Origin of the sequence: Nostoc sp. (assembly GCF_036917235.1) — a bacterium.
In the GTDB taxonomy this organism is placed as follows: Bacteria; Cyanobacteriota; Cyanobacteriia; order Cyanobacteriales; family Nostocaceae; genus Nostoc.
The window spans coordinates 57,672-115,342 of the sequence record NZ_JBALDU010000021.1; the positions used below are offsets into that span (position 1 = coordinate 57,672).

Sequence of the window (57,671 nt, forward strand, 5' to 3'; positions counted from 1 at the left end):
TTTGGTAAAAATGCTAGTTTAAATATCGGCGGTTCGTTTGTTGCCACAACAGCGAATGCCATAGGGTTTGGCAATTTGGGATTTTTCAGCGCTTCAAATCCAGAAGCACCTTCACCCTTGTTAACAGTAAATCCAAATGCTTTATTATTTAATCAAATTGCAGCTGCACCGATTCAAAATAGTTCGACTGCACCAGCAGAAGCTACTCCTGGTGGCGAGGATGCATTTGGTCTACGTGTCGCAGATGGTCGGAGTTTGCTGCTAGTAGGCGGTGATGTCAACATAGATGGTGGAGGGGTGAATGCTTTTGGTGGACGAGTCTCCTTAGGTGGGTTAGCTGGTGCGGGAACAGTCGGGTTGAATGGAGATGGTAATAATCTAAGTTTGAGTTTTCCCGATAGTGTAGAACGAAGCGATGTTTTCCTTAGCAATGGCGCTCTTGTAAATGTGATTGCTGGCGATGGTGGTAGTATCGCGGTTAATGCCCGGAATTTAGAGATGACAGGACAAAGTGCCCTGTTTGCAGGGATAGAGAGTGGACTGGGTTCTGATAATAGTAGGGCGGGAAATATTACGGTTAATGCCACGGTCGCAATAAATCTTAACAATGGGAGTCTAATTGCTAATCAGGTAGAACCAAAAGCAAATGGACAGGCAGGTGATATCAATATAAGTGCTAGTAGGTTACAAATTTCGGGTGGCGCACAGGTGAGTGCTCGTACAGGCGGTGCGGGCAATGGGGGCTCTTTGAGGGTTAATGCCCAAGATGTGCAAATCATTGGTAGAAGCGCTAATAATCGATTTGCCAGTAGCTTGGGTGCTTCTGCACAGCCAAACTCAACAGGGGATGCGGGTAATTTGACGATCAAAACTAATACTTTGCTAGTACGAGATGGAGCACAGGTAGCATCTAGTACATTTGGTGCGGGTAAGGCGGGTTCTTTGAGCGTTGATGCCCAAGATGTGCAAATCATTGGTACAAGCGTTGATGGTCAGTATCGCAGTGGCTTGTTTGCTTCTGCACAGCCAAACTCAACAGGGGATGCGGGTGATTTGACGGTTAAAACTAATACTTTGGTAGTGCGAAATGGAGCCGTGGTAAGTACTTCTACATTTACTAAGGGCAAGGGGGGTTCTTTAAGCGTTGATGCCCAAGATGTGCAAATCATTGGTACAAGCGCTGATGGTCAGTCTCCCAGTGGCTTGAATACTTTTGCACAGGTAAACTCAACAGGGGATGCGGGCGATCTCACGGTCAAAACTAATACCTTGCTAGTACGAGATGGGGCACAGGTATTTACTGGTACTTCCGGTGTGGGCAAGGGGGGTAGTTTGAGGGTTGATGCCCAAGATGTGCAAATCATTGGTACAAGCGCTGATGGTCAGTTTCTCAGTGGCTTAGGTGCTTATGCAGAGCAAAACTCAACAGGGAATGCGGGTGATTTTACGCTAATAACTAATACTTTGCTAGTGCAAGATGAGGCAAAAGTAAGCGTGGAAAGTCTCGGAACAGGAACCGCAGGCAACATGACATTAAAAGCTCGCTCTATCCGTTTAAACAACAATGCCTCACTCAGCGCCACTACACGCAGCCCTAAAGTTGACCCAAATAGAGAACAGGCGACAATTAACATTGACTCACGAGATTTAATAATAGGTCGTAATAGCAATATCAGAACTGATGCCCAAGGAGAAAACGTCATTGGTGGTAACATCAATATCAATGCCGATGTCTTGGCTGCTTTTGAAAATAGCGATATTACTGCTGACTCGGATGACTTTCGTGGCGGGAATGTCAGAATCAATACTAAAGGTATCTTTGGTCTTCAGTTTCGGGATATACTTTCCCCAAACACAAGCGACATCACCGCCACCGGGGCAACTCGCGAGTTGAGCGGTAATGTGCAAATCACTACACCTGATATTGACCCCACTCGCGGCTTAGTTGAACTCCCAGTTAATCTAGTTGATGCTTCTAGGCAAATTTCCACCGCCTGCACACCTGGAACTCGGCAATTCCAAAACACATTTATCGCAACAGGACGCGGTGGACTACCCATGAGTCCCACTGAACCATTACAAGATACAAGTACTGTATCTGCGTGGGTAAAATTAAGACCAAAATCAGAAAACTTGGCAAACACAACGGCTGTACCACAACCAACAGCAGTTTCAACTACTCCCATTCCTGCTACAATTCCAATTGTGGAAGTTTCTGGCTGGGTAATTAATCCCAATGGCAACATAGAATTAGTAACACAAGTTCCTCAACTCAACCCCCACAGTCCTTGGCAAACACCTGCTTCCTGTCCTGTATCTCAGGGAGGTGTGAAATATGGCAAAATTTCAGCTGCCAAAGCGAGTAATTAGATTTGCGATAACTCCCGTACTCCTATTTACCCTTGCTATTTTCCTGACTATTATCCCTAGCACATTCGCTAAACAACAAAAAACAAATTCACCAGACAGATTTCACATCCAAACCAATAAACCCCCAGCCACAACACCACAGCCACTTCTTGAGCAAGGAGAAGCACTTTACCAAGCTGGACGCTTTACTGAAGCGGTAAATGTTCTACAACAAGCTGTCCGTACCTATCAACGAGAAAGCAATAACCTCGCACAAGCCGCAGCGCTGACTAACCTCTCTCTTGTATACCAACAACTCGGCTCGTGGAAAGAAGCTCATGCAACTATTAACAATAGCTTAAATTTGCTTGGCTGGGATGAGATAAATCAAAAGTTAAATGTCAACAATCCCAAATCTGAATTGTTAGAAATTCTTGCACAAACTCTAAATATTCAGGGCGAATTGCAATTAGCAGACGGACAAACTGATGCATCTGTAAAAACATCACAACAAGCAGAGCAAATCTGGAAGAAATTAGCTGACAAGGCTGGAGTAACGCGCAGCCGGATTAACCTAGCACAAGCTCTACGAGTTGCTGGTTTCTACCGCCGTAGCTTAGATATATTAAATGAAGTATCCCAACAATTATTTTCCCAACCTGACTCACCTGTAAAAGTAACAGCTTTGCGATCGCTTGGCAATGTCTTACAACAATTAGGCGAACTAGAGTCATCCCAGAAAAACTTACAACAAAGCTTAGAAATCGCTCAACGTCTGCAATTGCCTCTAGAAATTAGTTTGACAGAATTTAGCCTCGGTAATACTGCTAGGTCGTTAAGTAACATTAAAGATGCGATCGCTCATTATGAAAATGCTGCCAAAATTGCACCAAACCCTCTGGCCAAAGTTCAAGCCCTGATTAATCAACTGAGTTTGCTGGTCGAAAACGAACGCATCACAGAAGCAAAGTTATTAATACCTACAATCCAATCTCAACTTCCGAATCTGCCTACCAATCAAGCTGGTATTTATGCACGAATCAATTTTGCTCAGACTTTAACCACAATTAGTAACAAAAAAGATATTGCAGAGATGTTGGCAAGTAGCGTTCAGCAAGCCAAAATCATCGGCGATGAACGTGCTGAATCTTATGCGCTGGGCAGCTTGGGAGAAGTTTACGAGCAAAACCAACAATTGCAAGAAGCACAGGATTTGACGCAGCAAGGGTTGTTTCTGGCTCAAAAAATCGATGCCTCAGATATAGCTTATCGCCTTGAGTGGCAGTTAGGACGCTTACTCAAAGCACAGGGAAATATGCCAGCAGCCATATCTGCTTATGATGCTGCTGTAACAACTCTTCAGTCTCTTCGCAGCGATTTAGTTGCGGTTAATCGAGAGGTACAGTTCAATTTTCGCGATCGCATAGAACCTCTTTATCGGCAGTCTGTAGAGTTGATTTTACAAGAGAAAGGACAAGGAAAACCAGATTTAGATAAAGCACGTCAGCGAATAGAAGCCTTGCAAGTTGCAGAACTCGACAATTTTTTTCGAGAAGCTTGCTTGAGCAATCAATTTGTGGTGCTAGACAAAGTAGTAGACCGCGACAACCTGAATACTGCTATTTTCTACCCGATTATCCTAGATAATTATTTAGAAATTATTATCAAACTTCCCAATCAAACATTGATGCATAAAACTTCTAAAGTCAAACGTCAGGAAGTAGAGCAAGTTATTACAAAAATACGAAAGACAATAGTCGAACCTGATGCTAATCTGCAATTTAAAGCAGTTTCTCAACAACTTTATAACTGGTTAATTAAACCAGTTGAAACAGACCTTAAAAATAGTAAAGTTAATACTCTAGTCTTTATTCCAGATGGATTGTTGCGGAATATCCCGATGTCTGCATTATATGATGGCAGAGAATATTTAGTCCAAAAATACTCTGTAGTTATTAGCCCCGGATTGCAACTATTTACTCCCAAACCTCTAGGACAGAAAAAATTAAATGCCCTTGCTGGAGGACTATCGCAACCACCCAAAAATGAAAAGTTTGCACCACTTCCCAACGTTAAGGTTGAACTGAAATTAATTCAGGAATCAGGCGTATCGACAACTACATTATTGGATAAAAATTTTACCAGTACGACTTTAGGAAAAACCATCAACGCTCAACCTTTTAAAGTTGTTCACTTGGCAACTCACGGGCAATTTAGCTCTAAAGCAAAAGACACTTTTATCCTAGCAGCTGATGGACGCATCAATGTGAGTGAATTAGATAGTTTGCTTAAAAGTAGAGAGCAAAAACGAACAGAACCAGTTGAATTACTTGTTTTGAGTGCTTGCGAAACAGCAGCAGGAGATAACCGAGCTGCATTGGGATTAGCAGGAGTTGCTCTTCGTGCTGGTGCGCGGAGTACTTTAGCCTCCCTATGGCAAATCGGCGATAACTCTACAGCTTTATTTATTGGGGAATTTTACCGCCAGTTAGTGACTGGTAAAACTACGGCAGAAGCTTTACGCTTTGCTCAATTAAAATTACTTGAAGCTCCTGAATATAACCGTCCGATGTACTGGGCACCCTACGTTATAGTTGGTAATTGGTTGTAGAAATTTAGGCTTATAGATACTTTCCTGGATATGAAATTATTAACGGCTTGGTAATTTTATTACAGGCATCATAGTAAGATTATCTAGATTGATGGATTGCAATAAACTTTGCCAATCTTTTTTAAGAGATGCATCATTAGGATTAGAAATGCGTATTTGTATGAGCATATTTAAAGCATCAAACCAAATCCCTTTTTCAGCATAGATTATAATCTTTTGTCTAGGCTGATTTGCGGCTGCTAATTGTTGCATAACACGCTCATCTAAATTGATTCTTTTAATGTCCCCTTCTACATATACAGGAATGCTTGCTGTCTCTTGATTACAACGTACTTTTAAATACCAGCGATATGTTTTATCTACTTCTAATGAAGCAGTACTAGGGAGAGAAATACCAATTACACTTGGCTTTGAAGGTAGAGCGATCGCATTTCTATAAACATCATTTTCGGCGCTATCCTGTAAGCTAAATTCAGCGCTTGAGTTAGACAAATCCTTAGTGTAGGGGATGTAAAACCAAAACGTAGGTCGTTCTAAAGTGGTTAGTCCCTCTACAGTCCCGACAATTGACTTGTTTGTCTGTTTGCCAACCTTTTGTTCTTCTTGAAATGGTACTAAAGCAGTGAGCGGGGTTGAAACCGCAGGGCAATTATCTCGACTACCCATTCCTGCTCTACGCCCAGATACAGGACTTAATAGAGCAGGTGCTTTTGGTAAAATAAAAACTGGTCGAGAAGTAGGTTGTTGAGGTGAAGCAGGTGTTTTAACTGGTTGTGCAGGCTGTTTATTAGTAACTGGTTGTTTAGTTTGATCTATTACTTGTGCTGAATATTGGGTAGTGCTGCTCAAAATCAGAGCAGTTGTTAAGATCCATTTCATTGACTTAACAGGTACGATTTTTGCTTGTTGCTATCGTCATCATAAAGGTTGTAGGTATATTTAGCCATCTTTTATAGCGGTTCTCGTTTGGGTGCAGTACAGTTTTGACCTCTCTCCTAAGAGGAGCTACGGTGTACACACATCTTTGCGTAAAACCAAAATCGTTGAAGATCCCCCTAAATCCCCCTTAAAAAGGGGGACTTTGAAGGGCTTTTGCCCCCCTTTTTAAGGCAGGGCCGTTTCATTCGATCTCTTAAGGATTTTGTCAAGAGTATGAGTCAGAAATTTGCTTGAGTGGGAGAAATAAAAACTACCACCTCAACCAGTAAATTTAAGTGTTAACGCCATTTTCTTGCCCAATCAAATTTTTTAATCACTTGATTTTTTTGCTTGAAACGCTTGTAAATCAGCGCCTTTTAGGGAATGAAACAGCCCTGCTTTTTAAGGGGGGTTGGGGGGATCAAAACCTTGTGGGGCAATGTTAAAAGACTTGTGTGTACACCGTAGCCTAAGAGGAGAGAGGCTTTAAATCTTACTCCCATTCCCTTGCAGGGAAGGGGTTGACGGTTAGGTCTGTATTAGACTCAACTGCAAACCGCTATATAACTGATTCCAATTGTTGAGATAGCGAATGTGTGTCTCTAAATGTTGAGGCAGGCAAGTACACTGTAAATTGAGTACCTCTGCCTACTTGACTGTAAACATTGACAAAACCACCGTGATTCTTAATAATACCCAAGGCTGTAGAAAGTCCTAAACCTGTACCTTTGCCTACCTCTTTGGTGGTGAAAAATGGTTCAAAAATCCTTTGCTGGACTTCTGACGACATCCCCATACCAGTATCTGTCACCACGATCGCAATATAAGAACCCACTTTCGCATCTATATTTATCTGGGCAGAATGTTCGCCAATCACTAGATTTTCCGCTGCAATTCTTAAAATGCCGCCATTGGGCATAGCGTCGCGGGCGTTGATTACCAAGTTTATCAATACCTGATGTAGTTGAGTGATGTCTCCACGAACGTACCAGAGATTTTTAGGGATATCTATCTGGCAACTAATGGATTTGGGGAATGTTTGAGCGATAATTTGCTCAATCTCTGCCATCAAAGGCTGAATTTCCACAATTGTCCGTTTGCTTTCGATACCCCGTGCAAAAGATAACACTTGTTTAAGCAAATTAGCGCCGCGTTTGACATTATTTTCTAAAGTTTGCAGTATTTGCTGACTCTGGGAATCGGGCAATTTCTTTTGCAACAGTTGAACTGACATTAAAATTGGCGATAGTATGTTGTTGAGGTCGTGAGCGATACCGCCAGCTAGAGTGCCGATACTCTCCAAACGTTGCGATCGCAGAAGTTGAGCTTCTAGTTTTTTCTGTTGCGTAATCTCAGTGTTCACACTCAAAATAGATTTGGGTTGTTTATTATCATCTCGGATCAGTGTCCACCGACTTTCAACGATAATTACTTTGCCTTCCCTTGTCATTTGATGCAACTCACCCCGCCACTCACCCGTATTCATCACTCTCAAGTAAGCATCTTCTAGCTGTGGTGAATCTTTATACAAAAGTTGTAAAACATTCTTCCCCACAACTTCCTCAGCCTTCCACCCGTATAGACGTTCAGCACCTTTATTCCAAAATAAGATTTGGTGGTGGATATTTCGCACCAAAATCGCATCAGTTGATACATCCAGTAGCGCTGCTTGTTCGCGGATTTTGTGTTCTGCCTGTTTTTGCTGGGTTATATCTCGCGTCAGCGCCAAATGCATGAACGTGCCATCAGATTCGTTACGCAGGGGTACGGCATGAGTTTCTATGTAGCGACGAGTGCCTTTAAATCCCACGATTTCAAACTCCAAAGTCCCCTTATTACCTTGGCAGACACTTTCATGCAAGTCGGCAAAGGCTGCTTTATACTCTGGTAAAATTACAATATCAACTGGTTTACCAATCAAGATATCAGCACTTTCCACTTCCATCATTGCTAGCCCTTCTGCATTAATTTCTAAAAGGGTGCCATCCCTGGCAATTAACTGGATGCATTCTGGTTCTGCATCGATTGTGGCTCGTAAACGATTTTCGCTTTGACGTAGAGCCAGTTCCGTTTGCTGAAGTTGCCTGATATAACGCCACAACAAATCATACAGCAGCGCCACTAGCACCAAATCTACAATAGCAGCGATAAAAAATGTAACTATCGCTTTTTGGGAATTTGCTTGTGACTGCTGCATTTCCTGCTGTAATAAATTTTGCTCTGCCTTCAAAGAGTCGTTAATCAGTTGTTGAATCTCTTTGCCAATTTTTTTGTCATTATCAGATAATATTTGCTGCCGAACTGCTTCTAATCCCTGGTTTTTTCTGAGGTAAATTTCTTGTTGTAAAATTTTGAGTCTGTTGGTAATTTTCGGCTCTAGTAAAGAAATCCACTGCTGCTTTTGATGGTTCTTAGCAGTTAACTTGCTGAGAATCTGAATATTGCTATTAGTTTGTTTATAAGCTGCAAGATAAGTTTGTAAATCATCTGTATCTGCTGTAATTAAATAACTACGCTGTGCAGTTTCAGTATCTTTGAGTTTAGATTGGATACTTTCAATTTGGGTAATAACTTTATATGAGTCTGTCACCCATTGCTGGTTGTGAATCAGCTTCACAGTGTTGCTATATGAGACTACAGCATTAGTAAATACAACTGCCAACGCTAGGACGAATATTGCTTTCAGCTTTTGGACTCGATACCATTTTTTGATCGTGCGATCGCCCTTTATGCCGCAGATGCCTTTCATCAGTTAAGATTAATTATTAAAAACAAACACTGAGAATATTCTAAGGATTTTGATAACACGGGTAGCAAAATACAATCTCTTAAAGTTGTAAATATCTGGATTTTTTGGGATGATGATTTATACATAATAGTTACAAATAAATCCGCTAGTTTTTAATATAAATTCATTTTTACAGTAATATGGGCAATGCAGTTTAGATGGGATATAGCCATTTTCAATTCAGTGAGCTACAGGTATGCAAGGCAATAATACCAAAAATGACTAATGACCAAACCACCACGTTGCATTGTCTGCAAGACAACTTTTTTACAGGGTCATAGTTTTTACACTGGACTCTGTGTTGAGTGTGGAAATCTTAACTTCAGCAAGCGTCAACAAACTGCTGATTTACGGGGTACAATTGCCATTGTCACAGGAGGCAGGGTAAAGATTGGTCATGGGGTAGCATTGAGACTGTTGCGAAATGGTGCGACTGTGATAACAACAAGCCGTTTTCCTCATGATGCGGCGAAAAGGTACGCAACAGAGCCAGATTTTCTAGAATGGCAACATCGTTTGCAAATTTACGGACTCGATTTGCGCCATTCCACAGTGTTGAGCAATTTACCCAACACGTTTGCAAATTTTATCCGCGACTCGACATTATTATCAATAATGCAGCACAAACAGTGCGTCATCCGCCTGCGTTTTATCGTCATTTAATTGAGTTTGAATCACTACCTTTCGGGGAACTACCGCCAGAAATACAGGTGTTAGTAAGTCATAATCATGCGGTAAACGCTGAAAATCCAGCACTATTAGGTAATACAGAAGAAAAACAAGCCACATTTACCGAAAATTCTGCTTTCCTCTCCCAAATTCCTTTGATTCCCCAAGACAGCGTAGATAATTCGGCTTTTTTCCCTTTAGGAGGGTATACGGCTGATAGACAACAACTTGACTTGCGTCCCTTTAATAGCTGGCTGATGAAGGATGATGAAGTCAGTATTTTAGAATTATTGGAAGTGCATATAATTAATGCGATCGCTCCATTTATCATTAACAGCAGACTCAAGCCATTAATGAGCAACTACGAAGAGACTAATAAATATATCATTAATGTCTCTTCAATGGAAGGGCGATTTAACAATGTTGAGAAACCCTGGCGACATCCCCACACCAATATGGCAAAGGCTGCTCTCAATCAAATGACCCGTACCTGTGCCAAAGAATACGCTAAACATCGTATTTTTATGAATGCAGTAGACCCTGGATGGATTAGCTTTCAACACCCCTATAATCAAGCAAAATCTATGCAAGAACGTGGCGTTTACCCTCCCTTTGATATCAATGATGCAGCTGCACGCATTTGTGACCCAATTTATCTAGGAATTAACCAAGGTAAAACACCTTTTGCTAAATTATTTAAAGACTATACAGAAACAGATTGGTAATTTCTGGCAGTGTAGCTTAATGGTAGAGCGTCCGCCTGTTCAAGGCGAAAGACAGCCGTTCGATTCGGTTCGCTGCCCCAGCAACGTAGTTCAAACATTAGAATTCCTTGGAGCACACCAGGAGATACGGGTGCAATTCCCGTCGTTGCTAATCAAAAATCTAAAATTGGTATGGCCCCGCAAAACCCAATCCGCTTCAAGATATTCCGATCGATTGACAACTAAGGTTTTTCGAGAGTGTCTTTAAAGGATGTTTGAAAAGTTCTCTTGTCGGTAGCAAAACGTTATATATCCCTAAGTACCTCGATAAATTGGATATTTTTATTATTGACACGACCCAAACAATGTGTTAATAATAATAGTTTGTGGAAACTTTACTTCTTAATATAAGCTCTTGGCTAACGTCATTGTCATAGGTGCCCAATGGGGCGATGAAGGAAAAGGTAAAATAACTGACTTACTCAGCCGTTCCGCAGATGTTGTGGTGCGTTACCAAGGGGGTGTCAATGCTGGACACACGATTGTAGTAAAAGGTCAGACCTTTAAACTGCACCTGATACCCTCTGGGATTTTGTATCCAAATACCGATTGCATTATCGGCTGTGGAACAGTGATCGATCCACAGATTTTGATCGCAGAACTCGACCAATTAAAAGAATTAAATATTTCCACTGACCACCTGCTGATATCTGAGACAGCCCACGTAACAATGCCTTATCATCGATTGATTGACCAGGCATCTGAAGAACGACGGGGAAGCTATAAGATCGGCACAACAGGTCGGGGCATTGGGCCGACTTATGCTGACAAATCTGAACGTACAGGCATTCGGGTTTTAGACTTGATGAACCCTGATGCGTTGCGCGAGCAGCTGGAGTGGACGATTAATTATAAAAACGTCATTTTAGAAAAGCTTTACAACTTGCCGCCTCTAGATCCACAAGAGGTGATTGAACAGTATTTGGGTTATGCAGAACGCTTGCGGCCTTACGTTATTGATACATCGTTAAAAATATACGATGCAATTCAGCGGCGGCGCAATATTTTGTTTGAAGGCGCACAAGGTACGCTCCTAGACTTAGATCATGGAACTTACCCTTATGTCACCTCCTCTAACCCGGTAGCGGGTGGGGCTTGCGTTGGTGCAGGGGTAGGGCCGACAATGATTGACCGGGTAATTGGGGTGTCAAAAGCCTATACAACCCGTGTCGGAGAGGGGCCATTTCCGACTGAATTGGATGGCGAGTTGGGAGAATTGTTGTGCGATCGCGGTGCCGAATTTGGCACAACCACCGGACGCAAACGGCGCTGTGGCTGGTTTGATGCCGTCATTGGTCGCTATGCCGTGCGGATTAACGGCATGGATTGTATGGCCCTGACCAAACTAGATGTTCTAGATGAATTAGAGTCAATCCAAGTTTGTGTCGCTTATGACATAGATGGCCAACGCAGCGAACACTTCCCCACAAGTTCTCGTCAATTTGCGAGATGTCGCCCCATCTACAAAACCTTGCCAGGGTGGAAAGTGTCAACAACTCACTGCCGCACCCTAGAAGACTTGCCACAAGCAGCATTGGATTATCTCAAATTCTTAGCCGAATTGATGGAAGTCCCGATCGCGATCGTTTCATTAGGAGCCAGCCGCGATCAAACCATAATCGTAGAAGACCCCATCCACGGGCCCAAACGCGCTTTATTGCACCCCGACGGTACACCTGCTACCCTACTTAGTGCTTAGTGCTTAGTGCTTAGTGAGTGCTGAGTGCTGAGTACTAGGATTTAATGACAAAGGACAACTGACAAAGGACAACTTTTATGGCTATTACAGTCGAATCTCAAAAACGTCCAGAAGGCAGCAAGCCAAGAGCTTTGCGCCGCGCTGGATTGATACCTGCCAATTTGTATGGTCATAAGGGTACAGAATCTATTTCTTTGACCATTGAGGCCAAAACTGTTGAGCGTTTGCTCAAAAGAGCTTCCGTCAACAACACCTTGATTGAGTTGAATGTTGCTGATGCACCTTGGCGTGGCAAAACCTTGCTGCGAGAACTTCAGATCCATCCAGCCAAAGGTACGCCTTACCACCTCAGCTTTTTCGCGGTTGCTGGCCACGGTGACACCACTGTAGAAGTACGTCTGCGTTTTGTGGGAGCTGCTATTGGTGTTAAACAAGAGGGTGGTGTATTAGACACCGTAGTCACTGAATTGCAAGTGACTTGTGCGCCAGAAAACATCCCAGATGTAATTGAAATCGATGTCTCTAACCTGCAAATAGGAGACAGCTTGAGTATTAGTGATATACCCTTTCCTGAAGGTGTTACACCTCTAGCGGAATCAGAGCGACTTGTTGTCAGTGTTTTGCCACCACAAATTAGTGCTGAAGATGCTGGGATAGAAACTGAAACTGAAGCAGCTTCTTAAGCTAGGTAAACTGTGTAATAATTTTTGATGACACCAGGGGGGAACTCCTGGTTTTTTTTGTATATGAACCGCAGAGGCGCAGAGAGCGCAGAGGACAGAGATGACAGAAGCGACTCTTCCAGCTTTAATTCAGCAAATGTTGCAGCCGGGATTTTATCCCCATCCGGTAACAGAACCCATTCAACTAATTCAAACTCACATTTCTTATGTGCTGTTAACTGGGGATTACGCTTATAAGCTGAAAAAACCTGTGAATTTTGGCTTTTTGGACTTTTCCACCTTAGATAAGCGGCAGCATTTTTGTCAGGAAGAGTTACGGTTAAATCAGCGGGGTGCTGGTGAACTGTATTTAGAAGTTTTGCCCATAACTCTGGTAGGGGAGCAATACCAGTTAGGGGGAGCGAGCGAGGCTGTAGAATATGTGCTGAAAATGCGCCAGTTTCCTCAAGAGTCGCTATTAAGCACACTTTTTGAAGAAGGTAAGTTAAATGAGACGCGTCTAGATGAATTGGGACGGGTGGTGGCTCAATATCATGCCCAAGCACAGACGAATGATTACATTCGCACTTTTGGGGAAGTGCCAAATGTTCGAGCTGCCTTTGATGAGAATTATCAGCAAACTGAGAAGTATATTGGTGGCCCCCAGACTCAGGCGCAATTTACAGAAACACAGCAATATACAGATAAATTTTTTGCCGAACATCCAGAATTATTTGCTAGCAGAATTCACAACGATTATATTCGTGAATGTCACGGAGACTTACACCTGAGAAATATTGCCCTGTGGCACGATAAAATCTTGTTGTTCGATTGCATTGAATTTAATGAGCCGTTTCGCTTTGTCGATGTGATGTACGATGTGGCGTTCACGGTGATGGATTTGGAAGCGCGCCAGCGCAAAGACTTGGGTAATGCGTTTTTGAATGCCTATATAGAGCAAACTGGAGACTGGGAAGGTTTACAGGTGTTGCCCTTATATTTAAGTCGTCAGGCTTATGTCCGGGCTAAGGTGACATCCTTTTTGTTAGACGATCCAAGCGTACCCGCGACGGTGAAGGAAGAAGCGACAAAAACCGCTGCTGATTATTACAAACAGGCTTGGGAATACACTAAACCAAACCAGGGAGAACTAATTTTGATGTCGGGGTTGTCGGGTTCTGGTAAAAGTACCACAGCAAAGTCTTTAGCCCGTCAACAGGGAGCGATTCACCTGCGTTCGGATGCGGTGCGGAAGCATTTAGGGGGAATTCCGTTGTGGGAACGGGGTGGCGATGATTTGTATACACCGGAGATGACCGAGAAAACTTACACACGGCTGTTAGAATTGGGAATTATCCTGGCTAAACAAGGTTTTTCGGTGATTTTGGATGCCAAGTATGATAAACAACAGTTACGGCAAGAAGCGATCGCACAAGCTACAAAACATCAACTTCCTCTTCAGATTATCCAATGCACAGCACCGCTGGAAGTTCTAAAGGAGCGTTTGAACAATCGCACTGGTGATATTGCTGATGCTACCGCCGATTTATTAGCCTCACAAATCAAACAAGCTGAACCTTTCACTGAAGAGGAACAACCTTATGTAAAGATTTGGGATACAACTCAGCCACAGCACGCACAATTAAAATAATTCGTAATTCGTAATTCGTAATTGAGTTGAAAATTACGAATTACGAATTAGTAATTAGTTAAATAAGCTTTTTATTTTATGGCAGACAAAAAGAACGATCTTTTCAGTATTTCTCCCAGCTTCTTGTCTCAACTATTATTTGGGGCATTTTTAACATTTATATTAATAATGACTGGCTCCGCACCAGCCCTGAGCATCTTCTTAGGAATCATGGGCGGTTTCATCTTAAGCTGGATCGCAAATTTAACCGATAATAGCCCCCAAACTCCAGCTGTCGCCTCATCTGATGGTGTCGATACAGGATTGAAATACTGGCTATTTTTCATGCTGGGTTTTGTATATTTAGGCTATCCAGCACCCATGAGTATCTTGCTAGGTGGATTAGGCGCTTTAGCTGGAGGCTGGATTACTGCTTGGTGGGGAAGTAAGGAAGAAACTAGAACTCAGTTGCAAGTTGAAGAATCAGAAGACACAGAAGTTGAACCAACGAATGAAAGGATCAACAAACGGCAAATCAGAAAAGCCGGTCGCCGTTACCGTCGCGCTCCTGGAAGTAGTTTCAATTTCAAGTTTTGGGAAAGGTAATAATTTGGGAATAGGCATAAGAGACAGAGGTGCAAAGGGGCAGAGGGGAAAGATTTACTTGCTACTTCTCCCCTGCTCCCCTGCTTACTGAGCGTAGTCGAAGTATGCTCCCCTGCTTCCCTGCCCCACGCCCTAATAATATGTTTTTATATCTATCCAAATTACTGCCGCTATTTTTTTTATCCATTAGGATTAGCCTGTGTAAGCTTGGTAGTAGCATTAGTCACTTTGTGGAGACGACCGCGGACTGCTGCGATCGCAATTGCTTTTGCATTAACTTTATTGCTATTTTGTAGCAATGCTTGGATTGCTAAATCATTAGTGCGATCGCTAGAATGGCAAAATCTTCCATTCGCCCAAATACCTAATGCAGATGTAATTGTGGTTTTGGGTGGCGCAACTAAATCAGCTTTTCCTCCCAGACCTACAGTCGATTTAAGTGAAGCAGGCGATGCCTACGGCGGGCTACGCCTACGCTTCATCTACGCGGCACAACTCTATCGGCAAAAAAAAGCGCCTATAATCAATCATTCTGAGCGGGGGACGCATTGATTGGCGTGGAAGTGGTTCGCCAGAATCGGCAGATATGGCCACAATACTCACATCTATTGGTATTCCCGCTGAGGCGATTATCCAAGAACCTGACTCTCTCAATACTTATCACAATGCTGTAAATGTCCGCAAAATTTTGTTATCTCATGGGATAAATCAAGTATTATTAGTTACTTCGGCAATGCATATGCCGCGATCGCTTCAGATTTTCCAGCGTCAAGGAATCAATGTTATTCCTGCACCGACTGACTTTCTAGTTAGTGAGGGCGAACTGCAAGAACTCGGCAGCACTCCCAAAGCCGCTATACTGAATTTATTACCTGATACCGACAACTTGCACCAATTTACCACAGCTTTAAAAGAGTACATTGGTTATTTAGTTTATCGCTTACGCGGTTGGCTCTAATTGTAATTGCCTGAATTCCAAATTCTTAATGACTAATAATTAATGACTAATAGCTAACTCAATTAATTTTATGTCTAAAAATTTACCTTATATTATGCCATCCCCTCAACCCCAAGTTGAGGAAGCTTTTGCTGCTTACCAAACAACTCACCAGTTCTACCACGAAGTTCGGTCACGGTCAGAGTTTCAGGATTATTGTGATTGGTATTATACAACAGCAGAACAAAATCGCCAAGAGCTTAAAAGAATGCGCGGCGAACTGAATATTTTTCAGTGGTTTCGCCGCCGATAAGCGATCTAGATGATTTCTAACTCATTTTCACGTAAATGCGCTTTAAACTTTTTACTAAACTGAACTACAATCGGCAGATTAGCGCTAACGGGTCTGTCTCGCCATTGGGTGGCAATAGCTACTACATCGCCTTCTGTACCTTTGATGTCAAAAGGCTGATTCCGATGTTCAGGATGATGATACATCACTACCGAATCTTTAACGCGGACGCGATCGCCAACTTTCATAACAACATTTACACCTAGCATTTTCTTTTCCACAAGTATCTGCTACAAAATATATGATTAAATCGCTTAGAATTTGATTTAATCAGCTATTTCTTGACGCTTCATCGGGGTGCAACGGCTTAACCCTCTGCGTCCAGGCACGTCTTAGCAATCCGCGCGTACTTTTTTCAGTTTTTTGCCACGTTAATAAGTATCGCCCATAGCCTTTCTCTTTAACCCAAAAGCAGGGAAATGAAAGAAAATCAGGCGATATCGGATGTGCTTAGTACTTTGACAAGATATCCAACCCTTTTATCTTGACTCTAGGATGTTCCCCAGGTCAACTCTCTTAGGAATTTTAGTGTATGGCAGATGCGATCGCTCGTTTGAAAGCAACCGCGATGCCTGCGGCGGCAAGTTAACCAATGCTAAAAAAAGTTTTTTAAGTATAATTAACTACTATACTAATAAGTCAAACAACTTATGTTTGAGACAACTTGATGCTGGAATTTGGGAAAAGCCTTCTTGCTTATAAACAATTTATTCCCCACGGTCATTGCTATCTCTGGAAACCAGAATTAGTGGGGTTGCATGTTGTATCCGATAGTTTGATTGCGCTTGCTTATTATTCCATTCCCATCACACTACTTTGTTTTGTCCGCAAGCGCCAAGATTTTCCCTTCAAGTGGGTGTTTGTCCTATTTGCAATATTTATTGTTACTTGTGGTACTACCCACGTCATGGACATTTTGACGCTCTGGTATCCAACTTATTGGTTGAGCGGTTTAATCAAAGCTATTACAGCCATAGTTTCACTGTACACAGCTTGTGAACTTATACCTTTGATGCCAAAAGCACTTGCTTTACCCAGTTCTGCACAACTGGAGGCAGGTAATCGAGAACTGGAGCGGGAAATTAGCGAACGCAAACAGGCAGAACTCGGATTACAAGAGCGTGAAGCTATGTTGCGGAGAATTGGCGATCATCTTCATAATGGGGCAATTTATAAGGTAATCCGCGAATTTGATGGCAGCGATCGCTTTGAGTACATCAGCGCGGGGATTGAAAGACTGATGGAAGTCAGGGCAGAAGATGCACTCAAAGATTCAAGTTTGCTCTATCGCCAGTTTATTCCAGAGGATGTACCACTTTTCCAGGCAGCAGTTGATGAATCACGGCGGAATCTCTCGGTGTTTGATATACAAGCGCGAATCTAAACGCCCGGCGGTCTGCTTAAATGGCTCCATTTTCGTTCCACGCCACGCCAATTCGAGGATGGAAGGGTGGTTTGGGATGGGTTGGTGGTGGATGTCACCGACCTCAAACGCGCTGAAGAAACACTACGCAAGCGTGAAGCCTTATTAGAAGAATCTCAGCGAGTTGCTCGTCTGGGTAATTGGGAACTTGATATTGCCAGTGAAAGAGTTACCTGGTCAAAGCAGCTTTTCGCCCTCTTCAATCGAGATCCCGCACTTCTTGAGCCTAGCTACCAGGAAACTGTGCAGAAGTACTGGGCAGAAGACGCAGGAAAATTAGTCCGAGCGATTGAGCGGGCAATATCAACTGGTGAATCTTACAAACTCATTCTGCGAGCATCTCAAACTGACGGGTCTACTATTTATATTGAGGCGATTGGACATGCACAATTTAACGCGGATGGAGAAGTAATTCGTCTCTATGGAACTGCCCAAGATGTTACAGAACGGGAAGCCGCACTCAACAAACGCAAACAAGCCGAGGAAGAACTCCGACGCAGTGAAACGCTGCTAGCTACTGCTCAAAAAGTTGCCCATACGGGCAGTTGGGAATGGTACTTAGAGTCTCAGAAACAAATTTGGTCAGCCGAAACCTTCCGCATTTTTGGTCTAAATCCTACTGAATTAGTACCGACACAGGCTGCATTTCTCCAGACGGTTCACCCAGAAGACCGGCCATTGTTGCAGAGGCAGCTACTACACGCGATCGCCAAGGGAAACCCTTTCAATCTTGAATATCGCATTGTCCGACCTGATGGCTCATTGCGCTACCTAGAGTTAAGAGTAGAGGTAGCTTATGATACTCCAGGTAAAACGATTAGACTGTATGGAGCTATTCTAGATATTACAGAACGCAAAGAAAGCGAGTTAGAAATCACCAAGAGCCGTGACTTGCTAGAAGCTGTCTTTAACGAATCTGCTGATGCGCTCTTTTTGGTAGATATAGAAACGTTACTGACCATTGACTGTAATAATCGCGCAGTAGAACTATTTGCAGCCTCAAGTAAAGCTGAACTCATTGGTATTCAAGGTCTAACTCTACAAAAAGAGCAGTTTACTTCTGAAGAACTAACCACCATCGGCGAAGAAATTAGCCAGCAAGGGTTGTGGAGTTGCGAAATTGAATATCTTAGCAGGGCAATTCCTTTTGGGGAAACATGGCAATCAAACAAATCAGGGTTGCTGACCAAGTGGTGAATTTGGTACGAGTTACGGATATTACCCCCAAAAAGCGGATCGAAGAAGAACGCAAGCAAGCAGAAATTGCTCTCAAACAAAGCGAGATTCGTTACCGTGCCATTGTCGAAGATCAGACTGAACTCATTGCCCGATATTTACCAGACGGTACACTGACGTTTGTCAACCAAGCTTATGCAGTTTATTTTGGGCGATCGCCAGAGGAACTGATTGGCAGCACCTATCAACCGATTATCTTTGAGGCAGATCGAGAGCGAGTTGTTCAATTAATACCTTCAATGAGTGTCGATAATCCTGTAATCACCATTGAAAATCGGGTGGTTGTGGCAGACGGGGTGCGTTGGACTCAGTGGCATAAGCGGATGCTGTTTGACGAGCGCTGATGCCGCTTGCTACACTGCGAAAAACCGGGGGCGCAATCGGGTGTACGTTGCTCAAGCTGACGATCAGGAGCGATTGCAACAGCGTGGACAGATGCAGTGGGTTAGCCGCATTTCTCAAGCTTTGGAAAGTGATTGGTTTTGTCTCTATGTTCAAAGGATTGCCGCGTTAGCGAAGCTCACCGTTGGCGTAGCCTCTCGTAGAGAAGATATCGCCCCAATACCTGAAAACGGCGACCATTATGAGGTGCTGGTGCGGCTCCGGGATGAGCAGGGAAATTTAGTGCAGCCGATGGCGTTTATTCCAGCAGCAGAACGCTACAACTTGATGCACCTGATCGATCGCTGGGTGATTAGTACTCTGTTCAGGAATTGGACAAGGGTCGTTGGTGATGAACAAAGCATCTATGCCATTAACCTTTCTGGCTCTAGCATCAATGACGATCAGTTCATTGACTTCCTGTATGAGCAGTTTACCTTATACCCCATCTCACCCCAACGCATTTGCTTTGAGATTACCGAGACTGTAGCGATCGCTAACCTGCTCAAAGCCAAGCAGTTTATTCAGTCACTTCAACGGATGGGCTGTCGCTTTGCGCTGGACGATTTTGGGGTGGGGATGTCGTCGTTTGCTTACCTCAAGTCTCTCCCTGTGGATTACCTCAAAATTGACGGCAGCTTTATTCGTAACATTGTCGATGATCCTGTGGATAATGCGATCGTCATAGCAATCACGCAGATTGGCAGTGTCATGGGTATTCAGACGATCGCTGAGTTTGTGGAGAATGACGCGATTTTAGAGCGGATTACCGCACTAGGAATTGATTACGCACAGGGATATTGCATTGCAGTACCTTGCCCATTGGGCTAGCTCTTCTGTAGGTGCAAGATGGTATGTAGAGTTATATGTGGTGCGATCGCTAACCTATATTAGCTCACTAGCGATCGCCACTTTTTTCTCCGTCACTCTCAATGTACAAGTAGTTCTTGTCAACATTGCAACATTCCTCATCAACATTACAATCTCCATAAGGAACATTGTAATATTTCTCATCAACATTACAATATTCCTTATCAAGGCTGGAATATTTCTCATCAACATTACAACATCTATAAGGAACATTGTAATATTCTTCATCAACATTACAATATTCCTTGCGATCGCTTCATCTGTTAAATGCGTATTTTTATACTAAAACTGGGTATTACAAATAAGTACTTTTGATCGAATAGGTTTTCAAAGATGATTTTAAGTTTTAGAAATACTAGTGCTGTATGTGCCGTATTTTTATTAGTCAGTGTCAGCAGCTTTCACAAGTCAGCCATAGCCAATATAAATAACCAGTCCCAATTGATAGCGCAGCAGAGTAAAACTCAGGTAAACCCAGTTTTTAAATCTATTCTGCCTAAATTAAAGCAAAAGACTCAGATTAAGATTTTATTACCGAAGTTTATTCCTGAGTCAGATGGGGAAAATCCAATTTACGCAACTATAGAAGCTGCTACGCAAAAAAAGTATGATATTTTACTGGCTTATAGTCCAGACTGTAATGGTGCTTCTGCCTGTCGTTTAGGCGTTGTTTCTGCTGAAGCCATAACCCGCAAAACACCCAGCCTGACTGGGAAACGTGTATCCTTAGCTAAAGGCATTACTGGCTATTTTGTAGATTTTACTTGTGGTGCTGGTTGCTCAGATGCTACCTTGACTTGGAGACAACAGGGTGTGCAATATGTTTTTGGATTAAAAGCAGGCGATCGCACTTCTTTAGTAAAAATGGCTAATTCTGCGATTAATCCCTAGCTCACGTCATTTGATTGTACTTCCCAACGAAACAGCCGCGGCAATTGAGATACATCTATCGCGTAGTTAACAATCCACATCACCAATTCAAAAATCAATAAATATCGTACCCACTGCAACTCACTTGTGGAATCCAAAAGTGTCAAACCCTCATACAACTGCCAGAAGCGGTAAGGGAGATATATATAAGGAACCATCACCCAGACGACATTTTGCAACTGCCTAAGCGTCACACTTTCAGAGATGATTTGCAGCCCTAAGACGATAAAATACCAAGCAAGCACAGTTAACACCGTGCGATCGCCCCACCATACACCCCACAATAGCATGACCACTAATGGCGGCACTACTGCTAGCAGTTGCACCGAGCCAAACCAGATTTTATACCAACCGGGAAATGGTAAAGGTAGAGTATAAGGCTTTGCGTTTTTCCATCCCCAGTTCACAACCAGAATGAAAAGTGTGGCAATAAGGAAAAAGAGGAGATTTTCTAGGAACAGATAGAGGTTGATGTTTAAGGAAGTCACGTCGCTTCTCTTCGAGACGCCAAGGGCGAACGCTCCGAATTCAAAATTCAAAATTCCCATAAATAAATTTAGTTGCTCTGTATCATGAGTGTTTGTCGCTCACGAAGGTACGATCAAGCTCTGATGTTTATGGCTTCAGTAAATCAATATACTTGTCTCTACAATAAAACATCTACTAAGGAGCTACAAAAAATATTTCAACTTTTGTTAGCTCTATTTTCTTGTACCAAATGAATAATCGATGGTACTAAAGAAATAACTATAATTAATCCAATAATCGGTAACAAATACTTATCTACCTGTTCAGGTGGCAGAGATTTTCCTAAGAAAAACCCTAACAGGGTAATGCCGAATGTCCAAAGAAAACCACCAATTAAGTTGTAAGACATAAATGTGCGATAATGCATTGCACCAATCCCGGCCACAATGGGCGCGAAAGTCCGTACAATCGGTAAAAAGCGTGCTAAAACAACCGTTTTTTTACCATGCTGGTGATAAAAGTTTTGAGTTTTTACAAGATGTTTTTTATGGAACAGCCATGAATCTTCCTTGTTAAATAGTCTTCTGCCAAATTTATGCCCAGTCACATAGCCCACATTGTCACCTAAGACCGCACAAATAAAAGCACCAATTATCAGAACCCAAATGTTCAATAAATTCTGAGATGCAACAAATCCAGCGGTGAACAATAAGCTATCCCCAGGCAGAAAAAAACCAATTAACAAGCCAGATTCAGCAAATACAATCGCCCAGACCCCAAAATAGCCGAGTGATTTAATCAGTTGTGGTAAATCCAGATGCATAGAATTTTTACTTTTCAACAATAGATCCACAACATCTTAACGTTCAGCAATTTTATTGAATAAAAAGTAATATTAAAATTATATAAATTTCTTATGTAATCTTAAGAAATGTAATGACAGATGACAGGTTTTGCGTTACTAGTGCAAGAGACAAAGATATTTGAAGCAGACCATTTCAGTCCCCAACGCCAAGAACAAAAAAAATATCCTTTTAGTTTAGTTGGTTTGGGTGGCGGGCCACGCATCTGTATTGGTATAACCTTTGCCAAAATGGAAATGAAGATTGTTGCTACTCATCTTCTACGCAATTATCATTGGGAGATATTACCCAATCAAAGTTTAGAAACCATGTTTTTTCCCAGCAATCGCTCTAAAGATGGATTGCGGGTTAGATTTCAACCTCGGTGAAATGTTTTATGACATCCCAAATAGACGTAAATTTACCTAATGGAGTTTTACAACGCTGGCAAAATGTGAAAGATTTTGTGGGTGAAAATGTTAACTCTCTAAGTAACTCAGCACAACAAGCTGGTGAGTCTTTGAAGACAACAGCCACTACAACGACTGATAAAGCAATTGATACAGTTACGACAAGCTTAGAACAAACTTGGCAAACTGCTGATAAATTTAAGAGTACAACATCGGGCGCAGTTAAAGATGCGATCGCATCTTCTGCGAGTGATTGGCTGACACAACACCCAATATTTTTTAAGTTAGTTCAAATACTAGGTTGGGCGACTAATCACCCAATTATTAGTGTAGTAATTTTGCTGTTTGCACTTGCTCTCATTTGGAGCATCATCAAAGCAATTGTCCGCTTAATTGAAACAGCTAGTTGGTCAATACTGCAAGTTCCGTTCAAATTGCTTCAGGCTTTGATTCAAGTTAGTTTTCAATCCTTAACTAAAGTTGGCAGTTTTGTTGTTCAACAAATCACAGGTGCTAAAAAAACTGATAATCTACTAGATGTACTACCTGAAAGTTTTCAACCAAATAAACAACAACGATTGGCAGAAATTTCTAGTCGCTTGGAAGCAATTCAAAAAGAACAGCATGAGCTTTTAAAAGAAGCAGCAGACTTGATTGCTTCTGATACTATTGATATAGATATCTCCAAAATTAAACAGCTAAAAAACGCTGAATCACATCTTGGCTGAGTTCGGTTGTGGAACCGGAGGCGACAATACCACCTTTTTGCATAGCGTAATAGTAATCAGCTTGACGGACAAAGTGCAAATGTTGCTCTACCAATAAAACCGAAATGCCTGTGGTTTCGACGATGCGACGGACTGCGGCTTCAATTTCTAGGATGATGGAGGGTTGAATACCTTCGGTGGGTTCATCTAAGACGAGTAATTGAGGTTCTCCCATTAAAGCACGTGCGATCGCTAATTGTTGCTGCTGTCCTCCACTTAAATCACCACCCATCCGCAAAAGCATAGTTTTTAACACCGGAAATAAACTAAAAACTTCTTCTGAAATTTCTGCTTTTTTTACTGGTTTGCGTCTAGCTTCTAACCCCAGGAGTAGATTTTCTTTAACTGTCAACCGAGGGATAATCTCGCGTCCTTGGGGGACATAACCAATTCCCAACTTTGCCCTTTGGTCTGGAGATTTGGAATTGATTAATTCTTCAGCTAAATTAATAGTACCGCTACGGGGTTTGAGTAAACCCATGATAGTTTTGAGTAGGGTCGTTTTTCCAACACCATTACGTCCAATTAGGCAAACCATTTGCCCCGATGGTACGTTCAAATCTACATTGCGGAGAATGTGGCTTTCGCCGTAATAAACGTTAAGGTTAGAAATTTTGAGCATAAAAGAATTTTTAACTGTTTAGTTTTGGGGGTTGCATATTTACGGGATGATTTTACTATTTTTGTGGGATGGGCAACATGAGCGTCCCTTGTATTTCCGGGCGGGCAGGATGCCCACCCCACAAGAATCATCCCTTAATTCAGCAACGCCTAGTTTTGATATCAAGCAATCACAAAATTATTTACACTGAGTGACAATCCAGTAGATAGTTGGGCAAATTTTACCTGAGTAGACCCAGACGCACTGCCATCAAGGTCAAAGAACAATCCACCTGTAGCACTGTTATAGATAAATCGTTGATTGCTTGTCGTTGCAGATGTTCCGAGGGTAAACTGATTTGTCTTAAGTGAACCTGCTGATAAACCACCGCCAAAGCCAGCAGCCGATACCTGAATCAGTTCATTAGTCGCGTTGAAGTCATAAATACTATCAACACCTTTATTGTAAGTATTGAAAACAAAGGTATCAGTACCAGTGCCTCCATAGAGGGTATCATTACCAAAACCACCTATCAGGATATCATTCCCACTGCCACCATAGATTGTGTTTTTACCAAAGGCGCTAGAGGCGGAGATATAATCATTGCCAGCGCCACCATCCAGTAAGTTATCACCTTTTGAATTACTAGCATTCAAGTTATCATCCCCATTGCCACCGTTAAGAGTGTTTTTTCCAGACGAGCGAGACTCGTATGTGATGGAGACATCGCGGGGTGAGTAGGGGTCGCTGGGAATATAGCTGTAGTTGCCAGAAATGGAGAGATAATCATTGCCATCACCCCCAGAGAGCAAATTATCGCCTGTTGAACCGCCAGCACTCAAGGTATCCTTACCTGCACCGCCGTTGAGGGTGTTTTTACCAGACGAGCGAGAGTCGTCGGCTCCGTAGTTACCTCCGTCGTAGTAGCCAGAGATGGAGAGAGAATCATTCCCATCGTCCCCAGAGAGCAAATTATTGCCTGTTGAACCGCTAGCACTCAAGTTATCGTCACCAGCGCCACCGTTGAGGGTGTTCTTACCAGACGAGCGAGAGTTGTAGTCGTAGTCTGGGTAGCTAAAGCTCTCGTAGCCAGAGATGGAGAGATAATCATTGCCATCGCCCCCAGAAAGCAGATTATTGCCAGCAAGGGAGTCATTCCCCGTACCGCCAATGAGGGAGTCATTTCCCGCACCACCAATGAGGGTATCATCACCCGCACCACCTCGCAGTAAATCGTTTCCACTCAAGCCATCGATTTTGTCATTACCGCCTTGACCATTAACTACATCATTTGAGTCCTTTAACCCCGTAATGTTATTGTTGAGGTCATTGAGGAAAGTTACTGTGTTCTTGATGCCCAGGCTAGTATCAGTAGAGTTGGAATCGAGGACATTAAAGCTGTCGGTGATGCTATTTTGCCCGTCAAACAGGATATTACCAATTGCTGGTTTGGCTCCAGAAGCTTTCAGATTCTCTAAGTTTTCTAGTTTGAAGTTTTCCAGGATAACTAGGGTATTAGCATTCCCTGCAAAGGAGATTTCTAGATTATTGCCATTCTGAAACAGCAGTAAATTTTGAGCAGTTAATCCTGTTCCCTGGAATTTGATGGTGTCTACTTCAGCAATAACTGCTGCTGTCGGGTTAGTTCCTTTACCGATGCCACCGAAATCAGTGATTGTATCAGTGCCGTCACCCAAGTTGTAAACAAATTTATCCTTGCCACCGCCACCAGTTAAAGAATCATTCCCAGTACCACCAATGAGAGTATCATTCCCAGTACCACCCTGTAGTATGTCGTAGCCGCTGGTTCCAATGATATTTGCCATAATTTTTACCTACCTGATTCCATTTTTTCAGTAATTTCAGTTCTCAACCTTGAATTTGGTACTGTTTTTGGGCACAAAATACTTACCGAAGTTGACGTATACCTTAAGAATTAGGAACAGTAATATTCATCAAAGATTTACCGTATGAAAAGGCTTTTCAGTAGTACTGATTTTTTCTCAAACTATCTAAGTGAATGGCACTGTACAAATTAATCAGGGTGTAAATTCAAGCCAGTAGTTAATTACTGGCAAATAATGAGATTTTTATACCCTCATCTTGAGAAATTCTGCGTGCATATCTACCTTGAAAATACAGAATATCTAAATAACCTAACACTAACCATATACTACCGTATTTACTTAGATGTCTTTGTTTAAAAACACATCTAAAGCATATTCTTCACATTATTCAATAGACCTCTTGCAAAAGTCCCTAACACCCCTCCCCGCTCTTCGGGAGGGGAGACAAAGCGTAGCTTTGGCGGGGTGGGGTTCTTTCTTATTTTTGATTTATGCAAGAGGTCTACTGTTCTGTCACTCTGGCAAAATAAAAATAAGAGCCAAATTTTCAACTGTGTATAAAACGGGCATTGAATTCGGACAACCCACAATAATTTACATAAAGCCATTCAATATATTTGTGATAAATAAATCAATTTATACTGAATAATGCGGGTGTCAAGTAACCCTAATTCTGTTTATCCTAGTGCTGTACAGTTAAAATGTTGGGTTTCGTTCCTCAACCCAACCTACACAACTACACAACTTAAGGTTTTTGGCGCTAACCCAATTCAATTTAGTATTTGTTCGGATATGAGTATGATTTCATTTAGACCTTTGATTTTGATTATAGGCACAAGTATTGGTTTACTGCCTCTGTTGTCCAACTGGTGCGTCCAAGCACAAAATCAATCACAAAAAATTGAGCTAAAAGTTTATAGTGAAAACGAGCAAAAACAAAGCTGTCCAGACAAGGTAATTGTTACTGAAAAACCCCGTCCTTATCAAGAAGGCAGTTTTGCAACAGATGGCTCTATTAACCTGAGTGCTTATGCCAGTAATATCTCTGTTCAAGGCAGTAATAGCTTTAGCGTTACATGGGTTGGGACACTCAAGCCAAAATATGCTAAATGCTTTGCTTCTGCTGGAATGGCTAAGGTTGATGGGCAAGACTACTCTGGAAAGATTAATTATTTACGGATGCACTTTGTTAAAGGTAGAGTTTACTTCATCTTAGATTTGGCTGGTGGCTCTGATGCTAATGATTATCCCCTAGTAGTGCTAAAAAATAGTTTAAAGAATGGCAATCCTAACTGGACTTGGGGTGGAACTGACTAGTACCGCAAGGCGGAAGTCAAAAGTCAAAAGTTTTATGGAATAAGCTTTTTAGGGATTTGAAATACTTGCTCTATTTACGCCCTGGCGTACTAGTACAACACGGCGTAAATCTCCAAATCCACGAAACTCTTGCGCTGTATTCATTTTGAATTTTGAATTTTGAATTCCGCCTTGCGGTACTAGTAGTTTGTCAAATTCATTTTGATGGTTAGAGAGACGCGATAAATTGCCGTCTCTACAAGGAATTTATCCGTCAATTAGTTCTTGACAGACTACTAGCAGGTAATACTGGAGTCCGGCGATGGTTGTTGAGCAAATGCCAAGTCACTTTCAATTAACTTGGCATTTGTTAGGTTAGCCCCACTCAAATTGCACAAGTGAAAATTTGCTCCTCTTAGGTCTGCTAGTGACAGATTAGCTCCTGTTAAATCTGCACCAGTGAGGTTGACTTCACTTAAGTTAGCATTACTTAGGTTAGCCCCCTGGAGTGAAGCTTGTTGCAAATCTGCCTCGCTTAGGTTTGCCCTCATTAGGTATGCTTTACTCAAGTCGGCTCTACTTAAATTCGCTTGAGTTAGGTCTGCTGCTGTAAAATCAGCTTTACTTAAATTGGCTTGACTTAAGTCCGCCCAACTCAAGGAGGCATAACTTAAGTTAATTTCACTCAGCTTCACTGATGCAAGTACTGCACACCTCAAATTAGCATTAACAAAATTTCTTTCTCCGATTGCATAACGGTGTAAAATTTCATTCGTTGTTACTCTGTATAAAACAGCTTTTGATGCGCCCTGATAACACCATCTAGCTTGTAATAGTTTGGCAGCAGTGTCAACAGCTACCTCATCACTAGAAGCCACAATTACACCATTGCAGCCATCCCATTGACCGTTAAGCATCAGGGCAATCTCATTAGCGGCAGCAATTGAGTCAAATAGTAAAACAGATTCTTTATGGCGTTTTAACCAGTTATTCCAACCAATCGAGATAATATTTTTCATTTCTATAAATTTTGGTCTTCTTAGACAATTACGGCTCTAACTATCTATTCTGGCTAATAACAATCAGACTGGTGTGTGTAACAACCGACCATTATTGTGCGTGTTTAACGAACGCTTGCAAAAAGTTCTCTCTTGAGAGACGCTGGGCGGGTATGTCATCATACTTAAATATGTTCTTGTTGGGTGCGTAAGCTGTTAATCGTTGCGGTTAAAACTAGAACAATTGCCAAAACAAATACGGTATTTCTGAGCATTGAGTTATCAAAATGCTTGAGTGCGATCGCTACCAATGCCCAAAGTGTTACTCCTGTATAAGCCATGTCTCGACGCTGGATAACTATAACTGCTGCAACTGCTGTTGCTATCAATACCACGATCAGAGTCCAGATTACAGCAGAAATCCCCCAACCGTTCCACCTGTGAAAATCCAAGGCACACGCTACATTGACAATGGTCGCCACACTAATCCAGCCTAGATAAATACTAATTGGAAAGTGAATACACCATTTTTTCAGCCGAGGTACACGCAATTTGCCAATTTCTAACTGCACATAAACAGCAATCAGGGGCAACAGAATCAAGAGCATTGCAATTATAGAAAGAGCAAAAAGCCGAGACAAAAATAGATATACCCAGATGCTTTGAGCAATACAGGCGATCGCCAACAGATAACCTGTCTTACGTAAATCAGGCTCATGTCGTTGGTTAGGTAAAGCTTGGTATACCCCAAAAGCAAACAACCCAAGGTAAATCAGCCCCCAGATCGCAAAGGCGTAATTGGCAGGGATAATCAGGACATTTTTAAACAAAGTATTGGAAATTTCCCCAATGCTAAGTCCATTGAGCGGAAAAATGTTCGATACTACGTTGATAACAAAAGCACCAAAGATTGCAGCCAAAGTAACAAGCTGCCGCCAAAGATCCTGGTAATAGTTTCTTGTAGACTGCTGCATAGGATGTTAACTCATAATCTTTTGTGCTTTTAGCTTACATCTGAAAAAGAGTGATGCATATCAGCCACAGTCATATCTAGCAAGTTAATCAAGAGTTAAACTAATTATTGACCTCACTGCTTTTAAGCTACTGTCCATGCAGCTACTTCAAACTACCGACAAAGATTTTTCTGTCAAATTCAAAACTCTTGTAAGCGATCGCCGGGAAGTTACAGTTGATGTTAGTGGGACAGTACGCGAGATTCTAGCTGATGTCAAAGTGCGTGGTGATGCCGCAGTCAAGGAGTATACTAGCCGCTTCGATCGCAATAATCTCCAGTCTTTGCATCTTAGCGAAACCTTTATTGCCGAACACGCGGCACAATGCCCTGCCGATGTCTTGGCGGCGCTAGAATTTGCTGCTGAGAGGATTGTGGCTTTCCATCAAAAACAACTACCGCAAGATATTGGCTACACCGATGCAGTGGGGGTAAAACTGGGATTGAATTGGGTAGCGCTGTCGCAAGTGGGAATTTATGTACCAGGGGGACGGGCTAGCTATCCAAGTTCTTTGTTGATGAATGCCTTACCAGCGAAAATTGCTGGTGTTGAAAGAATTGTTATGACAGTACCGATGCCTGGTGGTGAGATTAATCCTGCCGTATTGGCTGCTGCTCAAGTTGCTGGTGTTACAGAAATATATGGCATTGGTGGGGCGCAAGCGATCGCAACATTAGCTTATGGTACAGAAAGCATTGCCCCAGTAGATAAAATTGTTGGCCCTGGTAATGCTTATGTTGCTGAAGCCAAGCGCCAAGTCTTTGGCACTGTTGGCATTGATAGCATCGCTGGCCCTTCAGAAATTTTAGTGGTAGCCGACAGCCAGAACAACCCAGATTGGATTGCCTGGGATTTACTATCGCAAGCAGAACACGATCCTAATGCCCAATCAATCTTAATTACTGATTCCGAAATCTTCGCGCAACAAGTAATCAAGGCTGTTGAGAAAATTCTCACCGATTTACTCACCAGAGAAGTTGCCAGTGCAAGTTGGCAAAATTATGCAGCTGTAATTCTGGTTAACGATTTAGCCGAGAGTATACCACTGCTCAATCAACTAGCCCCAGAACACGTGGAATTGTGTGTGGACAACCCGCAACTCCTGGCCAATCAAATTAAGTGTGCCGGCAGCGTGTTTTTAGGACGCTATACGCCAGAAGCGATTGGCGATTATTTAGGAGGCCCCAACCATGTACTGCCAACTGCCCGTTCTGCCCGCTTTGCTTCTGGTTTGAGTGTCTACGACTTTCTCAAACGAATTACTTTTTTAGAATGTGATAAACAATCATTACAGACAATAGGTAAAGCAGCTGTCACCTTAGCAGAGGCAGAAGGTTTGCCAGCCCATGCAGGTAGTGTATCTGTACGCTTGCAATAATCATAAATCATCACCAAGATGCAATAAATCGCCGTCAAGACAAAAGACTAATTATTGTCTTGACGGCGATTCATCACGTCTCTTGCCTTAACCAAACAGTATTGAAAGTTAAGCTAAAAGCAGGAGGGAGCGTCTATGCTTGACAAAGAATCCTTCACTGCCCCGCTCCATTAGTAATATAGTCGGACTATCAATTGCTGATTCACAATTAGCTGCTAGGAACAGATAAGCTTGGCTTAACGCGTTTAACGAAAGTTAGCGGCATTACTCCCAACCATTTCTCTCGAATTATACCTTCCTCTAACAATACAGCAGTGGGAAAAGCATCGGTTAAGCGTCCCACTACCGTAGGACTCATTGCCACTACCGGAAAGTTGATATTATTAGATTGAACAAATTCTTCAACTTGTTCTGATGTTTGGGGAACTCCCGCCACGACATCAGGTAAATCAGTTCTTTGGTGAACGACTTTTAGCACTTTGAGCCAGTTTTTGCACGTTGGACAACCAGGCATTAAAAACACAAATAGTTTTTCTCCTGTTGTTAAGCTTTCAGCATATTCTTTTAGCCATTGGGGTTGCCAAGAACTATTAACTTTAAGCGGATCTAAGTCTAGGATAGGTTTCTTATTCTTCCAGAAATACATATATGAAACAGCAGTTAATAGACAACTTGTTGTTAAAGAAATCAATAATGCTGTCACTTGTTGTGAAAAAGTTAAAATATCGGCAACCGGATAAAACCAAGCCAACCCCATCAAAGTAATGTAGAGAGCATTGAGGAGTAAACTTTGTTTGGGACTGATATCAATTAGACCGTTATAGCAACCACAATCATCTGTGCGTTTGGTCGAAGTACTCCAATAAGTTAAGCTCGATAGGAGTAATAGTAAAACAATTGTACCGGGAAACACCCACTGGGGAAACAGCCGCAAAATCACGGCTACTCCAAGAAAGCACTCTAAAATTGTAAAAGCGATCGCTGCACCTATATTCGCTTTTTGCGGCAATAACCGCAATTGACTGATGTGGATAATAAATCTTGTGGGTGCAAGTGCTTTGACAACACCAGTCACCAGAAATACAGTGCCAGCCACTAAAGAACTTATAACAGAAATTGAATACATAATGCTTGCGATCGCCATTTAATCGTAATAGTCAATAGAGCGCAAATGGTTACGCATTTACACAAGTATTCCCAAAAGCTGGGTTAAGTAGACCAATCACACTTATACTATTGCCACAAACGTTAACGGGTACATGAACAGGTACTTGAACTAGGTTCCCCGAAAGAACTCCAGGACTACCAATAGCAACATCAGCATCAATTCCACCAACTAGAGTCAATAAATCAGCATCATCTAGTTCTTCAAATAATTCTAGTTCTTCAAACCTTTCCCCATTTTCTTGAGTAAGTGTAGGTGCTTGTTTTGTTGCTTCTTTCTTTGTTTGAAATATTTTTAACATACGGGTTTCCTCTTCTCGGTTGTGTTAAACCTGTCTAACTAAGTTTTAGACCTCTTGCATAAATCAAAAATAAGAACCCCACCCCACCAAAAGCTACGTTTTGTCTCCCCTCCCCGCTTGCGGGGAGGAGTTGGGGTGTTAGGGAATTTTACAAGAGGTATTTTAAGATGGCATAAGGTTCTCTTTAAATTTCTTCTGCCTGAGAACCACTTATTAAAAACTAACAGATTATTTAACAGCTTTCAACAGTTTCTAATGAATATCCTACCTTTCCTACTTTTCCTACCTTTCTTAGATGAACCCCTTAATCTCCTCCCCGATGCTTTGGAGAAGAGAGACAAAGTTTAGTTTTCTATCCAGTTTTCCCATTCTTATCTGATGCTTGTTCAGCAATATTTTTTAAGCGGCTCGATCTCATTTTACGGAGGCGATCGCTATTGCGAACACCACCCGCCATTTCATATTCAGCGCTATCTTTGCCGTACTTGATAGCAACCACCATTAACATTTTCTCAGAAAACTGCCTCAAGTTTTTTTCCATCTCTTCAACTTCTGTTAAAGAAGAGTCAACTATAGCCAAAGCGCTATTATGAACATCAAGTTTGTTACGCAACTGTTCGATTGACTCAATCAGTTTTCCTAAAGTATAATCTTCATCAAATTTAATGCTTGGAAGAATCGATTTCATCCCAGATGCTCTTAATTCAGCTTTTTCTAAAACGCGGGATGTACGTTTTTGACGAGACATAAATTTGCTCTTTTAAGATACTTCTAGAGCTAGCTTGCCTCAATTAAACCCGATTTCGGTTCAGCATAAATCGCAATTTCTGCTCGTAAAATTTTTAGCTTATCTCAGTAATATCTCGGCATATAATTACTCATATAGTAAGGTAAGAGGTAAGAAACACGAGAGTAGTCGCTACAGACTTGGGAGTAGTCGCTACAGACTTGGGAGTAGTCGCTACAGACTTGAGAGTAGTCACTACAGACTTGAGAGTAGTCGCTACAGACTTGGCAGTAGTCACTACAGGATTGGCAGTAGTCGCTACAGACTTGGCAGTAGTCACTACAGACTTGGCAGTAGTCGCTACAGACTTGGCAGTAGTCGCTACAGACTTGGCAGTAGTCGCTACAGATTTACATTTAGTTCGTAGAGGGCAGCACTTCGGCTCCTTTCGATTTTGCATCAGCTTGGCAACATTCTATTAAAGGTTGTTTAGCTAAATTCTCTAAATCTACGGATTTAAGCAAATTCATCCACTCCACCGCTAGAGTTGGATCTTCAGGTTTGCTAAGACGTAATTCAGCCAAAGTAGTCAAGGCATCGTACCAAATACCATTCTCGGCATAAAGGTTTAACCGTTGCAGAGGAGTTGCTTGCTTCAAGCTATCTACTAATTTAGGATTTGGATTAACTCGTTGCACCCATCCTTCCACATACTCTCGTTCTGGAGGTTGTTGTGGATTGCAAATGACTTTTATCTTAAAAAACCAGTGATACATCTTGTCTACTTGCAATGGGGAAGTATTTGCGTTTAGGGGAATGCTAATAATTCCTGGTACTTTTGGTATTGTTACTACTGTTCGGTAAAGAGTTTGACTTTGTTTACTTGACTCATCTTTGATAACAAACTCAATGGAATCAATTAGAGATTTTTGATAGGGGACAAAAAACCAAAAAGTTGGATATTCCTCATTCGTCAAACCCCAAACTTTAGTAACAGCAACAGCTTCTGTTTGTCCTTGATTTACTGTCTCTTTGTATACAGGTACAAGTCCAATAACAGACTGATTACTAACATTACAACCACGACTTGCAGCCCCGCCGCGATCGCCTGCTGCACCCCTGTCTGGAGGAGGCGGAGGAGGCGAAAATTTCTTAGGAGTGGCCGCAACTGGTGTCATCCAAATCATGGGAGAATAGCCGATACTTCCCCATAAAGTCATTCCCACTACCGCGATTAATTGGATTTTTTGCCAATAGCTTTTCATAAAAGCTCCTAACTTCTGCTTGCTAAACGGCGATTTTCATGCTTCAATTGGCGTTATTATTAATTTTTAAATTTCATGTTTAAGTAAGTTGTAGATATTAAACTATTACCTACTAAAGCCAACATAGCAGGAATCAGGGGAACCCAACAACTATATACAATTAAAAATATAAAACAGCTAACGTATAAACTGATAATTGCTATTCCTCCTGCCAAGCTTAAGTAAATGAATCGGTGCAGATAAGCAGTAAACAAACCGCCTAAAAAAGACCAACCCCAAACCCAAATTACCTCACCCCAAAGCGGCCAAGTCCACAACAGAGGTTGTCCGTCCAAAGCAGCCCTGAGCAGTTGACTGACCATCTGGGCTTGTAAAAATACTCCTGGTATTGCCTGTAATTTTCCTTGAGGAGTGATGTAGGGAGTTAACCAGTAATCACCAAAAGTTTCTGCTGTTGTGCCAATAATGACTATTTTGCCTTTGACTGCATTGGCATTTAGCTGACCTGTTAGCACTTGTTGTAAGGTCATACTTGGTGCGATCGCTTCTGGTGAAGGAGAAGAACGATAATTTAATAAAGTTTGGTGTCCAAAAGCGTCAACTCCTTGATAACCTCCGGTATGAGCTTCTATTGGTTTAAATGTCAGTTTCCCTAATTGCCAAGCGCCATCAGGGTTAAATTGCAACTGAATTCCTTTCGTATACAGGTAACGCAGCGCAAGTTGAACATTCAGGGCATAGGGCGCAGTACAAGGAGATGAGGGTGAGGGAGTTAACACTAACAGATGGCGACGCACGACATTATCTGAATCTATAGCAATATCGCTAAAACCTAGATTCTGTGAAGAAAGTTCTGGGGGTGGTTTCACACCTGGTTTTCCGGCTTGAGAATCGCTGAGTTGACACACACCCACAAAGCGATCGCTTTTTCGCATCCTTGCTGCCAATGCTGGATAATCCTTACCCACTGGATAATCTCGGTATATATCCAAACCAATAACTTGTGCTTGATATGCCTCTAATTTTTCTAACAGTTGGGCAAGTGATTTGTCTGACAACGAACCTTGAGGTTTTTCCGATTTTTGCGCCTGGACATCTTCTTCAGTCACAGTCACAATCAATAGGCGTGAATCTGGTTTTTCAGGAGGGCGCAAGCGTACCAGTTGGTCAAATGCACTTAACTCTAATGGTTGCAGCACACCCAAATACCTTACCCCAATTAATATTCCAGTTACTACCATGCTCGCCAGTAAGATCGATAAGAAGCCAAGCCGATTTGTGGTTTCTCTAACAGGCGTGGTTTGAGACAAAGATGCAGGGAGATTGGGTGTATTTCTAAACAATTCCCCCCAATTCAACGGCATCTCAGCCGGATTTTGAAAGATGACAGGCAACCATGTAGCGCAGGGAAATTGGTTTTCTAGTCCCTGTAACCTTTCTCGTGCTTCCCTGACGGCTAAATACAACGAGTCTTCCCGTGCGAAGGCTTCTAAAAAATACTTTAAAAACTGTTGCGCCACGCGATCGGGTACAGGCTCTCGCATCACGATAATTTGAGGAATATGTAAATCTGCAAACTCCCATGCCAATCCCAAGCCATCACAGGAATTGAAAATCGCTAGTTTTAGACCTCGTTCTACTGCCTTTTTTAAGGCATACTTTAACTGGCTAATTGTGAGACTTTCAGTTTGATTAATGTAGATTTTTCCTGTTTGATTCGTTTCCTGAGTAGAACTATGTCCGGCAAAAAATAGAATCTGCCAATTCTGTTCCCATAGCTGATCGGTAAGGTCAAGGCATTGCGGTTCAACTAAAAAAGTTATATCTGTATTGGGTAATAAATTAAGTAGCGCCTGGTCTGCTTTGGTATCAATACCTTGACTGTTACCCAAAATCGCTAAGATTTTTACTTTGTCGGATGTAGTTGCTATGCGGTTAAGGTTGACTTGTTCGTAGCCAGGAGCGCTCAGGGCTATTTCCGCCTGGGGATAGCGTTCTATCAAATCCCAAAGATGCCAGGGAAATTTCTGTAATCGCAAGTCTTTGGTTTGTAAAAGCATCCGAATATTATCCGCAAGCATGAGTTTTTCTAACAATTTCTCGCGGATAGAACGAAAGGAATCGGAAGCAAGCCAAGCATTAAAACTGACTTTAAATTCCTCACTCACCTGCTGGCAATATTCTAAGCTGGGGGCTTGGTTAAGTTCTTTAGCTAAACCAATCGGACGAGATGGCAACTTTAAATTCCGATAAATAGATTGCCAACGGTGATAATCGCGGAGAATTTCTGGGTTGGGGGGAAGTTCGCCTGTGATTTCCAAAGTAGGGCGGACATTTTCATCGCCAATCTGTAGAGTCACGGTAAACCCTTGTTCAAAGTTTCCCTCCCCTAACTTTAAGATGATTAACTTGTCCACAGCTAGTTCTCCCTAGATGACTTAAGCCGAAAACTTTATCGGACAGGCGTTTTGCAAATCCCTCACGCCCTCATCCCCTAACCCCTTCTCCCAAGGGAGAAGGGGAATTGCTCCCCTCTCCCTTGGGGAGAGGGGCTGGGGGTGAGGGCAAAACGTTGTCACCAAGTGGGTTTCAAGTTAAATTGACACCAATGGGCACTGCTATGCCCTTACACCCTGCTATATATATCTTGGTTGCTAAACGAATTGGTTGCTGTGTGTAGTAAAATTCAGTTTAAGAGTAAATAATAGAGGCTAAACGTGAAGATTTTTGAAGGTAATACTTAAAACCGCAAAATCTCTCGCTCATAGTCTTCAGGTGTCGGTTCTATTTCCCAAACCAATCCTTCTCCTAGTTCCAAAATTACTTCCAAATACAACATATCTACAGCAGTTGTTGCCGTATCTTGATTATTTTCAAAAGCTTGTAAATCTTCCGTTAGCAGTCGGAGCTTAAACCCAGCCGGAATTTGACTATCAAGAGTTGTACTTTGCAATTCAAAGCGCCAAACATAGTCCTCAGAAACGCTTTTTGGGAAAATGCGTAACTCGTATGTTTGCTCTGCAACTTTTATTTGCCGAGACAAGCCTAGAACTGGTTCTGCACTCCGCATTCCGGCAGGTACCACAACGAATTCTCTTTTTTCCCATCCCCACTGTTGAGCTAAATTGGCTATTCCTGTCTGCAACCATTGCGGAATCGATCGCTGTATAAGTAAACCCTGACGCAGTTCATACAACTTTTTTCGCCAACCGCTATGTGCCAAGAGCGCACCCCAGAGTGAAAATGGAACTGCTAAACGCGGGAATTTCACATCGCGATCGCCTAATCTTTCTAAGAGGTTTTCCGCCTGGGTTTTGGCAATAGAATCTAAAGGTGCAATCTCGGCACGTAAGGTTTCTAGCTGATTAAGTTGGCGTGTAACCCACAGCACATTAATATCTGGAATTAAATCTTCACTTTCCAAGCTATAAGTGCGATCGCCAGCATCATAAACCCCTTTTGTTTTCAGAATTTGATGGGTTGTATAGCCAAAAATCTTCATCCAGCCATCATCGGGATTAACTTGTACTGCTACGTAATAGTCAGCAACCCACTCTGGTATATCTACCCATTCCTGCGGTACGCGTAACTCATCGTCATCCATCGCGAGGGTGGGAATTAAGACAAGGCGATCGCGATCGAAAGTAATAGCTGTGCCATTAACTACTTCCCAAAAACTCGGCAATGCCGCACTATTAGGGTAAACCCTGGCGGTAGGAGCAATTTCTTCCTGGAACCAAGGCAAAAATGCTTGCAAGCATTTTTGATTTATCCACCCACGTTGACAAGCACCAGCTGTTGAGTATGGTTGTTCTTGCACCTCTGGAAATTCAGTAATTTCCAAGTATAAATGCTGTGAGTCAATAGTGAATGGGGCAGGTGGGTTCAACATAAATAATTCTAGAATGGCTCCATATAAAGACCATATTAGGGAGAGGGAAGAGACAAAATTATTTCTTGTCTGCTCATTGAGTCTGGGTATGGCTATATTGGACTTTGAGCCATTCCTCTAAACTTGTGTTTATGGCATCTACTACGTCGGATTTAGGGGAAATATGCAAGGTGTTTTGACTCCATTGCGTGAGAGTTAGGAGCAATGACTTTTTAATGCTGCTCAGGCGACGAGAAACAGTATATTGCTTAATTTCTAACTGGGCAGCAATTTCTTGTTGAGTCAGTTGTTGAACGTAGTAAGCTTCTAGTACTTTTTGGGACTCAGCATCGAGTGCAGCGATCGCTTGGGACAAAACTTGGTTTAACTGAGCTTGCTGCGATCGCATATTCACAGCTTCTTCCTGCTCAATAATTTCCGTTAGTAAAGATGTTTGCAAATCTACAGGCAATATATCTAATAGATTACCCTCATCTTCTTTGAGGGGAGCGTCTGCGGAAACAAACTTAGGATAGAGGAAAGTACGGGCAGCTTTAGCAGCAGATAATACCCAGGTTTCTATGGTTTGCTGGTTGATTGCGGCAGTGGGTGAACTCAATCGGCCCAAACGTTCTGCATTATAAAGATTACTAATAGCCTCCCAAGTCAGAGCATCTGGTTTGGGAAGCTGACGAATTTTTGTATTGTCACCTGTGTAGAGTTCCTTAAAGCATTCCCAGGCTAAAACATAACTCTCGATGTTTTCGGCGTTAAATCCGGCATTTTGTAATGACTGCACTAGTCGTTTACGGCTGAGTTTATGCAATAATGCCCAGTCTGAGCAAATGTCTGCTTCCCGCTGTAAGCGCACTGCATCTTTGATAATCGATTCAAAAGTTAATTGTGCATAGGCTTTTAAATGCGAGCTATATTGAGGATTGAAATTTTTGAGAATTTTGTTACTATTAGCGATCGCTATCTGAAAACAGTCTGCTACAGACGACTGCGTGGGAAAGTTGAGGGCGAATTTTCTGGCAGTCCAATAGCAAACCTCTTGTAAATAAGCAGAAATATGTGCAAGTGCCACAGCACTAGATTGAGTCTGCCAAGCTTTATACCAGTAAAGTGCCCAAAAGGTATCTGATTTCTCAGTTGACGACTCCAGGCAAACTTTCATACTGCGTCGCAGTTTGGCATCTGTTGCCCAACCACTAAATTGATCTAGATCAAATTGCACAAAGGTAGAAAAGATTTCAACAATGCCCTGTCGGGGTTGCATGGAATACTTGCCGCTGTTTGAAACATAGCTGATTACAATTATACAGCCATAGGGACAAAAGCTAATTCCTTGCTGCGTAAGGACTTTGGGACTTGCAAATAACAAAATATCCAACTATTTCTTGTGGGGTGGGCGTCTCGCCCGCCCATGATTAGGGGCGCTCATGTTGCCCACCCCACAAAATTGAATAATTTATTTCTTGGAAATCCCTTTACAGATTTTTCAAAATTTTTCCGATCTCAGTGCATAAAGACTAAAAGTCATCGTAGAGAGTGATATGCAGAGAAGTTCATTTAAAAAGATGCTTTCTTTGGGGACTAGCGCAATCATTGAATAAGTTCGTTAAATACAGAACAAAATTTCGATGGTTACAGCCACAAATATGCAACTTCTTAAAAGTTACCTAATTATCTCTGCATCACCTAATTAACAAAGAGAGAAAAATCATGTTAACTAATCAAAGCTGCCTAGAATCTTTTGGTTTAATTGAAGAACTTGACGAACAAGCTGCTGAAACAATTAGTGGCGGTTACGAAGTTTTTGAAGTTAAAAACAAAACGGGATACAATATTCCCTACACTGTCGATGGTACAACAACAGGCGATCCATCACCTGGCTCCGATCGGATATGGACTGCGTACAGTGGAGGAATCATTGAATTTGACACTGATGGTCGAAGTGGCTACGAGCAATACAAAAAATACAATTTGGCCGATGGAGGAGTGTATGAGTTTCAAGACAACACAACAACTACTGGCAATCCATATGATATCGAACTCTATCGGGTAGACTAATCTGCAATTCTCAAGTTGATTTAATGATTTGAATTTTCGAGATTAGATTGTCCTATCTCGGTTCAGATTAAAGATGCAACTACTCAAAAATCTGGGCTAAAAAACTGAATACAATATAACGTCGGGGCAAGTGCCCCGATTTTTTTATGCATAAGGATTTGCCAGATTTTTCAAAATAGTTCTGCTCCAAGTGCATAAAAACTCAAAGTAGTCGTAAACAGTGATATGCAAAGAGATTGAACAACCATGTTAACTAATCAAAGCTGCCTAGAATCTTTTGGTTTGATTGAAGAACTTGACGAACAAGCTACTGAAACAATTAGTGGCGGTTACGGATTTTTTGAAATTGAAAACAAAACGGTATGTAATATCCCCTACGCTATTGATGGTAGAACAGGCACGCTAGCACCTGCCTCTGCTAATATATGGACTACGTACAGTGGAGATGAATTAAACATTGAATTTGATACTGACGTTAGAATTGACTACATAAAATTCAAAAAATACAATTTGGCTGATGGAGGAGTATATGAGTTTCAAAACAACTTAAATACTGACAATCCATATGATATCGATCTCTATTCCGTAGAACCTATCCCACTATTCTAAAAATCCCTACTTCTTTTTGTAAAATGTGCCTGAAAACCTTGATTTTTCGTTTTCAAGCTAATGTGCAATTTGAAAAAAATATTTACAAAATCACTGCCTAAACTCCAAATGATGGGTGGTGGATATTTGAATCGAATTCTTCAGCGCAAATGCTGAAATAAACAAGCTGTCACAAATCTGGGCTGACAAGCTAAACACTCCCATAAGTCTGATTTAAAAGCCCCGACCTTCTTTCTTGGCTACCAAAAAGCTTGAATATGAAATACCAAATAGTCCTCCAACACACTGAAGAAGACTGCGGTGCTGCAAGTCTTGCAACTATTGCCAAACACTACGGACGCACATTTACCCTCAACCGCGTCCGAGAAGCCGTAGGCACAGGTTCCAGAGGAACATCCTTGCTGGGATTGAAGCGGGGTGCAGAAGTACTAGGATTCAACGCCCGCCAAGTTAAAGCTAGTCCCCAACTAATTGACCAATTAGATCAAGCTCCTCTACCAGCAATTATCCACTGGAAAGGCTACCATTGGGTCGTATTATACGGGCAAAAAGGCAAAAAATACGTTATCGCCGACCCTGGTGTTGGTATCCGTCATCTTACCCGTCAAGAGTTAATGGCGGGTTGGAATAATGGCGTCATGTTACTGCTGACGCCAGACGACAGTCGTTTTTATCAACAAGAATCAGATAAAATTGGCGGACTGGGAAGATATCTGCAACGGGTTTGGCCTTATCGTTCTATTCTCGCTCAAGCGATCGCCATTAACATCGCTATTGGACTACTTTCTTTGGCATCTCCTTTCATGATGCAACTCCTCACCGATGATGTCTTAGTACGAGGTGATACCCAACTACTAACTACTGTGGCAATTGGCGTTATCGCCATGAACTTAATTAGAAGCGCCATTAGTTTAGTCCAATCTCACCTTATCGGTCACTTCGGTCAAAGATTACAATTAGGACTAATTCTAGAATACGGACGCAAACTTTTACATTTACCCCTATCTTACTTTGAAGGACGACGCAGCGGGGAAGTTGTCAGCCGCATTGCCGATGTCAAAGCCATCAATAACTTAGTTTCCCAAATTGTCCTCGGATTGCCCAGTCAATTCTTTATTGCTGTAATTTCCTTGGGTTTTATGCTCTTTTACAGTTGGGAACTAACTCTCGCTTCCATAGTTGCATTTATAGTTGTCACGAGTGTTAACCTGCTTTTCTTACCCGCAATGCGCCAGAAAACCCGAAATCTGATTATTTCTGGTACAGAAAACCAAGGCTTTTTGGTAGAAACATTTCGCGGTGTGCAAGTCTTAAAAACTACCCAAGCCACTCCTCAAGCGTGGTCAGAATACCAAGGGAACTATGGTCGCCTCGCCAACTTGGGCTGGAGTATGATGAAACTGGGACTGTATAGCAGTACAGTTACTGGCATTCTTTCTACCTTCATTAGTATTGGCATCCTTTGGATGGGTAGCTATTTAGTCATTAATCGCACCTTAACAATCGGTCAATTAATGGCATATAACGGCATGAGTGGCAACTTTCTCGGATTCTTAGGTGCTGCGATCGGCTTAGTAGATGAGTTTATCACAGCCCAGATAGTCCTTCAACGCATGACAGAAGTTATTGACGCTACCCCAGAATCCGAAAATGACTTTAAAAAGCCTTGGGCACAAATTCCTGGAAATGCAGATATAACTTGCACTGAACTTAACTTTCATCACGCAGGTAGAGTTGACCTCCTACAAGATTTTTCCTTAACTATTCCTGGCGGTAAAGTTATTGCTTTAATTGGCAAATCTGGCTGTGGTAAAAGTACCCTGGCAAAATTGCTGACTGGCTTATATAAAGTCGAGTCTGGGAATATTCGTTATGGTTTATATAATCAGCAAGATTTATCTTTAGAATGTTTGCGTCAACAAGTGGTATTAGTTCCTCAAGAACCCCACTTTTGGAGTCGTTCGATTATTGATAACTTCAACTTTAGCTATCCCCATATTAGTTTTGAAGAAATTGTCAAAGCTTGTCAAATTGCAGGTGCAGATGAATTTATTAGCAAACTCCCTGATAAATATCAAACTGTTTTAGGAGAATTTGGGGCAAATCTTTCTGGTGGACAACGCCAAAGATTAGCCATAGCCAGAGCCATAGTTACTCAGCCAGCAGTCTTAATTTTAGATGAATCCACAGGCGCACTCGACCCAGTAAGCGAAAGACAAGTATTAGATAGACTTTTATCCCATCGTCACAATCAAACGACTATTTTAATTAGTCACCGTCCCAAGGTAATACAGAGAGCAGATTTAATTGTATTTTTAGAACAAGGACGCTTAAAAATTCAAGGTACACCAGAAGAATTGCGCTCTTTACCTGGCGAACATTTAGATTTATTAGATGATATTTTTCCCTCTCATCATGGGTTGGCGCTGATATCTTCCCCGGCTCATCATAACGGGAAGACTGCCACTATTTATTAAGATAATTCGTAATTCGTAAGAGGATATTTTAAAATTCCTCTTGTTGGTAGCAAAATGTTTTAGATCCCCCTAAATCCCCATTTTTAAGGGGGACTTGAAGAAGTTTTTCCCCCTTAAAAAGGGGGGCTAGGGGGGATCAATAAGTGCTTAAAATCATAGCCAACCACTTTTCAAACAACCTCTAAGACATCATGGTTAGCAACACAAATTTTCTCCCCCCAATTCAAACAAACGAATTTCTCCCACCAATTACTCGTTGGACAACATGGGGCGGAATGTTTATTCTCTGCGTTCTCGGATTAGCTGGGCCACTTGCTGCTATTAGTAAATATAAGGTTACAGTCCAAGCACAGGCGGTTGTGCGTCCGGCGGGTGAATTGCGAATTGTGCAAGCGGCGACTGAAGGTCAGGTTATGCACATTTATGTCAAAGAAAATCAGATTATCAAAAAAGGAGATGCGATCGCAACTATCGATGACTCCCGTCTGCAAACCAAAAAAAGTCAATTGCAAACTAGTATTCAACAATCTCAGTTACAACTAGTGCAAATTAATGCCCAGATTAGTTCCCTTAATAGCCAGATTCAAGCCGAAACTGACCGCCTTAACCGGATTATTACTGGTGCCCAAGCCGAATTGAGCGGTCGCCGTCGGGAATATCAAGATAAAAATCTGACTACTGTTTCCGAACTCCAAGAAGCTGATGCTAACGTCAAAATTGCTGAGAAAGAATTGCTGGCTGGGGAAGCACAGTTAAAAACAACACAAGCAAATCTCCATGCTGCTGAAGCTGCTTTGGGTGTAGCCCAGTCAAAACAGAAGCGATATGAGAGTGTAGCCAACCAAGGGGCGCTATCTCAGGATCAATTGGAAGAAGCACAATTATCTGCCAGACAGCAAGAGCAAGCGGTAAAGGCGCAACAAGCAGCAGTGGAGGCGCAAAAACAGACAATTGAACGGTTGCAACAAGCGGTATCTGCTGTGATTGCCAGAAGACAACGCGCCCAAGTTGCCGTAAATCCAAGTAATGCAGCAGTAACTGTTGCTACTGAGCGAATTGCTCAAGAAAAAGCCGGAGGGGAAAGCAACAAAGCAACAATAGAAAAGGAACGCCAAGCCTTAGTTAAGCAACGGATTGAAATTGAAAAGCAGTTAGAGCGTGATACTAGCGAACTCAAACAAGCCAAAATAGATTTAGCTCAAACTGCGATCGCAGCTACCGCCGATGGTATCATCTCCCAACTAAATCTGCGAAACCCAGGTCAAACTGTGCGGGCTGGCGAGGAAGTATTGCAAATTGTCCCCACTGATGCACCTCAAGTTTTGAAAGCTGCCGTGGCATCTGATGAGCAAAGTAAGTTAAAAATTGGTCAAAAAGTCCAAATGCGGGTCAGCGCTTGCCCCTACCCAGATTATGGTACTCTGAATGGTCAAGTACAAGCGATTTCTCCAGATGCGATCGCTCCTCAAAAGAATGGCACAAATACATCGATGAATGGGACTACTAGCCCAAAAGCTACTGCACCTGGTGCTTTCTATGAAGTCACAATTGAACCGGAAACTCTGGTTTTAGGGAAAGGAAAAAACCAGTGTCATATTCAATTGGGCATGGAGGGTAGGGTTGATATTATTTCCCGCGAAGAAACTGTGCTGCAATTTTTCCTCCGTAAGGCGAGGTTGATTAGTGATTTGTAACTTTTTCTTTTGGGAACTATTACCTAAACTTTAAGTTTTCAAAACTTTCCTCTCATCGGATTAAAATATCTGCTGAAATTAATTGTAGATAAATTTCTCAATAAATTGATTGCATATTCACAGATAAGAAATAAGCAAGTGAGGCTGGTTATGATATGGCAATCTGTGGAAATAGGAATTGGCTCTCAGGTTTATTAGAAGTTTTTAGTATTACTGGAGTGCTTGCTCATGTCATATTTTGTTCTGAAAATCACGCCTTAGCCCAGATTACCCCTGATGCAACATTGGGTAATAACTCTTCAACGAGAACCCCCAATGTCAATATTAAAGGACTTCCGGCTGACCGCATTGATGGTGGAGCAACTCGCGGTGCAAACCTGTTCCATAGTTTTCGTGAATTCAATGTCGAAAAATCTCAGCGAGTTTATTTTGCCAATCCCACAGGAATTAAAAATATTCTCACACGGGTGACAGGAAGTAATATCTCCAATATTCTCGGCACATTGGGGGTAGATGGTGGTGCAAATTTGTTTTTTCTCAATCCCAATGGCATTTTATTTGGGAACAATGCACGGTTGGATGTGGCGGGTTCCTTTGTAGCAAGTACGGCGAATTCTTTTGTGTTTGGCAATGGGTTGGAATTTAGTGCAACAAATCCTCAGACTCCTTCCCCATTACTAACAGTTAATCCTTCAGCGTTGTTATTCAATCAAATTACTACTGCACCGATTCAAAACAACTCAGTCGCACCAGCAGGATTCAGTAAGTCCGGCTTTAATGCCTTTGGTTTACGTGTAGCCGATGGTCAAAGTTTGCTGCTAGTGGGTGGCAACATCAGCATGGATGGTGGAGGATTAAATGCTTTTGGTGGGCGAGTGGAGTTGGGAGGATTGGCAAGTCCAGGAACAGTTGGGCTGAATGTTGATGGCAATAACTTAAGTTTGAGTTTTCCTCAAGGGCTACAACGAGCAGATGTATCACTGATTAATGATGCTCAAATAAATGTTCGTACAGATAATGGTGGCAGTATTGGAATCAACGCTCGGAATTTGGAGCTTTTAGAAGGAAGCAGTCTGCGAGCAGGAATAGGATTGAGGTTGGGTTCGACTGATAGCAAGGCGGGAAACATTGAGGTCAATGCAACAGGAGCAGTTAATCTTAAGGATGGTAGCCTGATTTCTAACGCTATGCTAGGCGCAGCTGGAAAGGGAGGAGATGTTAACATAACGGCAGAATCATTTGCGCTTACAAATGGAGCTACTGTGCTAACCAGTACCTTTGGGCAGGGAGATGCTGGAAATGTAACGCTTCAAGCTCAAGATGGAATTGCATTCATCAATGGCTCCTACATAGGTACCAGTGGTTTAGGACAGGGAAATGCGGGGAATGTGACGATTTCAACCGAAGGTGCCATTGTTTTTGATGCTCTCGACAGCCCTGAGCCTAATATTACGGGTGTATTTAGCAATGTAGAGCCGGAGAGTGTCGGTAATGCAGGTAATATCTACATCAAGGCAGCGTCAGTTTCTTTACTCAACGGAGCGAATATAACAAATCAAAACTTAGGAAATCTTGGTAATGCAGGCAATGTGATTATCCAAGCTCTTGGTGGCGTTTCCTTTGATGGGGTAAGTATAGATAAAAGCTCTACCAGCGGCGTTTTCAGTTTTTTGGGAGCGAATACTGTGGGTAGGGGAGGAAACATCAATATCACTACAGGGTTCCTTTCACTTACTAATGGCGCTGAAGTAGCCAGTAGCACTTATGGGGAGGGTGATGCAGGTAATATCACAATTGATGCTAGCAATACCGTTTCCTTTGATAACAGCGCGATATTTAGCAGGGTGGAAGAAAAAGGCAGAGGACAGGGAGGAGATATCCGCATTAGTGCCAAATCACTCTCTCTCAGTAATAATGCTCAACTGCTTGCTAGTACCTTTGGACAGGGAAGTGCAGGAAGTATCATAATTGATGCAACAGAGGCTGTGTTCTTAGATGGTAATAAAAGTCGTGCCTTGAGTACGTTAGAAAAAACAGGCGAAGGAAGGGGTGGAGACATCCGCATCACTACAAAAACGCTCTCCCTTAGCAATGGCGCTCAACTAGCTAGTAGTAGTGACGGTAATGGTAATGCAGGTAATATCATAATTAATGCCCAACAAACCGTTTCCTTGAGTGGAGATGATACTATTGCCTTCAGTACTTTAGATGATGATGGCAAAGGTCGGGGTGGAGACATTAACATCACTACAGCATCCCTTTCGCTTACTAATGGCGCTCAACTGGCTGCCAGCACTTTTGGGAAGGGGAATGCGGGCAATATTAATATTGATGCCCAGGACACCGTTACCTTTGCTGGTGTAGGTCGTAATGGCTTGTTTAGCGGTGCTTTTAGTAGTGTAGAACCTGGGGCAGTTGGTGACGGGGGTAACATCAATATCACAGCTGGCTCCCTTTCTTTAAATAGTGGTTTTCTGAGTGCCAGTTCATCAGGGGAAGGAAAGGCAGGCAACGTAAAAGTCGAGGCAGACTCTATCCGTCTCAATCAAGGTGGTATCGCATCTTTAACTACATCTGGTGACGGAGGAGATATCGTCATATCAGCAAAAGATATCTTCCTGCTGCGCCGTGAAAGTCTGATTTCAACCACCGCAGGCATTGCCCAGGCTGGTGGCAATGGTGGCAACATTACGATTAACACTCCTTTCCTCGTCGCCGTTCCCAATGAAAATAGCAACATCACCGCCAATGCCTTCAAAGGCTCTGGTGGCAAAGTCACAATTAACGCTACTAGTATTTTTGGTATGACAGTGCTGAGTCGAGAAGACTTGGTGCGACTGTTGGGAACTAACGACCTAGCTCAACTCGACCTTCAACAGCTTCCAAGTAGCATCACGGCAATTTCCCAGACAAGTCCTACTTTAAACGGTCAGGTAACTATCAACACTCCAGATACTGATCCTAGTCGCGGCTTAATTCAACTACCTTCCAACCTCGTGGATGCATCCCGACAAATTGCCCAAGGCTGCACTCCCAGAGGAAGACAAAACGCTAATAGTTTTATCGCTACAGGACGCGGTGGATTACCCCAAAGCCCTAATGAACCTTTGCGAGGACGAGCAGTGATTACTAGTTGGGTAGATTTGCCCGCACAAGTAACACACACATTCATCAATAAATCATCTACTGCATCTATGACCAAATCTACCGATCGCATTGTCGAGGCTCAAGGATGGATTGTCGATGCTAATGGTAATATTATGCTTGTGGCTCAATCTCCTCAAAGTTTTTCTATTCCCTCTGCTATGTCCTGCAGTCAATAATTCGTTACTCCAATCGGGCGAGGAATTACGATGAAACCCAAGAGCGATCAAAATAATCAGATGCGTTACCTAATTTTAAGTTTTAAAAAGTTTACTCCGATCTAGTTAAAATATCTGCTGAAATTAATTGTAGAAAAATTGATCGGGACGGCTAGCTGAAAACCCTTGAAGATGTGGCTCAAAGCTGTGGCGTAAGAAAATTGCATATTCACAGGTAGGAAATGAGCAAGCGAGGCTGGTTCTGATATGACAACCTGTAAAGATAGGAATTGGCACTCAGATCTATTAGAAGTTTTTGGCATTATTGGAGTGCTTGCTCAGGGCATATTTTGTTCTGAAAATCACGCCTTAGCCCAGATTACGCCTGATAGAACATTGGGTAATAACTCTTCAATAATCACTCCCAATGTCAATATTAAAGGTAGTGCTGCTGACCGCATTGATGGTGGAGCAACTCGCGGTACTAACCTGTTCCATAGTTTCCAGGAATTCAATGTGGGTGAGTTGCAGCGTGTTTATTTTGCCAATCCCACAGGAATTAAAAATATTCTCACACGGGTGACGGGAAGTAATATCTCCAATATTCTCGGCACTTTAGGGGTAGATGGTGGCGCAAATTTGTTTTTTCTCAATCCCAATGGAATTTTATTTGGGAACAATGCACGGCTGGATGTAGCGGGTTCCTTTGTAGCGAGTACGGCAAATTCTTTTGGGTTTGGCAATGGCTTGGAATTTAGTGCAACTAATCCTCAGACTCCTTCTTCATTACTAACAGTTAATCCTTCCGCTTTACTATTCAATCAACTTCAGGCTGGCAGAATTGAAAACAGGTCAATTGCACCAGTAGAAGATAATATCTTTGGTCTACGAGTGCCAGATGATCGGAGTTTACTATTAGTGGGTGGAGAAATTGCCATCAACGAAGGTAAATTGAATGCTCCGGGTGGGCGAGTGGAATTGGCAGGAATTGCAGGTGAGGGGACAGTCGGACTGAATGTGGATGGTAATAATTTGAGTTTGATTGTTCCTGATAGTGTAGCTAAAGCCGATATTTCACTCAGTAATCAAGCCTTGGTTAGTACCAGTGGTGAAAGTGGCGGCGCTATTCAGGTGTGGGGTAAAGAAGTTACAGTCAATGGAGGTTCCCAGATTGAAGCCAGCACTTTAGGAGCATTACCTGGAAAAGGATTGAGTGTAAATGCTTCCGAATCAGTGCAAGTTGTTGGAGAATCACCTACTGGAATTCGTAGCGGTTTATTTGCTGAAAGTACTGGGACAGGAGATGCAGGAGACCTGACAATTAACACCAGACAGTTACAAATCTTAGCAGGAGGAAAGATTTCATCTAGTACAACAAATGCAGGTGTGGCAGGAAACTTGACCGTGAATGCCTCAGAATCAGTTCAAATAATCGGTATTCCAGATAATCCCAATTTAGGCTCTACTGGTATATTTGCTGCATCTAATGGAGTGGGAGACGCCGGAGACATCACAATTAACACTAGACAGTTACTCATCCAAAACGGAGCCGGAATCATAACCGATAACGAAGGTAAAGGGGTTGGAGGGAGTATAACAGTAAATGCCGAATCAGTGCAGCTAGTCGGTACTGCGATTCTGCCGCAGTTTCCTAATAGATGGTATCCTAGCAAAATAAGTTCTAACGCTTATAGCACAGGGCCCGCAGGAAAGATTACGATTAATACCAATCAATTGTTAATCCAAGATGGAGCAGCGATTTCAGCTCGAACTAACGGTAGTGGGGCTGGAGGAAGTTTGACGGTAAATGCCTCCCAATCAGTTAAACTGATAGGATTTGCTACTAATAGTAATAGTCTATTTCCCTTTCCTAGCAGCTTGTTGACTCAAACACAAAGTACAGGAACAGCGGGAGATTTGGTAATTAATACCAATCAGTTGATTGTCCGAGAAGGACAGTTATCTGCCAGTACTTTTGGACAAGGGAATGCTGGCAATATAAACATTGAAACTGTCACGATGAATATCATTGATAGTCAAGTGGGAAGCAGTGTTTACCGTAAAGGGTTTGCAGGAAATTTGACTATTCACGCTGCGGAGTCAGTGGAAATCAGTGGAAAAATCAAATCGTTTACATCTAATATTGAAAATCCTGCTGGCTTATTCGCTCAGGTAAACCCTAGAGGTGAGGGTCGCGGTGGCAACTTGACTATTGAGACAAAACGCTTGAGTGTCAGTCATGGAGGCAAAGTGCAAGTCGCTACTTTTGGTCAAGGCGACGCTGGTAATCTCACAATTCGGGCTTCTGAAGTAGAGGTATTGGATACACCTGTTGATAACCTCTTTGCTACAGGGATTAATGCAGGTATTGAACTAGACGCAGATGAAACAGTTATTCCACCCAGAGGCAATGGTGGCGATTTAACAATTGAAACCGATCGCTTGAGTGTGAGAGGTGGTGCAATAATATCGGTTGGCACTGCTGGAGTGGGCAATGCAGGTAGATTGCGAATTCATGCGTCGAAATCTGTGGAAGTCGTTGGAAAATCACCAAATGGTAACTTTAACAGCCAAATCAGCGCTGCGGTGACGCCAGAAGGTACTGGTAGGGGGGGAAGTTTAAAGATTGAAACTGAGCAGATGAGTGTTCGGGATGGAGGTGAAGTCACTGTCAGTAGTACCGGAGCGGGGACGGCAGGCGACCTAGAGATCCAAGCTCGTTCTCTGAGCCTGGATAACCAAGGAGCGATCGCCGCAATAACCAGAGCGGGGAATGGTGGTAATATTACCCTGAAGTTGCAAGACTTATTATTACTACGCAATCATAGTCAAATTTCTACCACTGCCGGCAGTAGCGAATTCGGTGGCGATGGCGGTAATCTCATCATTAATAGCCCTTTCATTGTCGCTGTTCCTAAAGAAAATAGCGATATCAGCGCTAACGCCTTCACTGGAACTGGTGGTAGAGTTAACATTACAACAAACGGTATTTTCGGTATTCTGCCGCAAAAACGCTTAACCGAAAACAGTGATATTACAGCGAGTTCGGAATTGGGAGTGAGTGGGGAAGTAACTATCAACAGTCCAGATACTGACCCTAGTCGCGGATTAACTCAACTACCCTCCAACCTCGTGGATGCATCCCGACAAATTGCTCAAGGTTGCACTCCCAGAAGACAACAAACCGCTAATCGTTTTATCGCTACCGGACGCGGTGGATTACCCCAAAGTCCTAATGAACCATTGCGAGGACGAGCAGTGATTACTGGTTGGGTAGATTTGCCCGCACAAGCAACAGCCATCACGGAGAAATCATCTACTGCATCTATGACCAAATCTACCGAGCCGATTGTGGAGGCTCAAAGATGGATCGTTGATGGTAACGGTAATATTATGCTTGTGGCTCAATCTGTGCAAAGTTCTTTTATTCCCTCTGCCATGTCTTGTAGTCAATAATTCGTTACTCCAAGATTCAAGGGAGGAATTCCGAACTCAGGAATACTCTTAAACAAGCACTCATATATTTTAGTTACCTCGGCAGATTTATTCTCCGTATTTACTTGTCTTCACATAGTTCAGTTTTTATGCATACTTGTACCAATTCAATTAATGATTGCAACACATCCTTGGGTAAAGTAAAGACGCGACGCCAGTCGCTACAACGGGGGGAACCCCCGCAACGCGCTGGCTCATGAATCGCGTCTCTACAAATGGTCTATTTGTCGCATTCTTTTTTCAAATTGGTATTACTTACGCTGTCAAGGGAGGCAGAGACAATACTGGCATCACCGTGCCAACAACTTCTGCGGTGGTTTGGGAAAAGGGTTTTTTCTTATACCATTTCCCTACTTGTGCAAGAAGTCTATCGACCGATAATACAAAATTTCTGCTTGGGGTGCATAAAAAATAAAACTCATTGTATATGAGTTCAGCAGGGAGATTCACTTAGCTCAACTTTTACTACTCAGAGGAATAATTAAAATGCCAACCTATAGTGGAACTAACGGAAATGACAATATTATCGGTAGTATTTTTACTGATAGTATCTTTGGGTTCGGAGGAAACGATACCCTTAATCCTGGATCTGGAGTTAATGATTATATAGATGGCGGCACGGGGATTGATTTACTCGTAGCTGACTACTCTAATGTCAGCAGTGCCTACAGCTTTTCCTTCAATAATATCGAAAAAATTTCCTTCAAAGGCGGTAACGGAGTTGATAATTTTACCTTCAACAATACCACTGATACCCTATACGGTAATGGTGGCAACGATATCTTGGATGCTGGGGCTTTCGATGATTATCTTGACGGAGGTAGTGGGAGTGACTCTCTCTACGGAGGCGATGGTAACGATACCCTTAATCCTGGATCTGGAGTTAATGACTATATAGATGGCGGCACGGGGATTGATTTACTCGTAGTCGATTACTCTAATGTCAGCAGTGCCTACAGCTTTTCCTTCAATAACATCGAAAAAGTTTCCTTCAACGGCAGTAACGGAGTTGATAATTTTACCTTCAACAATACCACTGACACCCTATACGGTAATGGTGGCAATGATATCTTGAATGCTGGGGCTTTCGATGACTATCTTAATGGCGGCAGTGGCAATGACTCTCTCTACGGAGGCGACGGCAATGATATTTTAAATGGTCGTGCAGACAACGATTACCTTGTGGGAGGAAGTGGAGCCGATAAATTTGTCTTCGACTCTCTGTCTGATGGAATTGATTACATTGCAGACTTTAAGTACTTTGAAGGAGATAAAATTCAAATTTCTCAATTTGGATTTGGTGCCAGTTCTACCAGTCAGTTTAGTTATAACAACAGCACAGGTGCTTTGTCTTTTGATAAATCTCCGTTTGATGCCATCGCATCGGTTCAATTTGCCTCTCTCCAAAGCAATTTAGGGAGCGGATTTATTCCTAGTCTTGACATCGTTTTGGTTTAAAACAGGACTTGTATCAATCCGGTTTTATTTTTGAACAAAATTAAGATTTGTAGGGTGCGTTTCGCGAAACGCTAACGCAACGCCAGTACTCTGCTCAAACAGGAAATCCATGCTACTGGCTCCCCTACGTATCTTTTCAAAAATCCAAAAATCAGATATTAGTGTCAAATCTTAGGTTTTTTCTATATCAAAGTAGATTAGTGTTCGCGTAGCGTGTCCTTTAGGACAAGGTATTAGTAGCAATATTACGTTTGTTGCTCTAAGTTTATAAAATTTAACTCCCATCTAGAGGATAATCTATGATGAAATTAAATTAACCGTGGCTCAATCTGTGGAAAGTTCTTTTATTCCCTCTGCCATGTCTTGTGGTCAATAATTCGTTACTCCAAGATTTAAGGGAGGAATTCCGATGAAACCCAAGATTCATAAAAACAATCAGTGGCAACGGATATGTGACGGATTTAATATATGGTTGATTCATCTCTTTAAAATCCATAAGTTGCCTGTTTTCGTACTCTTGGTTGTGGTGACAGCTTTTTTGTGCGTTACTGCTTTTCCTGTTGCTGCAACTATAGAGACACAAAATATCGTAACTCTTGGAGTGTTAATCAAAAATCCTCCTGCACAAACACAAGACTTGCTACAACAGGGGAAAGTGCTGTATGAGGCAGGAAAATTTGCAGAAGCGGTTAAAGTTTTGCAACAAGCAGTTAAAAGTTTTGGCAGCCAAGGCAATGAATTGCAGCAAGCTGTGGCATTAAGTAATTTGGCGTTGGCATATCAAAAACTCGGTAATTTGCCACCAGCGCAACAGGCAATTACAGATAGCTTGAAGTTGCTCGAAAAATCCTCTCCTGCCCAAAATCTTCAGGTTTTGGCTCCAATTTTAGATATTCAAGGTAGTATTCAACTAGACTTGGGACAAGCTGAACAGGCACTTAACACCTGGCAACGTGCGGAAGCCAGCTATAAGCAATTAGGCGATCGCAATGGCATTATCCGCGATCGCATCAATCAAGCACAAGCATGGCAAGTTTTGGGATTTTACCGTCGGGGTTTGACAATCTTGACTCAATTGCAGCAGGAGTTACAATCAAAACCTAATTCAGTTAGTAAAGCAGTAGAATTACGGTCTTTTGGCAATGCTCTGCAATTAGCCGGAGATTTGAATCAATCTCGTCAGGTATTACAGCAAAGTTTGTCAATTGCCCAAAAATTGGATTCTCCCCAGGATGTGAGCGCGGCTTTATTCAGTTTAGGCAACACGGCACAAGTACAGCAAGATTTTAAGGGTGCAATACAGTTTTATCAGCAAGCTGCTGCGATCGCTCCTAACCCGATTAGCAAAGTTCAGGCTCAAGTTAATCAGTTGAACTTGCTAGTGAACACGGGACAAACAGCCGCCGTGCAGACATTATTGCCGCAAATCCAAACTCAACTGACACAACTACCTGCTTCTGTGACAACTATTTATGCGCAGATTAATCTAGCTCAAAGCTTGATGAAATTCGGAACTACACCCGAAGCGATCGCTCAAATCTGCGCGAGGGCCCTGCAACAAGCTCAAGATTTGGCAGATAAACGAGCCGAGAGCTTTGCTCTTGGGACTCTAGGCAGTGTATACGAACAAACTAAACAATGGTCAATAGCCCAGAACCTCACCCAACAGGCACTGAACATAGCCCAAACAATCAATGCCCCAGATATCGCTTATCGTTGGCATTGGCAGTTAGGACGCTTGTTAAAACAGCAAAAAGAGATTGAGGGCGCTATTGCCAGCTATGATACTGCGATCGGTGAGTTACAGACTCTCCGTAGTGACTTAGTAGTTGTGAATCGAGATGTCCAGTTTTCCTTTAAAGAAAGCGTAGAACCTGTATATCGAGAGTCCGTAGAATTATTGTTGCAGTTTCAGCAAACTCATCCCAGCGAACCAATCCTAGACAAAGCTAGACAGAGGATTGAAGCACTGCAACTAGCGGAATTAGACGACTTTTTTCGGGAAGCTTGCATTAATGCCAAAACTGTTTTGCTTGACACAGTGGTAGATAAAGATAATCCCACAGCCGCAATTATTTATCCAATTATTCTGCCCGATCAACTGCAAGTGATTGTCAAAATTCCTAAACAACCACTGCGTAATTATACAGTAAATAAGTCCCAAAATGAGGTAGAAGGTACTATAAAACAACTCAGAGAGTATCTATTAGAACCCGATCGGACTGAGGAAGTGCAAGCGTTATCACAGGAAGTCTATAGGTGGTTAATCAAAGAAATTGAGTCAGATTTAAAAGATAGTGGAGTCAAAACCCTTGTATTTGTACTGGATGGAATATTGCGAAATGTGCCAATGGCTATATTGTATGACGGTCAGCAATATCTGGTAGAAAAATACTCTGTAGCACTCAGCTTAGGACTCCAGTTACTCGCACTCAAACCCTTGACACAAACAAAACTCAATGTACTAGCTGCCGGGTTAGTGCAACCACCACAAGGCTTTAAACAGCGATTTCCACCATTACCAGAAATTAAATCAGAATTCAATTCTATTTCCCAAGCGATCGCCTCTACCACCCAGTTACTAGATCGAGACTTCAACAGCAAAAACCTAGAGAGTAAGGTAAATACTGTACCATTTAATGTCTTACATCTGGCAACTCACGGTCAATTTAGCTCCAATGTTGAGAATACTTTTATACTTGCAGATGATGGGCCAATCAACGTTACGCAATTTGATAGCCTGTTGCGCCGTCGAGATCAAACTCGCTCAGAAGCCTTGGAAATGCTGGTGTTAAGTGCTTGCCAAACCGCTACTGGTGACAATCGCGCCACGCTAGGGCTGGCAGGAGCATCCGTGAAAGCCGGTGCCCGTAGTACCTTGGCTTCACTATGGCATATCAGTGATAAATCTACTGCGATCTTAATTGGTGAATTTTACCGTGAGTTAGTTAAAAATCAGGTGACAAAGGGTGAAGCCTTGCGTCGTGCCCAAGTAAAGTTGTTAAAAGATTATCCCAATTACAGTCGTCCTGGTTACTGGGCACCTTATGTTTTAGTTGGTAACTGGCTTTGACAAATTCTTATCCACTGAATAATCAAGTTTTGATAATAGGATATAGGATAATCAGTAGGTAGGCATAATTAAATATAAAATAAACTCCTAGTTTGTAGTAAGCGATTTATCGATCAGAGCAAGGATTATAAGGACTTTAGTCCTTACTACAAACAAGAAATTTATTTATGCCTAGATATTTACGGTTCAGTTAAGGCTAAAAACTAAAACTGGCTTTGTTGGGTTTCGTTCCTCAACCCAACCTACTATTCTTCTTAACTAGAAGTATCTTAAAAGAGCAAATTTATGTCTCGTCAAAAACGTACATCCCGCGTTTTAGAAAAAGTGGTAGTCTGTATAGGGTAAGAAGGCAAAGCAAATGACTCAAAGGACGAAAACCCAAAAACTGCTGACCTTTGAGGAGTATCTTACCTATGACGATGGTACAGACACGCGCTATGAGTTGGTGGATGGAGAACTAGTCGAGATGCCGCCAGAAAGTCAGGAGAATAGCAATCTGGCAAGATTTCTATTTGTTGAACTACTAAAACATTTCGCATTTTATTTAGTTGCTCACAAGGATACAGAAATTGAGGTGGCGGGGCGACGGGCGAGATGTCGTTTACCTGACTTAATGGTTCACACAGAAGAATCTTATGCTGCCCTTATCGGTGCTACTCGTGCTACCCTCACCCGTGATATGCCGCTGCCTGTGCTAGTGATAGAAATTGTTTCTTCGGGAACAGCAAACAGTGTTCGTGATTATCGCTATAAGCGGACGGAGTATGCTGCTAGGGAAATATTAGAGTATTGGATTGTTGACCCACAGATACAACAAATTACAATTTGCCAGTGGGTGGAGGGACAGTATGAGGATAAGGTATTTACAGGTGCTACTTGTATGGAATCAGTAGTAATTGCTGATTGGACCCTAACAGTAGAGTAGGTGTTTAACAGCGCAAACCGACCATAATTACTAGGGAAATAGGAAATGCGATCGCGCAGCTTAACGTACCCCTACATCCCCCATAATTTGAAAATTCCCTAGCGACTTACTTACTTATTTTGTGCTAGGGCAGTAATTACTTGAGACTGCCCTAGTTTATACTTATTAACAATTGAATTTTCATCGGACTCTATTTGCCAATTAAGCCCCAATTCCTTGAGTGCCATAAGTAAACCAATTGCACTAGCTCGATTAGTAGCATAAGGAATTTGATGAACATCGCATAAACGCGTAAGTGCTTCAATATCTGCCGCGTGGGCATGGGAACTTAGCGGGTCTTTGAAAAAGAAAATTGCACTAATTCTATTCTCTGAAATCATACCTCCAATCGCCTGATCGCCTCCTAGTGGACCACTAGCAACGAGCCTTTCTACAGGTATCCCTAATCGCTGTTCCAAAGATTTTCCTGTACTTCCGGTTGTCACCAAGGGAACTTGTGAAAAGAAGTCATGTTGTTCTTCTACAAATTTCAGCAAAACACTCTTCATCTCATTGTGGGCAACTAGCGAAACAAAACGTGTACTTTCGTCTACAGGGATTGGATCTACTTTGTGATACGTGACCTTTTTTTTGGCAACCTGACTGATTTGAAGCATCTTATCCTCAAATTCTTTCAGGTCAATTTCACCATCACCAGATTCATCAAAATGGTCGAAAATTAATCTACTATCTTGTTCAGACCATGCTGATATGCCTAATGTTGACAAAAAGAGCATGAATTCATCGCATGT

General features: G+C 42.3%; 44 protein-coding genes, 1 tRNA gene and 2 pseudogenes (2 of these 47 cut by a window edge). 30 read left to right on the forward strand and 17 right to left on the reverse strand.

Annotation, left to right across the window (positions count from 1 at the left end):
- Together V7K44_RS06470 and V7K44_RS06475 are read left to right on the forward strand one after the other, a co-directional pair.
- Positions 1–2,370, forward strand: the 3' portion of a protein-coding gene (locus V7K44_RS06470) for a two-partner secretion domain-containing protein (RefSeq protein ID WP_334929740.1). The gene continues 369 nt to the left of window position 1, outside the view; 2,370 of the gene's 2,739 nt are visible here — the last part of the coding sequence; its start codon lies off the left edge, out of view; it ends in the stop codon at positions 2,368–2,370.
- Entirely contained in the window at positions 2,336–4,960 is a 2,625-nt protein-coding gene (locus V7K44_RS06475) for a CHAT domain-containing protein (RefSeq protein WP_334929742.1), read from the forward strand. Before V7K44_RS06470 ends, V7K44_RS06475 begins: the two co-directional genes overlap by 35 nt.
- A gap of 39 nt (positions 4,961–4,999) precedes the next feature.
- Here the strand turns inward: V7K44_RS06475 and V7K44_RS06480 are convergent, their stop codons facing one another.
- Both V7K44_RS06480 and V7K44_RS06485 read right to left on the reverse strand, forming a co-directional pair.
- Entirely contained in the window at positions 5,000–5,839 is an 840-nt protein-coding gene (locus V7K44_RS06480; protein WP_334929744.1) for a DUF928 domain-containing protein, read from the reverse strand.
- Positions 5,840–6,437: 598 nt separating this feature from the next.
- Entirely contained in the window at positions 6,438–8,627 is a 2,190-nt protein-coding gene (locus tag V7K44_RS06485; protein ID WP_334929746.1) for a PAS domain S-box protein, read from the reverse strand.
- 264 nt (positions 8,628–8,891) lie between these two features.
- Here V7K44_RS06485 and V7K44_RS06490 point away from each other — a divergent pair, with 264 nt between their 5' ends.
- The 9 genes and pseudogenes from V7K44_RS06490 to V7K44_RS06530 all read left to right on the forward strand — a co-directional run bounded on the left by V7K44_RS06490 (position 8,892) and on the right by V7K44_RS06530 (position 15,946).
- Positions 8,892–9,329 carry a hypothetical protein gene (locus tag V7K44_RS06490; protein ID WP_334929748.1) on the forward strand — a complete coding sequence of 146 codons (438 nt, stop codon included), beginning with the start codon at positions 8,892–8,894 and terminating at the stop codon, positions 9,327–9,329.
- Complete coding sequence (locus V7K44_RS06495; protein WP_334929750.1) at positions 9,296–10,060, forward strand: SDR family oxidoreductase; 765 nt, start codon at positions 9,296–9,298, stop codon at positions 10,058–10,060. The genes V7K44_RS06490 and V7K44_RS06495 overlap by 34 nt, the downstream gene beginning before the upstream one ends.
- Before the next feature lie 5 nt (positions 10,061–10,065).
- Positions 10,066–10,138 (forward strand) — tRNA-Glu (locus tag V7K44_RS06500).
- 316 nt (positions 10,139–10,454) lie between these two features.
- Complete coding sequence (locus tag V7K44_RS06505) at positions 10,455–11,798, forward strand: adenylosuccinate synthase (protein WP_334720709.1); 1,344 nt, start codon at positions 10,455–10,457, stop codon at positions 11,796–11,798.
- Between the two features lie 77 nt (positions 11,799–11,875).
- Positions 11,876–12,481, forward strand: coding sequence for a 50S ribosomal protein L25/general stress protein Ctc (locus V7K44_RS06510; RefSeq protein WP_334929752.1), 606 nt, complete (start codon positions 11,876–11,878; stop codon positions 12,479–12,481).
- Between the two features lie 100 nt (positions 12,482–12,581).
- Complete coding sequence (locus tag V7K44_RS06515) at positions 12,582–14,111, forward strand: bifunctional aminoglycoside phosphotransferase/ATP-binding protein (protein WP_334929754.1); 1,530 nt, start codon at positions 12,582–12,584, stop codon at positions 14,109–14,111.
- Positions 14,112–14,189: 78 nt separating this feature from the next.
- Positions 14,190–14,696 (forward strand): hypothetical protein, encoded by a 507-nt coding sequence (locus V7K44_RS06520; protein WP_334929756.1) that lies wholly within the window; start codon positions 14,190–14,192, stop codon positions 14,694–14,696.
- 140 nt (positions 14,697–14,836) lie between these two features.
- Positions 14,837–15,654, forward strand: a pseudogene (locus V7K44_RS06525) (YdcF family protein).
- Between the two features lie 70 nt (positions 15,655–15,724).
- Entirely contained in the window at positions 15,725–15,946 is a 222-nt protein-coding gene (locus V7K44_RS06530; RefSeq protein WP_334929758.1) for a hypothetical protein, read from the forward strand.
- A 5-nt stretch (positions 15,947–15,951) separates the two neighbouring features.
- On the opposite strand, the gene V7K44_RS06535 is transcribed toward V7K44_RS06530, so the two are convergent.
- Positions 15,952–16,173: a ferredoxin-thioredoxin reductase variable chain gene (locus V7K44_RS06535; RefSeq protein WP_442940666.1), complete on the reverse strand. Its 222-nt coding sequence runs from the start codon at positions 16,171–16,173 to the stop codon at positions 15,952–15,954.
- A gap of 479 nt (positions 16,174–16,652) precedes the next feature.
- Here V7K44_RS06535 and V7K44_RS33115 point away from each other — a divergent pair, with 479 nt between their 5' ends.
- The 5 genes from V7K44_RS33115 (at position 16,653) to V7K44_RS06560 (ending at position 20,786) form a co-directional block, all read left to right on the forward strand.
- Positions 16,653–17,369: a hypothetical protein gene (locus tag V7K44_RS33115; RefSeq protein ID WP_442940663.1), complete on the forward strand. Its 717-nt coding sequence runs from the start codon at positions 16,653–16,655 to the stop codon at positions 17,367–17,369.
- Between the two features lie 66 nt (positions 17,370–17,435).
- Complete coding sequence (locus V7K44_RS06545; RefSeq protein ID WP_334929762.1) at positions 17,436–18,605, forward strand: PAS domain-containing protein; 1,170 nt, start codon at positions 17,436–17,438, stop codon at positions 18,603–18,605.
- Complete coding sequence (locus V7K44_RS06550) at positions 18,566–18,988, forward strand: PAS domain-containing protein (protein ID WP_334929764.1); 423 nt, start codon at positions 18,566–18,568, stop codon at positions 18,986–18,988. The genes V7K44_RS06545 and V7K44_RS06550 overlap by 40 nt, the downstream gene beginning before the upstream one ends.
- The gene (locus V7K44_RS06555) at positions 18,975–19,856 is read left to right on the forward strand and encodes an EAL domain-containing protein (protein WP_334929766.1); all 882 of its coding nucleotides are present in this window, start codon (positions 18,975–18,977) and stop codon (positions 19,854–19,856) included. The genes V7K44_RS06550 and V7K44_RS06555 overlap by 14 nt, the downstream gene beginning before the upstream one ends.
- A gap of 372 nt (positions 19,857–20,228) precedes the next feature.
- Entirely contained in the window at positions 20,229–20,786 is a 558-nt protein-coding gene (locus V7K44_RS06560) for a hypothetical protein (RefSeq protein ID WP_334929768.1), read from the forward strand.
- On the opposite strand, the gene V7K44_RS06565 is transcribed toward V7K44_RS06560, so the two are convergent.
- Both V7K44_RS06565 and V7K44_RS06570 read right to left on the reverse strand, forming a co-directional pair.
- Positions 20,783–21,313, reverse strand: a complete 531-nt coding sequence (locus tag V7K44_RS06565) for a hypothetical protein (protein ID WP_334929770.1) — start codon at positions 21,311–21,313, stop codon at positions 20,783–20,785. The two genes, V7K44_RS06560 and V7K44_RS06565, sit on opposite strands and share 4 nt — an antisense overlap.
- A gap of 197 nt (positions 21,314–21,510) precedes the next feature.
- Positions 21,511–22,116 carry a DedA family protein gene (locus tag V7K44_RS06570; RefSeq protein WP_334930041.1) on the reverse strand — a complete coding sequence of 202 codons (606 nt, stop codon included), beginning with the start codon at positions 22,114–22,116 and terminating at the stop codon, positions 21,511–21,513.
- Positions 22,117–22,236: 120 nt separating this feature from the next.
- Here V7K44_RS06570 and V7K44_RS06575 point away from each other — a divergent pair, with 120 nt between their 5' ends.
- On the forward strand, positions 22,237–22,524 hold the full coding sequence (locus V7K44_RS06575; protein ID WP_334929772.1) for a cytochrome P450: 288 nt from the start codon (positions 22,237–22,239) through the stop codon (positions 22,522–22,524).
- 8 nt (positions 22,525–22,532) lie between these two features.
- Positions 22,533–23,273: a hypothetical protein gene (locus V7K44_RS06580; protein ID WP_334929775.1), complete on the forward strand. Its 741-nt coding sequence runs from the start codon at positions 22,533–22,535 to the stop codon at positions 23,271–23,273.
- On the opposite strand, the gene urtE is transcribed toward V7K44_RS06580, so the two are convergent.
- A complete protein-coding gene (gene urtE, locus V7K44_RS06585) occupies positions 23,236–23,934 on the reverse strand; it encodes an urea ABC transporter ATP-binding subunit UrtE (protein WP_334929777.1) in 699 nt (232 codons plus the stop codon). The two genes, V7K44_RS06580 and urtE, sit on opposite strands and share 38 nt — an antisense overlap.
- A 161-nt stretch (positions 23,935–24,095) precedes the next feature.
- A pseudogene (locus V7K44_RS06590) lies at positions 24,096–25,739 on the reverse strand (calcium-binding protein); the annotation flags it as partial.
- 819 nt (positions 25,740–26,558) lie between these two features.
- On the opposite strand from V7K44_RS06590, the gene V7K44_RS06595 reads away from it, so the two are divergent.
- Complete coding sequence (locus V7K44_RS06595; RefSeq protein WP_334929781.1) at positions 26,559–27,077, forward strand: hypothetical protein; 519 nt, start codon at positions 26,559–26,561, stop codon at positions 27,075–27,077.
- Between the two features lie 275 nt (positions 27,078–27,352).
- Here V7K44_RS06595 and V7K44_RS06600 read toward each other — a convergent pair whose 3' ends face one another.
- Both V7K44_RS06600 and V7K44_RS06605 read right to left on the reverse strand, forming a co-directional pair.
- Positions 27,353–28,075, reverse strand: coding sequence for a pentapeptide repeat-containing protein (locus V7K44_RS06600; RefSeq protein WP_334929783.1), 723 nt, complete (start codon positions 28,073–28,075; stop codon positions 27,353–27,355).
- 164 nt (positions 28,076–28,239) lie between these two features.
- Positions 28,240–29,028 carry a tryptophan-rich sensory protein gene (locus tag V7K44_RS06605; protein ID WP_334929785.1) on the reverse strand — a complete coding sequence of 263 codons (789 nt, stop codon included), beginning with the start codon at positions 29,026–29,028 and terminating at the stop codon, positions 28,240–28,242.
- Between the two features lie 136 nt (positions 29,029–29,164).
- Between V7K44_RS06605 and hisD the strand changes: the two genes are divergently transcribed.
- Positions 29,165–30,445 carry a histidinol dehydrogenase gene (hisD, locus tag V7K44_RS06610; RefSeq protein ID WP_334929787.1) on the forward strand — a complete coding sequence of 427 codons (1,281 nt, stop codon included), beginning with the start codon at positions 29,165–29,167 and terminating at the stop codon, positions 30,443–30,445.
- 208 nt (positions 30,446–30,653) lie between these two features.
- On the opposite strand, the gene V7K44_RS06615 is transcribed toward hisD, so the two are convergent.
- The 3 genes from V7K44_RS06615 to V7K44_RS06625 form a co-directional block, all read right to left on the reverse strand.
- Positions 30,654–31,571 carry a MauE/DoxX family redox-associated membrane protein gene (locus tag V7K44_RS06615; RefSeq protein WP_334929789.1) on the reverse strand — a complete coding sequence of 306 codons (918 nt, stop codon included), beginning with the start codon at positions 31,569–31,571 and terminating at the stop codon, positions 30,654–30,656.
- A gap of 49 nt (positions 31,572–31,620) precedes the next feature.
- Positions 31,621–31,911, reverse strand: a complete 291-nt coding sequence (locus V7K44_RS33120; protein WP_442940664.1) for a chaplin — start codon at positions 31,909–31,911, stop codon at positions 31,621–31,623.
- Between the two features lie 352 nt (positions 31,912–32,263).
- Complete coding sequence (locus tag V7K44_RS06625) at positions 32,264–32,659, reverse strand: hypothetical protein (protein WP_334929791.1); 396 nt, start codon at positions 32,657–32,659, stop codon at positions 32,264–32,266.
- 179 nt (positions 32,660–32,838) lie between these two features.
- Between V7K44_RS06625 and V7K44_RS06630 the strand changes: the two genes are divergently transcribed.
- A complete protein-coding gene (locus V7K44_RS06630) occupies positions 32,839–33,120 on the forward strand; it encodes a hypothetical protein (protein ID WP_334929793.1) in 282 nt (93 codons plus the stop codon).
- Here V7K44_RS06630 and V7K44_RS06635 read toward each other — a convergent pair.
- From V7K44_RS06635 to V7K44_RS06650, 4 genes are all read right to left on the reverse strand, one after another.
- Positions 33,055–33,903, reverse strand: coding sequence for a DUF928 domain-containing protein (locus V7K44_RS06635; protein ID WP_334929795.1), 849 nt, complete (start codon positions 33,901–33,903; stop codon positions 33,055–33,057). The two genes, V7K44_RS06630 and V7K44_RS06635, sit on opposite strands and share 66 nt — an antisense overlap.
- 59 nt (positions 33,904–33,962) lie before the next feature.
- On the reverse strand, positions 33,963–36,320 hold the full coding sequence (locus tag V7K44_RS06640; RefSeq protein ID WP_334929797.1) for a CHASE2 domain-containing protein: 2,358 nt from the start codon (positions 36,318–36,320) through the stop codon (positions 33,963–33,965).
- Between the two features lie 323 nt (positions 36,321–36,643).
- Positions 36,644–37,795, reverse strand: coding sequence for a DUF1822 family protein (locus V7K44_RS06645; protein ID WP_334929799.1), 1,152 nt, complete (start codon positions 37,793–37,795; stop codon positions 36,644–36,646).
- A 73-nt stretch (positions 37,796–37,868) separates the two neighbouring features.
- Positions 37,869–39,053 (reverse strand): sigma-70 family RNA polymerase sigma factor, encoded by a 1,185-nt coding sequence (locus tag V7K44_RS06650; protein WP_334929801.1) that lies wholly within the window; start codon positions 39,051–39,053, stop codon positions 37,869–37,871.
- 446 nt (positions 39,054–39,499) lie between these two features.
- Between V7K44_RS06650 and V7K44_RS06655 the strand changes: the two genes are divergently transcribed.
- From V7K44_RS06655 to V7K44_RS06695, 9 genes are all read left to right on the forward strand, one after another.
- On the forward strand, positions 39,500–39,847 hold the full coding sequence (locus tag V7K44_RS06655) for a hypothetical protein (protein WP_334929803.1): 348 nt from the start codon (positions 39,500–39,502) through the stop codon (positions 39,845–39,847).
- A 246-nt stretch (positions 39,848–40,093) separates the two neighbouring features.
- A complete protein-coding gene (locus V7K44_RS06660; RefSeq protein ID WP_334929805.1) occupies positions 40,094–40,456 on the forward strand; it encodes a hypothetical protein in 363 nt (120 codons plus the stop codon).
- 257 nt (positions 40,457–40,713) lie between these two features.
- Positions 40,714–42,933 (forward strand): peptidase domain-containing ABC transporter, encoded by a 2,220-nt coding sequence (locus tag V7K44_RS06665; protein ID WP_334929807.1) that lies wholly within the window; start codon positions 40,714–40,716, stop codon positions 42,931–42,933.
- 191 nt (positions 42,934–43,124) lie between these two features.
- Entirely contained in the window at positions 43,125–44,627 is a 1,503-nt protein-coding gene (locus tag V7K44_RS06670) for an HlyD family efflux transporter periplasmic adaptor subunit (RefSeq protein WP_334929809.1), read from the forward strand.
- 155 nt (positions 44,628–44,782) lie between these two features.
- Positions 44,783–47,950, forward strand: coding sequence for an S-layer family protein (locus tag V7K44_RS06675; protein ID WP_334929811.1), 3,168 nt, complete (start codon positions 44,783–44,785; stop codon positions 47,948–47,950).
- Between the two features lie 246 nt (positions 47,951–48,196).
- Positions 48,197–51,385, forward strand: coding sequence for an S-layer family protein (locus V7K44_RS06680; RefSeq protein WP_334929813.1), 3,189 nt, complete (start codon positions 48,197–48,199; stop codon positions 51,383–51,385).
- A 525-nt stretch (positions 51,386–51,910) separates the two neighbouring features.
- Positions 51,911–52,882 (forward strand): calcium-binding protein, encoded by a 972-nt coding sequence (locus V7K44_RS06685; RefSeq protein ID WP_334929815.1) that lies wholly within the window; start codon positions 51,911–51,913, stop codon positions 52,880–52,882.
- Between the two features lie 409 nt (positions 52,883–53,291).
- Positions 53,292–55,955: a CHAT domain-containing protein gene (locus tag V7K44_RS06690; protein WP_334929817.1), complete on the forward strand. Its 2,664-nt coding sequence runs from the start codon at positions 53,292–53,294 to the stop codon at positions 55,953–55,955.
- A gap of 358 nt (positions 55,956–56,313) precedes the next feature.
- The gene (locus V7K44_RS06695; protein ID WP_334929819.1) at positions 56,314–56,880 is read left to right on the forward strand and encodes a Uma2 family endonuclease; all 567 of its coding nucleotides are present in this window, start codon (positions 56,314–56,316) and stop codon (positions 56,878–56,880) included.
- Between the two features lie 110 nt (positions 56,881–56,990).
- Here the strand turns inward: V7K44_RS06695 and V7K44_RS06700 are convergent, their stop codons facing one another.
- Positions 56,991–57,671 carry the 3' portion of a methylglyoxal synthase gene (locus V7K44_RS06700; protein ID WP_334929821.1) on the reverse strand. Its footprint extends 123 nt past the window's final position, so only the last 681 of its 804 coding nucleotides appear in the window; its start codon lies off the right edge, out of view; its stop codon occupies positions 56,991–56,993.

Excerpts from the sequence above, each read along its gene's own strand:
- V7K44_RS33120 (WP_442940664.1), bottom strand. The coding sequence starts at position 31,911 with ATGTTAAAAATATTTCAAACAAAGAAAGAAGCAACAAAACAAGCACCT.
- V7K44_RS06520 (WP_334929756.1), top strand. The coding sequence starts at position 14,190 with ATGGCAGACAAAAAGAACGATCTTTTCAGTATTTCTCCCAGCTTCTTG.
- V7K44_RS06645 (WP_334929799.1), bottom strand. The coding sequence starts at position 37,795 with ATGTTGAACCCACCTGCCCCATTCACTATTGACTCACAGCATTTATAC.
- V7K44_RS06685 (WP_334929815.1), top strand. The coding sequence starts at position 51,911 with ATGCCAACCTATAGTGGAACTAACGGAAATGACAATATTATCGGTAGT.
- V7K44_RS06490 (WP_334929748.1), top strand. The coding sequence starts at position 8,892 with ATGACCAAACCACCACGTTGCATTGTCTGCAAGACAACTTTTTTACAG.
- V7K44_RS06605 (WP_334929785.1), bottom strand. The coding sequence starts at position 29,028 with ATGCAGCAGTCTACAAGAAACTATTACCAGGATCTTTGGCGGCAGCTT.
- V7K44_RS06650 (WP_334929801.1), bottom strand. The coding sequence starts at position 39,053 with ATGCAACCCCGACAGGGCATTGTTGAAATCTTTTCTACCTTTGTGCAA.
- V7K44_RS06695 (WP_334929819.1), top strand. The coding sequence starts at position 56,314 with ATGACTCAAAGGACGAAAACCCAAAAACTGCTGACCTTTGAGGAGTAT.
- V7K44_RS06570 (WP_334930041.1), bottom strand. The coding sequence starts at position 22,116 with ATGCATCTGGATTTACCACAACTGATTAAATCACTCGGCTATTTTGGG.
- V7K44_RS06670 (WP_334929809.1), top strand. The coding sequence starts at position 43,125 with ATGGTTAGCAACACAAATTTTCTCCCCCCAATTCAAACAAACGAATTT.
- V7K44_RS06560 (WP_334929768.1), top strand. The coding sequence starts at position 20,229 with ATGATTTTAAGTTTTAGAAATACTAGTGCTGTATGTGCCGTATTTTTA.
- V7K44_RS06480 (WP_334929744.1), bottom strand. The coding sequence starts at position 5,839 with ATGAAATGGATCTTAACAACTGCTCTGATTTTGAGCAGCACTACCCAA.
- V7K44_RS06550 (WP_334929764.1), top strand. The coding sequence starts at position 18,566 with ATGGCAATCAAACAAATCAGGGTTGCTGACCAAGTGGTGAATTTGGTA.
- V7K44_RS06600 (WP_334929783.1), bottom strand. The coding sequence starts at position 28,075 with ATGAAAAATATTATCTCGATTGGTTGGAATAACTGGTTAAAACGCCAT.
- V7K44_RS06595 (WP_334929781.1), top strand. The coding sequence starts at position 26,559 with ATGATTTCATTTAGACCTTTGATTTTGATTATAGGCACAAGTATTGGT.
- V7K44_RS06485 (WP_334929746.1), bottom strand. The coding sequence starts at position 8,627 with ATGAAAGGCATCTGCGGCATAAAGGGCGATCGCACGATCAAAAAATGG.
- V7K44_RS06580 (WP_334929775.1), top strand. The coding sequence starts at position 22,533 with ATGACATCCCAAATAGACGTAAATTTACCTAATGGAGTTTTACAACGC.
- V7K44_RS06535 (WP_442940666.1), bottom strand. The coding sequence starts at position 16,173 with ATGAAAGTTGGCGATCGCGTCCGCGTTAAAGATTCGGTAGTGATGTAT.
- V7K44_RS33115 (WP_442940663.1), top strand. The coding sequence starts at position 16,653 with ATGCTGGAATTTGGGAAAAGCCTTCTTGCTTATAAACAATTTATTCCC.
- V7K44_RS06510 (WP_334929752.1), top strand. The coding sequence starts at position 11,876 with ATGGCTATTACAGTCGAATCTCAAAAACGTCCAGAAGGCAGCAAGCCA.
- V7K44_RS06625 (WP_334929791.1), bottom strand. The coding sequence starts at position 32,659 with ATGTCTCGTCAAAAACGTACATCCCGCGTTTTAGAAAAAGCTGAATTA.
- V7K44_RS06475 (WP_334929742.1), top strand. The coding sequence starts at position 2,336 with ATGGCAAAATTTCAGCTGCCAAAGCGAGTAATTAGATTTGCGATAACT.
- hisD (WP_334929787.1), top strand. The coding sequence starts at position 29,165 with ATGCAGCTACTTCAAACTACCGACAAAGATTTTTCTGTCAAATTCAAA.
- V7K44_RS06655 (WP_334929803.1), top strand. The coding sequence starts at position 39,500 with ATGTTAACTAATCAAAGCTGCCTAGAATCTTTTGGTTTAATTGAAGAA.
- V7K44_RS06675 (WP_334929811.1), top strand. The coding sequence starts at position 44,783 with ATGGCAATCTGTGGAAATAGGAATTGGCTCTCAGGTTTATTAGAAGTT.
- V7K44_RS06680 (WP_334929813.1), top strand. The coding sequence starts at position 48,197 with ATGACAACCTGTAAAGATAGGAATTGGCACTCAGATCTATTAGAAGTT.
- V7K44_RS06615 (WP_334929789.1), bottom strand. The coding sequence starts at position 31,571 with ATGTATTCAATTTCTGTTATAAGTTCTTTAGTGGCTGGCACTGTATTT.
- V7K44_RS06635 (WP_334929795.1), bottom strand. The coding sequence starts at position 33,903 with ATGAAAAGCTATTGGCAAAAAATCCAATTAATCGCGGTAGTGGGAATG.
- V7K44_RS06575 (WP_334929772.1), top strand. The coding sequence starts at position 22,237 with ATGACAGGTTTTGCGTTACTAGTGCAAGAGACAAAGATATTTGAAGCA.
- V7K44_RS06515 (WP_334929754.1), top strand. The coding sequence starts at position 12,582 with ATGACAGAAGCGACTCTTCCAGCTTTAATTCAGCAAATGTTGCAGCCG.
- V7K44_RS06690 (WP_334929817.1), top strand. The coding sequence starts at position 53,292 with ATGAAACCCAAGATTCATAAAAACAATCAGTGGCAACGGATATGTGAC.
- V7K44_RS06660 (WP_334929805.1), top strand. The coding sequence starts at position 40,094 with ATGTTAACTAATCAAAGCTGCCTAGAATCTTTTGGTTTGATTGAAGAA.
- V7K44_RS06665 (WP_334929807.1), top strand. The coding sequence starts at position 40,714 with ATGAAATACCAAATAGTCCTCCAACACACTGAAGAAGACTGCGGTGCT.
- V7K44_RS06530 (WP_334929758.1), top strand. The coding sequence starts at position 15,725 with ATGTCTAAAAATTTACCTTATATTATGCCATCCCCTCAACCCCAAGTT.
- urtE (WP_334929777.1), bottom strand. The coding sequence starts at position 23,934 with ATGCTCAAAATTTCTAACCTTAACGTTTATTACGGCGAAAGCCACATT.